Annotated in this window: 57 protein-coding genes and 1 tRNA gene (2 of these 58 running past the window's edge); 20 read left to right on the forward strand and 38 right to left on the reverse strand. The window is 50.6% G+C overall.

Annotation, left to right across the window (positions count from 1 at the left end):
• Positions 1–401 carry the beginning of a fatty acid oxidation complex subunit alpha FadJ gene (gene fadJ, locus C2M35_RS01290; RefSeq protein WP_105264439.1) on the reverse strand. The gene continues 1951 nt to the left of window position 1, outside the view, so only the first 401 of its 2352 coding nucleotides appear in the window; it begins with the start codon at positions 399–401; the stop codon falls past the left edge of the window.
• A complete protein-coding gene (gene fadI, locus C2M35_RS01295; RefSeq protein ID WP_105200709.1) occupies positions 401–1711 on the reverse strand; it encodes an acetyl-CoA C-acyltransferase FadI in 1311 nt (436 codons plus the stop codon). Before fadI ends, fadJ begins: the two co-directional genes overlap by 1 nt.
• Positions 1712–2005: 294 nt before the next feature.
• On the opposite strand from fadI, the gene C2M35_RS01300 reads away from it, so the two are divergent.
• From C2M35_RS01300 to C2M35_RS01335, 9 genes are all read left to right on the forward strand, one after another.
• The gene (locus tag C2M35_RS01300) at positions 2006–2962 is read left to right on the forward strand and encodes an AAA family ATPase (protein WP_105200710.1); all 957 of its coding nucleotides are present in this window, start codon (positions 2006–2008) and stop codon (positions 2960–2962) included.
• Positions 2962–3990 carry a DUF58 domain-containing protein gene (locus tag C2M35_RS01305; RefSeq protein ID WP_105200711.1) on the forward strand — a complete coding sequence of 343 codons (1029 nt, stop codon included), beginning with the start codon at positions 2962–2964 and terminating at the stop codon, positions 3988–3990. The genes C2M35_RS01300 and C2M35_RS01305 overlap by 1 nt, the downstream gene beginning before the upstream one ends.
• Positions 3991–4422, forward strand: coding sequence for a DUF4381 domain-containing protein (locus C2M35_RS01310; RefSeq protein WP_105200712.1), 432 nt, complete (start codon positions 3991–3993; stop codon positions 4420–4422).
• Positions 4415–5413 carry a vWA domain-containing protein gene (locus C2M35_RS01315; protein ID WP_105264440.1) on the forward strand — a complete coding sequence of 333 codons (999 nt, stop codon included), beginning with the start codon at positions 4415–4417 and terminating at the stop codon, positions 5411–5413. The genes C2M35_RS01310 and C2M35_RS01315 overlap by 8 nt, the downstream gene beginning before the upstream one ends.
• Positions 5410–7398: a VWA domain-containing protein gene (locus C2M35_RS01320; protein WP_105264441.1), complete on the forward strand. Its 1989-nt coding sequence runs from the start codon at positions 5410–5412 to the stop codon at positions 7396–7398. The genes C2M35_RS01315 and C2M35_RS01320 overlap by 4 nt, the downstream gene beginning before the upstream one ends.
• Positions 7392–8813 carry a BatD family protein gene (locus C2M35_RS01325; protein WP_105264442.1) on the forward strand — a complete coding sequence of 474 codons (1422 nt, stop codon included), beginning with the start codon at positions 7392–7394 and terminating at the stop codon, positions 8811–8813. The genes C2M35_RS01320 and C2M35_RS01325 overlap by 7 nt, the downstream gene beginning before the upstream one ends.
• A gap of 65 nt (positions 8814–8878) precedes the next feature.
• Complete coding sequence (locus C2M35_RS15630) at positions 8879–9019, forward strand: hypothetical protein (protein WP_158677888.1); 141 nt, start codon at positions 8879–8881, stop codon at positions 9017–9019.
• 38 nt (positions 9020–9057) lie between these two features.
• Positions 9058–9633, forward strand: coding sequence for a sigma-70 family RNA polymerase sigma factor (locus C2M35_RS01330; RefSeq protein ID WP_267894348.1), 576 nt, complete (start codon positions 9058–9060; stop codon positions 9631–9633).
• Positions 9626–10345 carry a DUF3379 family protein gene (locus C2M35_RS01335; RefSeq protein ID WP_158677889.1) on the forward strand — a complete coding sequence of 240 codons (720 nt, stop codon included), beginning with the start codon at positions 9626–9628 and terminating at the stop codon, positions 10343–10345. Before C2M35_RS01330 ends, C2M35_RS01335 begins: the two co-directional genes overlap by 8 nt.
• 87 nt (positions 10346–10432) lie before the next feature.
• Here C2M35_RS01335 and putP read toward each other — a convergent pair whose 3' ends face one another.
• Positions 10433–11971 carry a sodium/proline symporter PutP gene (gene putP, locus C2M35_RS01340; RefSeq protein ID WP_105264444.1) on the reverse strand — a complete coding sequence of 513 codons (1539 nt, stop codon included), beginning with the start codon at positions 11969–11971 and terminating at the stop codon, positions 10433–10435.
• Between the two features lie 326 nt (positions 11972–12297).
• Between putP and C2M35_RS01345 the strand changes: the two genes are divergently transcribed.
• Positions 12298–13518 (forward strand): EAL and HDOD domain-containing protein, encoded by a 1221-nt coding sequence (locus C2M35_RS01345; RefSeq protein ID WP_105264445.1) that lies wholly within the window; start codon positions 12298–12300, stop codon positions 13516–13518.
• A gap of 71 nt (positions 13519–13589) precedes the next feature.
• Here the strand turns inward: C2M35_RS01345 and C2M35_RS01350 are convergent, their stop codons facing one another.
• From C2M35_RS01350 to ccmA, 10 genes are read right to left on the reverse strand one after another with little or no spacing between them, the layout of a single operon-like run.
• Positions 13590–14327, reverse strand: a complete 738-nt coding sequence (locus tag C2M35_RS01350) for an MlaA family lipoprotein (protein WP_105264446.1) — start codon at positions 14325–14327, stop codon at positions 13590–13592.
• Between the two features lie 8 nt (positions 14328–14335).
• Positions 14336–15574 (reverse strand): c-type cytochrome biogenesis protein CcmI, encoded by a 1239-nt coding sequence (gene ccmI, locus C2M35_RS01355; protein ID WP_105264447.1) that lies wholly within the window; start codon positions 15572–15574, stop codon positions 14336–14338.
• Entirely contained in the window at positions 15574–16035 is a 462-nt protein-coding gene (locus C2M35_RS01360; protein ID WP_105200722.1) for a cytochrome c-type biogenesis protein, read from the reverse strand. The genes ccmI and C2M35_RS01360 overlap by 1 nt, the downstream gene beginning before the upstream one ends.
• 1 nt (position 16036) lies before the next feature.
• On the reverse strand, positions 16037–16600 hold the full coding sequence (locus C2M35_RS01365) for a redoxin family protein (protein ID WP_105264448.1): 564 nt from the start codon (positions 16598–16600) through the stop codon (positions 16037–16039).
• Positions 16597–18537: a heme lyase CcmF/NrfE family subunit gene (locus C2M35_RS01370; protein WP_105200724.1), complete on the reverse strand. Its 1941-nt coding sequence runs from the start codon at positions 18535–18537 to the stop codon at positions 16597–16599. Before C2M35_RS01370 ends, C2M35_RS01365 begins: the two co-directional genes overlap by 4 nt.
• A 3-nt stretch (positions 18538–18540) precedes the next feature.
• Complete coding sequence (gene ccmE, locus C2M35_RS01375) at positions 18541–19017, reverse strand: cytochrome c maturation protein CcmE (RefSeq protein WP_105200725.1); 477 nt, start codon at positions 19015–19017, stop codon at positions 18541–18543.
• On the reverse strand, positions 19014–19229 hold the full coding sequence (ccmD, locus tag C2M35_RS01380) for a heme exporter protein CcmD (RefSeq protein WP_105200726.1): 216 nt from the start codon (positions 19227–19229) through the stop codon (positions 19014–19016). The genes ccmE and ccmD overlap by 4 nt, the downstream gene beginning before the upstream one ends.
• Before the next feature lies 1 nt (position 19230).
• The gene (locus C2M35_RS01385; RefSeq protein ID WP_105200727.1) at positions 19231–19968 is read right to left on the reverse strand and encodes a heme ABC transporter permease; all 738 of its coding nucleotides are present in this window, start codon (positions 19966–19968) and stop codon (positions 19231–19233) included.
• On the reverse strand, positions 19968–20654 hold the full coding sequence (ccmB, locus tag C2M35_RS01390) for a heme exporter protein CcmB (protein ID WP_105213771.1): 687 nt from the start codon (positions 20652–20654) through the stop codon (positions 19968–19970). Before ccmB ends, C2M35_RS01385 begins: the two co-directional genes overlap by 1 nt.
• Positions 20654–21274: a cytochrome c biogenesis heme-transporting ATPase CcmA gene (ccmA, locus tag C2M35_RS01395; RefSeq protein WP_105200728.1), complete on the reverse strand. Its 621-nt coding sequence runs from the start codon at positions 21272–21274 to the stop codon at positions 20654–20656. The genes ccmB and ccmA overlap by 1 nt, the downstream gene beginning before the upstream one ends.
• 388 nt (positions 21275–21662) lie before the next feature.
• Here ccmA and C2M35_RS01400 point away from each other — a divergent pair, with 388 nt between their 5' ends.
• Positions 21663–22403 carry a glutathione peroxidase gene (locus C2M35_RS01400; protein WP_105264449.1) on the forward strand — a complete coding sequence of 247 codons (741 nt, stop codon included), beginning with the start codon at positions 21663–21665 and terminating at the stop codon, positions 22401–22403.
• Between the two features lie 588 nt (positions 22404–22991).
• Complete coding sequence (locus C2M35_RS01405; protein WP_105264450.1) at positions 22992–23960, forward strand: hypothetical protein; 969 nt, start codon at positions 22992–22994, stop codon at positions 23958–23960.
• 158 nt (positions 23961–24118) lie between these two features.
• Here the strand turns inward: C2M35_RS01405 and C2M35_RS01410 are convergent.
• The 6 genes from C2M35_RS01410 to rppH form a co-directional block, all read right to left on the reverse strand.
• Positions 24119–24193: transfer RNA gene (locus C2M35_RS01410), tRNA-Arg, on the reverse strand.
• Between the two features lie 262 nt (positions 24194–24455).
• Positions 24456–25307, reverse strand: coding sequence for a thymidylate synthase (locus tag C2M35_RS01415; RefSeq protein ID WP_105264451.1), 852 nt, complete (start codon positions 25305–25307; stop codon positions 24456–24458).
• A 10-nt stretch (positions 25308–25317) separates the two neighbouring features.
• Positions 25318–26127 (reverse strand): prolipoprotein diacylglyceryl transferase, encoded by an 810-nt coding sequence (gene lgt / locus C2M35_RS01420; RefSeq protein WP_105258545.1) that lies wholly within the window; start codon positions 26125–26127, stop codon positions 25318–25320.
• A gap of 14 nt (positions 26128–26141) precedes the next feature.
• Positions 26142–26948, reverse strand: coding sequence for a sulfite exporter TauE/SafE family protein (locus tag C2M35_RS01425; RefSeq protein ID WP_105200732.1), 807 nt, complete (start codon positions 26946–26948; stop codon positions 26142–26144).
• A 57-nt stretch (positions 26949–27005) separates the two neighbouring features.
• Entirely contained in the window at positions 27006–29294 is a 2289-nt protein-coding gene (gene ptsP / locus C2M35_RS01430; RefSeq protein WP_105264452.1) for a phosphoenolpyruvate--protein phosphotransferase, read from the reverse strand.
• A 14-nt stretch (positions 29295–29308) separates the two neighbouring features.
• Positions 29309–29830, reverse strand: a complete 522-nt coding sequence (rppH, locus tag C2M35_RS01435) for an RNA pyrophosphohydrolase (RefSeq protein WP_105213697.1) — start codon at positions 29828–29830, stop codon at positions 29309–29311.
• 436 nt (positions 29831–30266) lie between these two features.
• Between rppH and mutH the strand changes: the two genes are divergently transcribed.
• Positions 30267–30935, forward strand: coding sequence for a DNA mismatch repair endonuclease MutH (gene mutH / locus C2M35_RS01440; RefSeq protein ID WP_105213698.1), 669 nt, complete (start codon positions 30267–30269; stop codon positions 30933–30935).
• A gap of 308 nt (positions 30936–31243) precedes the next feature.
• Here mutH and eno read toward each other — a convergent pair whose 3' ends face one another.
• The 5 genes from eno to rlmD form a co-directional block, all read right to left on the reverse strand.
• A complete protein-coding gene (gene eno / locus C2M35_RS01445; RefSeq protein ID WP_105200735.1) occupies positions 31244–32536 on the reverse strand; it encodes a phosphopyruvate hydratase in 1293 nt (430 codons plus the stop codon).
• Positions 32537–32658: 122 nt separating this feature from the next.
• Positions 32659–34293, reverse strand: coding sequence for a CTP synthase (locus tag C2M35_RS01450; protein WP_105200736.1), 1635 nt, complete (start codon positions 34291–34293; stop codon positions 32659–32661).
• Positions 34294–34427: 134 nt separating this feature from the next.
• Entirely contained in the window at positions 34428–35195 is a 768-nt protein-coding gene (gene mazG, locus C2M35_RS01455) for a nucleoside triphosphate pyrophosphohydrolase (protein WP_105264453.1), read from the reverse strand.
• Positions 35192–37357 carry a GTP diphosphokinase gene (gene relA, locus C2M35_RS01460; protein ID WP_105264454.1) on the reverse strand — a complete coding sequence of 722 codons (2166 nt, stop codon included), beginning with the start codon at positions 37355–37357 and terminating at the stop codon, positions 35192–35194. The genes mazG and relA overlap by 4 nt, the downstream gene beginning before the upstream one ends.
• Before the next feature lie 8 nt (positions 37358–37365).
• The gene (gene rlmD, locus C2M35_RS01465; protein WP_105264455.1) at positions 37366–38676 is read right to left on the reverse strand and encodes a 23S rRNA (uracil(1939)-C(5))-methyltransferase RlmD; all 1311 of its coding nucleotides are present in this window, start codon (positions 38674–38676) and stop codon (positions 37366–37368) included.
• Between the two features lie 80 nt (positions 38677–38756).
• Here rlmD and barA point away from each other — a divergent pair, with 80 nt between their 5' ends.
• The 4 genes from barA (at position 38757) to C2M35_RS01485 (ending at position 43657) form a co-directional block, all read left to right on the forward strand.
• Positions 38757–41516 carry a two-component sensor histidine kinase BarA gene (gene barA, locus C2M35_RS01470; RefSeq protein WP_105264456.1) on the forward strand — a complete coding sequence of 920 codons (2760 nt, stop codon included), beginning with the start codon at positions 38757–38759 and terminating at the stop codon, positions 41514–41516.
• Positions 41517–42184: 668 nt separating this feature from the next.
• Positions 42185–42604, forward strand: a complete 420-nt coding sequence (locus C2M35_RS01475; protein ID WP_105200742.1) for a hypothetical protein — start codon at positions 42185–42187, stop codon at positions 42602–42604.
• Positions 42605–42706: 102 nt separating this feature from the next.
• Positions 42707–43246 (forward strand): hypothetical protein, encoded by a 540-nt coding sequence (locus tag C2M35_RS01480; RefSeq protein ID WP_105200743.1) that lies wholly within the window; start codon positions 42707–42709, stop codon positions 43244–43246.
• Between the two features lie 144 nt (positions 43247–43390).
• The gene (locus C2M35_RS01485; RefSeq protein ID WP_105200744.1) at positions 43391–43657 is read left to right on the forward strand and encodes a hypothetical protein; all 267 of its coding nucleotides are present in this window, start codon (positions 43391–43393) and stop codon (positions 43655–43657) included.
• A gap of 398 nt (positions 43658–44055) precedes the next feature.
• Here C2M35_RS01485 and pdxJ read toward each other — a convergent pair whose 3' ends face one another.
• The 10 genes from pdxJ to rpoE form a co-directional block, all read right to left on the reverse strand.
• A complete protein-coding gene (pdxJ, locus tag C2M35_RS01490) occupies positions 44056–44787 on the reverse strand; it encodes a pyridoxine 5'-phosphate synthase (protein WP_105190570.1) in 732 nt (243 codons plus the stop codon).
• Positions 44788–44793: 6 nt separating this feature from the next.
• Entirely contained in the window at positions 44794–45489 is a 696-nt protein-coding gene (gene recO, locus C2M35_RS01495) for a DNA repair protein RecO (protein ID WP_105213705.1), read from the reverse strand.
• Between the two features lie 4 nt (positions 45490–45493).
• Positions 45494–46405, reverse strand: coding sequence for a GTPase Era (gene era, locus C2M35_RS01500; RefSeq protein ID WP_105200747.1), 912 nt, complete (start codon positions 46403–46405; stop codon positions 45494–45496).
• On the reverse strand, positions 46395–47072 hold the full coding sequence (gene rnc / locus C2M35_RS01505) for a ribonuclease III (RefSeq protein WP_105200748.1): 678 nt from the start codon (positions 47070–47072) through the stop codon (positions 46395–46397). The genes era and rnc overlap by 11 nt, the downstream gene beginning before the upstream one ends.
• Before the next feature lie 2 nt (positions 47073–47074).
• Positions 47075–48010, reverse strand: a complete 936-nt coding sequence (lepB, locus tag C2M35_RS01510) for a signal peptidase I (protein WP_105264457.1) — start codon at positions 48008–48010, stop codon at positions 47075–47077.
• Between the two features lie 21 nt (positions 48011–48031).
• Entirely contained in the window at positions 48032–49819 is a 1788-nt protein-coding gene (gene lepA, locus C2M35_RS01515; RefSeq protein ID WP_105200750.1) for a translation elongation factor 4, read from the reverse strand.
• A gap of 68 nt (positions 49820–49887) precedes the next feature.
• Complete coding sequence (locus tag C2M35_RS01520; RefSeq protein ID WP_105264458.1) at positions 49888–50337, reverse strand: SoxR reducing system RseC family protein; 450 nt, start codon at positions 50335–50337, stop codon at positions 49888–49890.
• Between the two features lie 8 nt (positions 50338–50345).
• Positions 50346–51287, reverse strand: coding sequence for a MucB/RseB C-terminal domain-containing protein (locus C2M35_RS01525; protein ID WP_105258554.1), 942 nt, complete (start codon positions 51285–51287; stop codon positions 50346–50348).
• A gap of 6 nt (positions 51288–51293) precedes the next feature.
• A complete protein-coding gene (locus C2M35_RS01530; protein WP_105213708.1) occupies positions 51294–51899 on the reverse strand; it encodes a sigma-E factor negative regulatory protein in 606 nt (201 codons plus the stop codon).
• Positions 51900–51901: 2 nt separating this feature from the next.
• Positions 51902–52483 carry an RNA polymerase sigma factor RpoE gene (rpoE, locus tag C2M35_RS01535; protein WP_105200754.1) on the reverse strand — a complete coding sequence of 194 codons (582 nt, stop codon included), beginning with the start codon at positions 52481–52483 and terminating at the stop codon, positions 51902–51904.
• A 208-nt stretch (positions 52484–52691) separates the two neighbouring features.
• Between rpoE and nadB the strand changes: the two genes are divergently transcribed.
• Complete coding sequence (gene nadB, locus C2M35_RS01540) at positions 52692–54302, forward strand: L-aspartate oxidase (protein WP_105200755.1); 1611 nt, start codon at positions 52692–52694, stop codon at positions 54300–54302.
• On the opposite strand, the gene C2M35_RS01545 is transcribed toward nadB, so the two are convergent.
• Both C2M35_RS01545 and C2M35_RS01550 read right to left on the reverse strand, forming a co-directional pair.
• On the reverse strand, positions 54283–54762 hold the full coding sequence (locus C2M35_RS01545; RefSeq protein ID WP_158677890.1) for a protein YgfX: 480 nt from the start codon (positions 54760–54762) through the stop codon (positions 54283–54285). The two genes, nadB and C2M35_RS01545, sit on opposite strands and share 20 nt — an antisense overlap.
• Positions 54695–54946, reverse strand: coding sequence for an FAD assembly factor SdhE (locus C2M35_RS01550; protein ID WP_105213710.1), 252 nt, complete (start codon positions 54944–54946; stop codon positions 54695–54697). Before C2M35_RS01550 ends, C2M35_RS01545 begins: the two co-directional genes overlap by 68 nt.
• Positions 54947–55090: 144 nt before the next feature.
• Here C2M35_RS01550 and ygfZ point away from each other — a divergent pair, with 144 nt between their 5' ends.
• Together ygfZ and C2M35_RS01560 are read left to right on the forward strand one after the other, a co-directional pair.
• Positions 55091–55996: a CAF17-like 4Fe-4S cluster assembly/insertion protein YgfZ gene (gene ygfZ / locus C2M35_RS01555; RefSeq protein ID WP_105264460.1), complete on the forward strand. Its 906-nt coding sequence runs from the start codon at positions 55091–55093 to the stop codon at positions 55994–55996.
• Between the two features lie 13 nt (positions 55997–56009).
• A complete protein-coding gene (locus tag C2M35_RS01560; protein ID WP_105200759.1) occupies positions 56010–56495 on the forward strand; it encodes an FKBP-type peptidyl-prolyl cis-trans isomerase in 486 nt (161 codons plus the stop codon).
• A gap of 45 nt (positions 56496–56540) precedes the next feature.
• Here the strand turns inward: C2M35_RS01560 and C2M35_RS01565 are convergent, their stop codons facing one another.
• The gene (locus tag C2M35_RS01565; RefSeq protein ID WP_234000004.1) at positions 56541–57038 is read right to left on the reverse strand and encodes a hypothetical protein; all 498 of its coding nucleotides are present in this window, start codon (positions 57036–57038) and stop codon (positions 56541–56543) included.
• A 15-nt stretch (positions 57039–57053) separates the two neighbouring features.
• Positions 57054–57671, reverse strand: the 3' portion of a protein-coding gene (locus tag C2M35_RS01570) for a DUF481 domain-containing protein (protein WP_105264461.1). It continues 210 nt past the right edge of the window; the window shows 618 of its 828 coding nt (coding positions 211–828); its start codon lies off the right edge, out of view — the gene reads right to left on this strand; its stop codon occupies positions 57054–57056.

Genomic DNA, 57671 nt, shown 5'->3' on the forward strand with positions numbered 1-57671 from the left:
ATTTTGGTGATGTCGCTGTCGCTACATACACGGTAATCACAGGCTAAAGCAAACTCTAAACCGCCACCTAAAGCAGCGCCGTGAATGGCGGCCACCGTGGGATAAGGCAATTTAGCTAAATCAAAAAAGGCATCATGACAAGTAGTCGACAGAGCCAGCGCTTCTTCGCGGGTATTGGCCTCATCCAACATGTTGATGTCGGCACCGGCAATAAAGTTATCTGGCTTGGCGCTGATAAATACCAGGCCTTTAACGTTATTTTCGTTGGCTGTGGTGATCACATCCTGCAACTGCTCGGCAAAACTGGCGCGTAATGTGTTCATCTTCTCGCCGGGCACATCTATGGTGACGATACCCACGCGCTCATCATTGAGCTCGAATGTAAATACTGATTCAGTCATTATGCGCTCTCCAATACAAAGGCAGCACCCAGGCCGCCAGCGGCACAGGCCGTGGTTAATGCTAAACCACCACCGCGACGATTAAGTTCATGAATACTTTGAGTGATCAAACGCGCACCTGTGGCGGCGAAGGGGTGACCATAAGCCAGTGAGCCACCGTTAACATTGAATTTATCCATATTGATTTCACCAATGGCCTTGTCGCGGCCAAGCTGCTCCTTGGCAAACTTATCCGAGGCAAACATCTTCATATTGGCCAGGGTTTGCGCCGCAAAGGCCTCATGCATTTCAATCAGGTCAAGGTCGCCCAGGGTAATACCGGCACGATCAAGGGCCACAGGCGTTGAATGCGCCGGGCCCATTAGCATGTCCTCATGCACGCCGATGGCGGTAAAGGCATAGCTACGGATATAGCCCAGGATTTCATAACCCATGGCCTTGGCTTTGCTTTCATTCATCAATAGTACCGCCGCGGCACCATCGGTTAATGGCGTCGCATTGGCGGCGGTAACGCTGCCGTATTTACGGTCGAACACCGGCTTTAACTTGGCGTAACTGGCCAGCTCTGAGTTAGCGCGGATATTGTTATCCTGCTCAATAAAGGACTTATAAGGCGGCACATGAGCGGTCATTACCTCCTGCGCCAGCTTACCCTCGGCCCAGGCTTGACCTGCCAAGGTGTGTGAGCGATGCGCCAAGGCATCCTGATCGGCGCGGCTGATATTATGGGTTTTAGCCATCTGCTCGGCGGTTTGCCCCATGGACAAGCCGGTGGAGTATTCGGCCACAGCTGGCGGCACCGGCAGTAAATCTTTTAGACCCAGCTTTGAGAAAATCTTTAGGCGCTGCGAGAAGGTGCGCGCTTTATTTAAATCGACCAGACTGCCCGCCAGTTTTTTGCTTACACCAATGGGCAAAACAGAGGATGAGTCGGCACCACCGGCAATACCTACCTGTGTGTGGCCGGCCATAATCGACTCGGCAACATTGGCGATGGCCTGGAAGCTGGTTGCACAGGCACGGGAGACCGAATAGGCATCGATATTCACCGGCATGCCGGTTCCGAGCACAATTTCACGAGCAATATTTGGCGCTTCTGGCATTTGTACCACCTGACCAAACACCAGCTGGTCGATTTCCTTGCGGTCGAAATCAAGACGCTCAAGCATCTCGTTAACCACCAGCTTGCCTAAATCCAATGCGGGTACATGATGAAAAGCGGTCGCTTGCTTTGCAAAAGGTGTACGCAGGCCGCTGACAATGGCGATGCGCTCCCCGTTTCGTGTTGTTAGTTTTGTTTGCCCAGACATATAAATGCTTCTCCTGTTGACAGGTCTGACCTGTTATATTTCCTCGATTCTAAAACAACCCTGGACGCATTGCCAATAGGCTTGTCAAAATTTACCACCCAGCTACAACAATAGTTAACAACTTGAAGCAATTAAAATAAAAAACAAGACTTTAAAACTGAACAATTGTAAGTAAAATCGATCGAACTATTTGGCTGTAGCAATGCCTAACAGGCGTTGTTAGGCGTAACCAAATTATGACACGCGCCCTATTTTTCACTGCATTTAAATATGCCGGCAAGGACAAGTACACTTATGGCAGTTTCTAAGTTTGCACAATTAAAAACCTATTTAGATACCCAAATCATCGGTCAACACCAGCTCACTCAGTCCCTACTTATTGCCGTATTGGCGGACGGTCACCTGCTCGTTGAGGGCCCTCCCGGACTGGCCAAAACCCGCGCGGTAAACGCCCTGGCCAAAGGCCTTGAGGGCAGTTTTCAACGCATTCAGTTTACTCCAGATTTATTGCCGTCGGATGTCACCGGCACGGATATTTATCGCCAACAAACCAGCGAGTTTGTGTTTGAGCCGGGCCCGCTGTTCCACAACCTGGTGCTGGCGGACGAAATAAACCGCGCCCCGGCCAAGGTGCAGTCGGCCCTGCTGGAGGCCATGGCCGAGCGCCAAATCACAGTGGGCAAAAACACCTACCCACTGGAGCAGCTGTTTATGGTGATGGCGACACAGAACCCGCTGGAGCAAGAAGGCACCTACCCGCTGCCAGAAGCCCAACTTGACCGCTTTTTACTGCACCTCAATATCGATTACCCGGATGCCGAAGCTGAGCTGGCGATTTTACGTCTGACTCGTGGTGAAGCCCTGGCCGGTGAGCAGCTTACTATCGAGCCTATATCTCAGGCCGATTTGTTTGATGCCCGCCAACAGGTATTGGCACTGCATTTGGCCGAGCCGCTAGAACAATATCTGGTGCAGCTGGTCATAGCTACCCGCGATGGTTTGCGCTTTGATGATGAGCTGGCCAACTGGATTGAATACGGCGCCAGCCCAAGGGCCACCATAGCGCTGGACCGGACGGCGCGTGCCCATGCCTGGTTGAATGGCCGCGACTTTGTTAGCCCGGAAGATATTCAGGCGGTCTTTCATAATGTGCTGCGCCACCGCATCATCCTCAGCTACGAAGCCCAGGCCGAGGGGATCAGTAAAGATCAGGTGTTAACGCGCATCTTAGAGCGCGTGGCAGTGCCTTAATGGCTAAGTGGAAGTCAGCACTGAGTGTGCAGCAATGGCTACAGCAGTTACATAGCAACGGCCATAGCCTGGCTTTAAAAGAGCTCACTTATTACAAGAGTAAAACCCAATTGCTGGACTTAGCGGTGCGTAAACGCATTCGCAGCCCCCATAGTGGCCAGTATTTGGCGCCGCATAAGGGCCGAGGCATGGAATTTGCCGAAGTACGCCATTATCAAAGCGGCGATGATGTGCGCAGCATCGACTGGCGTGTCACCGCCCGTACCGGCGAGGCTCATACCAAGCTGTTTCAGGAAGAAAAGGAACGCCCGGTGCTAATGTTGGTGGACTTTAGTGCCAGCATGCAGTTTGGCTCTCAGTTGTTATTTAAATCTGTACAGGCGGCGCACCTTGCAGCCCTTATCGCCTGGTCTGCCTGTGCCCGGGGCGACAAACTCGGCGCCCTGGTTTTCAATGACCAACAACATCATGAGTTTCGCCCACAAAGCCGAGATAAAGCGGTATTAAGGGTGTTTCACGGCCTGCTCGACAGCCATAAACAACAACAGAACCTTATTGATAGCGCCGGTAGTAATGGCTCTGCCAATGCCCCCGCCAATGGTGCCCCCGCCAAGGGTGGCCCCGCCAACACAGGTTTACTGGCCCAGTTACAGCGCTTAAACCAGCTGGCCAAGCCCGGCTGCACCGTCTATCTGCTCAGTGACTTTGCGGTATTGCAACAGGGTGACAGCCCGGCCATTGAGCGTGAACTGCAGCGCCTGGCTCGCCATTGTGAAGTGGTCGCCTGCGTGATCAGCGATCCCTTTGAGCAGCACCTGCCACACTATCCAGAAGCGGTGAATGTGCGCAGTCATCAGGGGCAATTTAGCCTGCCCCTGCACGACGCCGGCTTTCGCCGCCGCTTTAACCAGCAGGCACAGCAACTCGGCGCTTTGCGCCAGCAGAAGTTGGCCCGATATTGCCATTCCTTGGTAGAAATCACTGCCGCCAAGGCGCTGGAACAACAGTTTTATGAAGGGAGTTTGTAAATGCAGTCAGCCCCCACATTACCATTGGCCGATGTCATAGTTCCCACTGAGGTTTCCAGTTGGCCACCGGGTCCGGCCTGGTGGCTCTTAGGCGCCCTGCTGATACTCTTGGTTATAGCCGCCGTACTGGTTTATCGTCGCCAACAGCAACACTTGCGCGCCAAACGCCACGCCCTGCAATTGGCAGAGCAGGAAACGGCACTGGGCTTACATCAACTGCTAAAGCGCCTGTGCAAGCATTATTACGGCGCCAAGGTCAGTGCCCTGAGTGGCCAGCAATGGGCCTTAACCCTGTCTCAGTTGAGCGGCCTGAGCTTTAACGCCGATGAACTTAATGCCCTATATCAAGGGAGAAGCGCGCAACATGAGCTGGCGCAGAAACTAAAGCAGGCCCTAGTGCAGTTTAAAACCAAGGAGACTTTGGATGTTTGAGTTTTCCTGGCCCTGGCTGTTTATCCTTGTACCCCTGCCCTGGTTACTGGCCTGGGTGCAAAATAGCAAAAAAACGCACAGCAGCCTGTTGCTGCGTATCGACTCCCTGGCTTATCAGGCTAAGGCAAAAACCCAGACCACCGCCAACAAAAGCTGGCCGCATTGGCTGCTGGCTCTGGCCTGGTTGGCCCTGGTAAGCGCCTTAGCTAACCCCGTGTATCGTGGCGAGCCCATCACTTTAGCCAATGAAGGGCGAGATATTATGCTGGCGGTGGATTTGTCCGGCTCCATGCGCGAGCAGGATATGGCCTATCAAGGGCGCTATGTAGACCGCTTAAGTGTGGTTAAAAGCGTGCTTAGCGACTTTATTAGTGAGCGTCAGGGCGATCAGCTCGGCCTTATTCTTTTTGCCGATACCGCCTTTTTACAAACCCCCCTGACCCGGGATCTGGATACAGTGGCGCAAATGCTTAAAGAAGCGCAAATAGGCCTGGTGGGTCGCGCCACCGCCATCGGCGATGCCCTGGGTTTAGCGGTTAAACGCTTTAATGATAAATCCGCATCCAATAAGGTGGTGATCCTGCTCACAGACGGCCAAAACACCGCCGGCAACCTTACCCCGGAGGAAGCCTTGATACTGGCGAAGGATGCACAAGTGAAGGTGTACACCATAGGCGTCGGATCCGACGGTAACTTTGGTGGTGGTTTGTTTTCCATGGGTGGTGGTGCGTCCTTGGATGAGCGCCTACTCACTCATCTGGCCAAGGAAACCGGCGGCCGTTATTTTCGTGCCACCAACACCCGTAGTCTGGCCAATATTTACCGAGAGCTGGACGCCCTGGAGCCGTTAGCAAAAGAAGAGCAAACGGTGCGCCCGGAAGAAGCACTCTTCTACCTTCCCTTATTATTGAGTTTCTTAATACTCTTGTTAGCCACGGTTTGGCACCGCTTTGCATCTGCCCTACAACGTGTTGCAGGAGAGCAATTATGACCGAATTTATTTTCTTACGACCGCAACTATTATGGTTACTGCTACTGCCGGGCTTCTATCTGATCTGGCGTCTGATTGCCGATAAGGGCGAGCAACAGCAACAGCCCCTGATCGCCCCCCATTTGGCGGCACAAGTGATGCAAGAAGGCGCTGAGCAACGACAAAACAATGGCCTGCTCAACGCTCTGCTGCTGGCACTTATGGTGGTAGCCATAGCCGGCCCCAGCTTTAGCAAGCAAGAGCTGCCTGTGTATGAGGCGAAAATGGCACGTGTTATGGTGATGGACATGTCCCGCTCCATGTTTAGCACGGATATCAGCCCCAACCGACTGCAACAGGCCCGCTTTAAAGCCCTGGATATGGTGGAGCTGTTTAAAGAAGGTGAAACGGCGCTTATCGCCTATGCCGGCGATGCTTTTACCATTTCGCCGCTGACCTCGGACAGTCAAACCCTGACCAATCTTATCCCCAGCCTAAGCCCGGATATTATGCCGGAGCAAGGCAGTAATGTGATGGCGGCCTTGACCCTGGCACAGGAGCTGCTGGGGCAGGCCGACTACCCGCAAGGGGACATAATTCTTATCAGCGACGGCATAGATAGAGAAGAAGAAGACGATATCCGCTCTTGGCTCAGCAACAATGATTACCGTTTGCATATCTATGCCATCGGCAGTAAGCAAGGTGCTCCCATCAGCCTGCCTGATGGCGGCTTCTTAAAAGACAATCAGGGACAAATCGTCATTCCTAAAACTAACTTTGAGCGCCTGCAGCGGCTGGCGAGATTGGGAAGCGGTAAACTGATCCGTTATCAGCCAAGCAGTGAAAACCTTGGCGTATTGGCGGTTTCCAAAGGCGAAAAAATGACGCAACAGGCACAAAACCAGCAAACCCTGTGGCGAATCGACGCCGGCATCTATCTGGCGTTATTGGTTCTGCCCTTGCTGCTATGGCAACTGCAACGCCGCGCCATTATGCTGGGCGCCGCCTTAGTGCTGATACCGCAAATATGGAGCCCGGCCTATGCCGCCAGCGGCCAGTCCTGGTTTAATAATGCCGAGCAAAACGCCCTGAATGCCTATCATGATAAGGCCTATGAACAGGCGGCACAGGCGCAAAATCCTTTGCTCAGTGGCGCCGCCAAATACCAGCAGCAGGATTACCAAGGTGCCTTGGCGGATTTTAACAAGGATAACTCGGCCACCGGCCTGTATAACCAAGGTAATGCCCTGGCGCAGCTGGGTGATATTGATGCGGCCCTGGAGCGCTATCAGCAGGCTTTGGAGAAAGACCCAAACCTGGAGGCCGCCAAGGCCAATAAGGCGACCCTGGAGCAGTTGAAAAAGCAGCAAGAGCAGCAACAAAATCAACAAGGTGATTCGGGGCAGGAGCAAGGCTCCCAAGACCAGGACTCGCAACAACAGCAGCAAGATGGCCAACAACAAGGTGACGGCCAGCAGCAAAGCGGTGAGCAACAAGGTGAGTCGCAACAACAAGACGACTCCGAGCAACAAAATGGTGGCAGCAGCACGCAAAACGAGCGTAACAGCAATGAGCGCAACCGCCCGCAAAACAGCGCCCAAGCCGGAGAGCAATCAGAGCAAAACGAGCAACAAGAAGCGGATGAATCTTCGAGCGAGCAATCTAACGAGCAAGATGCCAAGCAAAAAAATAATGCCGCAGCATCGCCTAAGGAATCGCCCGAAGCCGATAGCTCACAAGAGCAAGAAGGCAAATTACAGCAGCAAGCGTTGAACGAACAAGAGCCTGGCGCCGAAAAGGGAGAGCAGGATGCTGAGCAACAGGCTGCCATGGCCAGTGCCGCACTTAGCCCAGAAGAGCGCGAAAAAGCGCAACAGCTCAATCAACTGCTACGGAAAATCCCCGACAACCCGGAAATCCTACTGCGCAACAAGATGCAATTAGAAGCTCAGCAACGCCAAAGTCATCGCCGCCGCTTACCACAAGGAGTAGAGAAGTCATGGTAAGAAGTTTTTTATATATTTGCTTTATTTGCTTAAGCCTGCCGACCTTGGCCTTGTCGCAGCTTGAAGCCAGCGTCGATAAAAACCCTGTGTCCGCCGGTGAATACTTTATGTTGACCCTGAACGCCGATGACGCCATAACAGACAGCCAACCAGACACCCAGGTCCTGTTGCAAGACTTTGTGGTCGGCCCTACCTATCGCAGTACCAACACCCAGATCATCAATGGTGTGATCAGCCGTAAAACCAGCTGGCGGGTGGAATTGATGGCCCGTGATCCGGGCCAATATGAGATCCCGGCTTTCGAAATCCAGGGCATCAGCTCCACGCCCTTTACCCTTAACGTGGTCGCCAATAAGGATGCACAGAGCGATGACAATAACGCCTTTATTAAAACCGAGCTGACGCCGGCCTCCTTGTATGTGCAACAGGCGGCTATTTATACCGTCAAACTTTATGTTGGCGTCGACCTTATTGATGCGGCCATGTCAGCCCCAGCAATGGGTGACGCGAATGTGGCTCAGTTGGGCCGCGACAGCGAAAGCCAGGAAGTGATTGATGGCCGCCGCTATCGGGTGATCCAGCGCGAGTATCTGATCCAACCGCAAAAAAGCGGCACCTTTGAGCTGCAAGCACCGGTATTCGAAGGTAAAGTCCGTGTAAACTACCGACCAGTGGCCATCAGCGCCCGCGGTAAGGATCAGTTAGTGGATATTAAGCCCACCCCGGCACAGTACAGCGGCGCCTGGCTGCCCAGCGAGTTGGTAGATTTAAGCGAGCAATGGCAAGGTCTGGAGCAAGAGGTAAAGGTTGGCACGCCCATCACTCGGACGCTCACGCTCACCGCGCTCAATGTTACCAAGGAGCAATTACCGGATCTAACCAGCACCGACATAGAGGCGGTGCGCAGCTATGCAGATCAATCCGAGCGCACTCATGTGGTTCGCAATGGCCGCATTATCGCCCAGACCAAAACCTCCATCGCCTATGTGCCTCAAAAACCGGGCACCTATACACTGCCGGCAATTTCAATTAACTGGTTTAATACCGTGACTGGGCGTGAGCAGGTGGCCAGTGTCCCCGAGCAACAAATTACCGTAGTCGCTGCCGATGGCACTAAAGTCGCCGCAAATGAGCCGCCACAAACTGAGCAAACCACCACACCGGATATCGATGTGAGTGCGAACGAAAATACCAGTGCAGCTCAAGAGCAACCCGGTTCACTGCCCTGGTGGCTGGCCTTACCCGGCTATTTTCTTTGGCTGGTGACTCTGCTGCTCTGGTGGTTTAGTCACAAGCGCAGCAAGGCACAAACTATAGCTCCAAGCCAGGAAACAGCTCCTATTGCACAGGCAAGTGTGCAATCAATCCAGGACGCCGCGGTAAGAATGATGGTAAGGCCCTTTATCAGGCCATAGACGCCTACGCCAAGTCCCATTATGGCAACATAGATGCTTGGCTTGCTCTGTGGTCACAGGATGCGGTGCAGGAATTTGCCAAGTTGCGCCAGTCCCTGTACAGCCCAAGTACAACCGAGGTTGACTACAGTGCTATCGCCAAGGCTGCAGCCTATACCCCGCGCCCAAGCCATAAACCACAGGCTGAGCTAGACTCCTTGTATTAAAACCTTTTTCGCCTGGTTTGCGCTGCGTCGCAAGCCAGGTGCAAAAATTTCCCCTTTTACGAAATAATTTTTCGTCATTACAGGTCTTTATGGGCATGGCAGATAAACAAAAGCGCTATGAAGCGCTGGTGCAGGTCTACCACAAAGAGCTCTATCGTTTTGCCTTTTGGTTAAGCAAGGATGCCACTGTGGCGGAAGACCTGGTCCAAGAAACATTTTTAAGAGCGTGGCGATCGTTGGATTCCTTGCAGGATCAGGGCGCGGCTAAGTCGTGGCTGCTAACCATATTGCGCCGTGAAAACGCCCGCCGCTTTGAACGTAAACAGTTTGATTACAGCGATGTCGAGCAAGACACATTAGTCGATGAGCGCAATACCGCCCTCGATGATGATATGGAGCTCACCGTGCTGCAGCGACATATCATGGCCTTACCAGACGAATACAGGGAGCCCTTGATATTGCAGGTGATGGCCGGATGCAGTGGCGAGGAAATTGCCGACATCCTTAATCTCAACAAGAACACGGTAATGACGCGCTTATATCGGGCTCGCAACCAGCTAAAAGACGCATTAACTCGTAACCCTGACAAATTTAATGAGGCCCCCAATGGATGAACTCGAATTTCGCCGGCGCCTTTTAGCTCAGCCGCAGAATAAAGACAAAGAGCTGCTTGAGTACGCACAGCAAAACCCTGAGCGCATGAGTTTGGTCAATGAACTCAAAAGCTTTGATAAGGAGCTGCACCAAGCCATGAATGTGTCGGTGCCGGAAAACCTGGTCGATAAGATTATTTTTAGGCAAAGCATGAGCGATGATACGAGCGCGAATACCCAACCCCTAAAACGCTCCCCTAATCGTCCCTGGTATCTGGCGCTGGTTGCAAGTGTCGCCCTGGTGTTTACCTTTGCCCTGTATCAGCTTAATAGCCCGACCCTGAGCATAGGCGAGCATGCTCTGGCCCATGTGTACCACGAAATCGACTCACTGGAGGCCCAAGACCGCCTGGATATGGCCACGGTCAATGCCCGCCTTGCCGAGCTAGGTGGCCAATTAAGCGCCCTGCCCGGTGAAGTGACCTTTGCTCGTTTTTGCCGCTTTAAGGGGCAAAAAAGTCTGCATCTGGTATTTAATTCTCAGTTTGGCCCCATGACGGTATTTATCGTCCCGACCAATAACCAATACCTGGGCGATGACTATTTTTCCGATCAGCGTTTTGCCGGACGGATTTCCCACTTTCCCAAGGGGGATGCCATCTTGGTAGCCGCCGCACAGGCGCCTATAGATGAATATCAAAGTCGCATAAACCAATCGCTGCAATGGCTATAAAGCGGCACTTCCCCGGATAGCAAAAAGCCACCCTTAGCGAACTAAGGGTGGCTTTTTTGTGTCTCTAAGCAAGCGATAAGCCTAGGCTTATTTTAGCTCCGCTTTCAGCGAAGCCTCTACTTCCTCAAAGGTAGCCACCAACTCTTCGCTTGGCTCTTTGGTTGTCAGCGACACCACAAAAATGGCTATACAAGAGAAGATAAAGCCAGGGACAATCTCGTAAATAAGGCTGCTCAGGCTCTGACCGTTAATGCTGATTGGCGCATAAATCCAGAACAATACCGTGGCGGCACCCACCACCATACCGGCAATCGCACCTTGCAGGTTCATGCGTTTCCAGTACAGGCTAAACAAGACCAAAGGACCGAAGGCAGCACCAAAGCCAGCCCAGGCATTACTTACCAGATCCAAAATAGAGCTGTCGCGGTCATAGGCAAGATAAATGGCACACAGGGCAACCAGCACTACGCTGATACGACCTATCAACACCAACTCTTTCTGTGACGCCTCACGACGCACATAGATGCGGTAGAAGTCCTCGGTCAGCGAGCTTGAGCACACCAACAACTGAGATGAAATGGTACTCATAATGGCCGCCAAAATCGCCGCCAGTAAGAAGCCAGCAATCAAGGGATGGAACAGCAGCTCGGCAAGCACCAGGAATATGGTTTCCTTATCATCGATAGGCATTTGGTTTTCCAGCATATAGGCGGCACCGAATAAACCGGTTAACACCGCACCTATGGCGGAGAGCGTCATCCAGGACATACCGATACGACGCATAGTAGGCATTACCTTCACCGAGCGTACCGACATAAAACGCACAATAATATGCGGCTGACCAAAATAACCCAGGCCCCAGGCCATGGCTGAAATAATGGCAATGGTTGAACCACCGGCAAACCAGTCCATCATATTCAGTGCATGCACTTCGCTGTCTTTGGGCGAGGACAACAGCAAGTCATAACTGGCGTTGCCTAGCGTTTCGAACACCGGCTGATCCAGCATGGTATAAGTGACTAGCGGTACCGCCAGTAAGGACACAAACATGATACAGCCTTGCACGAAGTCCGTCAGGCTCACTGCCAGGAAACCACCGAACAAGGTGTACAGCACCACCACACCGGTAGTCACATACAAGCCGGTTTCATAACTCATACCAAAGGAGTTCTCAAACAGCTTACCACCGGCAACCACGCCGGATGAGGTATAAAGGGTAAAGAAAACTATGATGACGATGGCGGAAATAACGCGAAGAATATTTTTGTTATCGGCGAAGCGATTGGCAAAGTAATCCGGGATGGTAATGGCGTCATTTGCTCTTTCTGTGTACACACGCAAACGCGGTGCAACCAGGAAGTAGTTAGCCCAGGCACCCAGTACCAGGCCTATGGCTATCCATACCTTGCTCAAGCCAAATAAATACATGGCTCCAGGCAAGCCCATAAGTAACCAACCACTCATATCTGAAGCCCCGGCGGACAGGGCGGCAACACTTGGCGACAGATTTCGACCACCGAGCATATAGCCCGACACATCATCCGTCGATTGTTTATAGGCGTACAAGCCTATGCCAAGCATGGCAATAAAATAAAGGGCGAGTGATATTATCGTACCTAATTCCAAACTAGCCTCCAACTTTAGCGCTAAATAGTGCGTGCCTTGGCCACTGGCTCAAAGCTATTTGTTATTGTCTTATTCGGCCATAAACCAAGACCGAGTCGCATACTATAGCATGGCGAGCGGGGGCAACTCCAATTAGTGCGTTTGTCGCCATAATTGCGATAACAAAAGTAAGTATGTTGTTTAAACGTAAAAAGTACTTTTCTGGGGTAACAAAAGTATATAGTACTGGGTGAAAGCCATTTCAATTTCTCATATATTGTTAGAAATACAATAGCTCTGTAATGGACTGGGCCCTGACTGATCAGCAACCGGTATGGATGTAATAAATGAATTTCTACGCTGCGCGACAACCTATTCTCGATAGAGACAAATCCCTGGTAGGCTATGAGCTCCTGTTTCGCGATGGTCTTGATAACGTTTTCCCCCAGATCAATGACGACCAAGCCACCTCACGGCTTATCGAAGGCAGTCAGTTTACTTTTGGTCTTGAAGAGTTAACCGGCAACAAGCCCGCCTATATTAATTTCTCCCTGGAAACCTTGGCCAAGGGCTATGCCACCACCATGGGCAGCGACGAAATCGTCGTGGAAATCCTCGAAACGGTGCAACCGAGCCAGCGCCTGCTGGCTCTGATCAAGGATTTGAAAGAGCGCGGTTATACCCTGGCACTCGATGACTACAAGCATCAAAATGAATGGCGTCACTTTTACCCCTATATCGACATTATAAAAATCGACTATTTGCAAACCCCTGTGGAGCAAATTGAGGAAGTGATTGAAACCGTTAAGCCCTTCCCTCATATTAAACTGCTGGCGGAGAAGGTTGAAACCCATGAGCAATATCAACATGCCATGGATCTTGGTTTTAGCTTATTCCAAGGCTTTTTCTTCTCTAAACCGGAAATAGTGCAAAGCAAGGCGCTGCCGCCTTCTGAATTAACTTTGGCTGAGCTGCTTTATCAAACCTTGAACACAGAGTTGGATTTGGCCAAGATCACTGCGGTGTTCGAGCGCGACGTCAACCTTAGCTACAAATTGCTGCGCTATTCCAACTCGGCCATGTTTAAACGTCGTACGGAAATCACCAGTATTAATCAAGCCTTAGTGGTACTGGGTGACAAGGAAATCAAAAAGTTTCTCTCCCTCTTGTATACCGCCCAACTCTCATCGGATAAACCCGCCGAGCTTATACGCCTGTCTTTAACACGCGCTCGTTTTGCCGAGATATTGGCAAAGCAGCATGCGGAGCAAATCGACTCGGAGCGCGCCTTTTTAACGGCCATAATGTCGCTGCTTGATGCCATCTTAGATCTAAGCATGAATGAGGTAGTAGAGCGCTTACCTCTGGCTGACGATATCAAGGAGGCGCTGCTCCACGGCAAGGGGGAATTGGGCGATTACCTGGCCCTGGTTGAACAATACGAGCATGCCCAGTGGCAAGAAGCCAATGCCACCATAGATAAGATGAAGCTTGATGCCAAACGCGTGCCCGATGCTTACCATGAGGCCATTCTATGGGCTCAGGAGCAAATGAAGGCAATTATGTAAGCCTTTATTTTTCAATAAAAAGTTAAGCAATAAAAAAGCCTGCTAAATGCAGGCTTTTTTATTGCTGATTTTTAGAGATTCTCTAGGAAGTCATCGTCGTATTCTTCCGCTTCCGGCTCTTCGACCAGCGGCGGATTACCATCGTGCAGCTCATACAGCTGACGCTGATAATAAACGTCTTTCACAAAAGTATAAGGGTCCAGTGACTCATTCAACAGACTCTCTTGAGGGATCAAGGAGGCACGGGTTTCTACCACTTTCAACACAAATACCAGGATGGTTTCCGGCGTACTCAGGGCGATTTCCGGCAACACAAAGTTATCCACCACATCGCCTGTGAGGTTGCGGGCCGTGCTCGGGCCCATACCCGGCAACATCAAATAGGCACCATCACCTATGCCCCAAACACCCAGGGTCTGACCGAAGTCTTCATCCACATACTCTAGGCCAAGACTGCTGGCAATATCGAACAAACCACCAATGCCGACCGTGGTATTAACCAAAAAACGCGCCATGGCGATACCGGTGCGATCCGCCTTGCCTTGCAACGCAGCGTTAATGGCATCCGTGGGCGCACCTATATTGTCGGTAAAATTGGCGATCGAGCGACGCACTGGCGCCGGTGTCACTTCCACATAACCGACCGCCACAGGACGTAAAATATAGGCGTCGAGGACATCCATATTAAAGTCATAAATAGGGCGGTTAACACTTTGCAGCGGGTCGCGCGGGTCTTCCTTCTCCGCCGGCACCTGAGCACAGGCGCTTAGCAGCAGTGCCGATAAGGTTATTAGAGTCTTTTTAAGCATCGTCTATCCTACTGAATCAAGGTATCTATGGTCACATCGACACTGGGTTGCTGATGGCGGTTAAAGGGCTGAGATTTACCTTCCAACTCACCCAGTTCAACGGCCACGTCACCATCCTTTGAGATACGGGCAATCACTTGAATTTGCTCAAATTGTTGCAAACTCAATTGCGCCATCATGGCATCTGCCTCACTCAGAGTGACTGTCATGGGCAAAGAGAATTGCTCAAAGCGCTTAACCGCCAATGGCATAGCAGGCCCTTCTGCGGCCTTGGCAAACACAAATAGCACCGCATTAAGAGGAATACGATCGGCTATGTCATCGGCCAGAGTCACCTGTACCTGCACCTTATGCGTCGGTTCGCTGTTTTGCGCTTGCGCCAGACGCGCATCAATTTCTTTAATGCGTTCACTGACCATGGCATAACGGGAGTCTTGCTCATTCATGGTCAACAAGATCAACTCAAAGGCGCTTTTGGCTTCGGCCCAATCCTTACGCTCGTAGGCTATCAAGGCCAGCATGGAAATGGCATCGATATTCTGTGGCTGCACCTGCAGCACCTGCGACAACAGCTTGGCCGCCTGATTCATCGCCATATCATCACCTTTGATCAGCAGCGACTGAGCATAGCTGACCTTGGCACTGATATTTTCAGGGTCCATGGCCAAAACCTTGTCGAACGCCTGCATCGCCATTTCATAATCGTTTAAGGTCATGGCCACACGACCCAGCATCAGCCAGGCCACTGCATCATCACCGTCCTTAGCCAGGCGGGTACGCAAACCAAGCAACAAGGCCTGACGCTCATTGGCATCAAGAGGCTCGCCCTTGCCCATCACCGCGCGCTCACCCAGTTCTGGCAGCTCCACCATGGCCTGTTCCCACGCCTGTAGCTGTGCCTGACTACCGGTGAAATAATAGAACACTGCGCTAAGCAGCACCAAAAATGAAGCACCGGTCAATGCCAAAATTCGGTTATTACCGCGGCTTTGCAGCTGTTGCTCCGGCGCCAGATCATTCAACAGGCGTCTTTTAAGTTCCAGTAGCGACTCATTAAAACTTGTTTGCGAAATACGCCCAAGCGCTAAATCATCTGCCAACTCCTGCTGGCGCTGCTCAAAGATATCGATGCGCTCAGCATTAACGCTTGGGTTTGCATCGCTTTCAAAGCGACGGAAAAAAGGCCAGCACACAAATATCAAGGCGGCGAAGGCTAAGGCCGCAAAGGCCCCCCATAATGACAACATTACGCAGACTCCTTGCGCTTATAGCGCGTGATCAACTTTTGCAGTTGTTGCTCATCGGTCTCAGACCAACTTGCTTTTTGCGCCGCCTTTTTCTGGCGCAGAATAATAAAGGCAAAACCACCCACCACGATCAGACCAGGCAGAATCCACAGCAAAATAGTAGCAGGGGTAACAGGCGGCTGATAATGCACAAAGTAACCGTAACGATCGATCATGTAATCAATAACCTGATCCTTGCTCTGCCCTTCTTTAACCAGTTGCTCCACCTTATCGCGAAGATCCTTGGCCACCACGGCATCTGAGTCGGCAATATTCTGGTTTTGACACTTGGGGCAACGCAGCTCCTTGGTCAGCTCGGCAAACAAGGCCGCCTGCTCGTCGTTAGCAAAGTCGTACTTTTCTTCCACCGCGGCAGCGGAAACGGCAAATACCAAGGCCAATAATACAAACACAAAACGCATGTTATTCTCCCAGTAGCGGCGCAAACTTGGCACGCCACACTCGCTCGTTAACATCACCTGTGTGATGCACCAGCACCTTGCCTTCACCATTGACCAGGAAGGTCTCCGGCGCACCTGAGACCCCTAAGTCCAAAATAAACTGGCGGTCTAAATCAAGCATATTGAATTGATAAGGGTCGCCGGCGCGGGCCAGCATATCCCGCACTTCCTGTTGCAAGGCATTCAAATCAAAGCGGTCGCCGAAATCCGGGTCGTAACCCTGCTCGTAGTACAAACCCACTATGGTCACGCCGCGCTCGCGCAGCTCGGTTAAGTAACCCAGCTCCGCCAAGCAGGTTGGACACCAGGTGCCCCAGACGTTGATCAAATAGGTTTGACCGTCCATATCGGCATTGGTCCAACGCTTTTGCGGCTCCATCAGATCCGGCAAATCAAAGGCTGGCAGTGCCTGATTTACTCGGCCACTTTGCAGCTCACGTGGGTCGGAAAACAAACCCTTTAACAGGAACGCGCACAGCAGTATAAATACCGCCAGTGGCGTTAATACGAACCACTTTTTATTCATGCCTGTGCCTCCTTGGGGTTACGACGACGATAACGGCGATCAAAGAGGACGATAAAGCCTGCCAAAGCAATCAAGATACCGCCCAACCACATCACCCGTACAAAGGGTTTATGGTAAATGCGCAATGACCAGGCGCCACCGGTGAGCTGCTCGCCCAGTGCTAGATAAAGATCTCGGCTCAGGCCAGCATCTACCGCGGCTTCGGTCATGAACTGCATGCCGATATCGTAGCGACGCTTTTCCGCGTGCAATACGGTTTCCAGCTCACCTTCTTTAAATACGGTCACCACTCCGGCATGGCCGGTGTAGTTTGGTCCGCGAATGGCTTTAACGCCATCGAAACGGAAATCATAACCACCTAAGGCCACCTGCTCGCCGGGCACAACACGTACATCACGCTCGGTTGAATAAGCCGAAGTCAGGGCCACAGACATAATCACCAGCGCCAGGCCGATATGACCCAATTGCATGGCCCAATAGCTTAAACCTAAGCGCTTGATTGATTGCGCCTGCGCGGTTTTCTGGAGCAGATCCTGAGCGCTCATCACCATGATCCACAGCGCCAATGCGGTGGCCATAAAGGTTAAAGCACTGACCTTGGCAAAGCTACTGAACAACCAGGCGGCGGTCAGCACCAGGGCAATCACTACGCCTAACCCATATTTACCCGCCACTTGCTTCAGTTTGTTTTGCTTCCAACGTAGCAGCGGCGCTGCACCCAGCAATAAGGCAAAGGGCACGATCAAATAGGTAAACATCTGATTGAAGAAGGGTTCACCGATGGAAATCGAGCCCAGACCCAGCTCCTTATGGATCATAGGCAAGAGCGTACCCAGTAGAACGATAAGCGTCGCCACCACCAGCAGAATATTATTCAGCCACAGCGCCACCTCGCGAGAGAACAGGCTATAGCGACCCTCACTCGATACATGACCGGCGCGCAGGGCATAAAGCGTTAACCCGCCACCCACGACTATGGCCAGGAAGGCAAGGATAAACATGCCGCGATCCGGATCCGAGGCAAAGGCGTGAACCGAGACAATAATGCCCGAACGCACGATAAAGGTGCCCAATAGACTCAGTGAGAAGGCGGCAATGGCCAAAAGCACTGTCCATGATTTAAAGATACCGCGCTTTTCCGTCACCGCTAATGAATGCAGCAGTGCCGTGGCTACCAGCCAAGGCATCAGGGAGGCATTTTCTACCGGATCCCAGAACCACCAGCCACCCCAGCCAAGTTCCGCATAGGCCCACCAACTGCCGATGGTAATACCCAGGGTTAAAAAGCCCCAGGCCGCCATGGTCCAAGGGCGCGACCACTTGGCCCAAAGGTTATCCAGCTGACCGGTGAGAAGTGCCGCAATAGCAAAGGCAAAGGAAACTGACAGCCCCACATAGCCCATATACAAAAGTGGCGGGTGAATGATCATGCCCGGGTCTTGCAACAGCGGGTTAAGGTCTCGTCCTTCCACCGGATAATAAGGCAACAGGCGGTCAAATGGACTCGACATCAACAGGGTGTAAAGCATAAAACCCACGGCCAAAAAGCCCAGCACGCCAAGCACGCGGGCACGCAATGGCCAAGGCAGGGACTTGGACATCAGCGCCACCGCCGCCGTCCAACCTGCCTGCATTACCAACCACAGCAGAATGGCCCCTTCATGACCGCCCCAGGTCGAGGTGATCTTGTAATACCAAGGCAAGGTACTACTTGAGTGATGGGCCACATAGGCCACTGTGAAGTCATCGGTAAGACTGGCGTAAATCAGTGCAGCAAAAGAAAGCAGCACAAAGATAAACTGACCCACCGCCAAGGACGGTGCCGCACGCATCAGGCGTAAATTGCCTGTGTGCGCGCCCCACATGGGAAAAATAAACAACAGCACACAAAGCACCATTGCCAAGGTTAATGAAAAATAACCGAGCTCTGGGATCATAACTTAGTTGCCGTTGTTATTATAAGTAGGTTTGTGGTGCTTAATGCCCTTCACCGCTTCGGCGACTTCCTCAGGCATATATTCTTCATCGTGCTTAGCCAGCACTTCGAATGCCTCGATCACATCGCTTTCAATCAGGGTACCCTGAGCCACTATGCCCTGCCCCTCACGGAACAGATCCGGCAAAATGCCTTTATAGCGAATGGTTACCATGGGGCCGGAATCGATCAACTTAAACTCAACGAATAAAGAGTTATCATCGCGTTTAACCGTACCTGGTACTACCATGCCGCCGATACGCAGCTTTTGTCCCACGCTTGGTTTTTCAAGCTCTGGGCCCTTGCCGTTGATAAGCTCGCTCGGAGTATAGAATAAATTAATATTCTCTTGCAGCGCGTACAAAGTCAGGCCCACGGCGCTAGATAGGCCGAATAACAAAGCGATAATAGTTAATAGGCGTTTTTTACGTCTTGGGTTCATGATTGCGACTCCTGCTGCTTAGCCAGCTTAGCTTTTTCAATACGTTGCTCACGAGCACTCTGTGCCGATACCTGTTGTAATAACTTACGCTTTTCCTGGATAGAGCTAACCACCAGGGCGATAAGAATTAACGCACAGCTGCCGAAGGATAACCACACGTAAAAGGCGTAGCCACCCATGGCAAAAAATTCTGAAAGACTCTCAAACTGCATCTTATTTGCCTCCCGCCAGAGCTTTAACCCAGGGGCGATGTTGCTCGCTTTTTAGGATTTCTGTTTTCAGGCGAATTAGCGTCACCGCCCCCAAGAAACCGGCAAAGCCAAGGATATTGATCATCAAGGGCCAGAACATGCTTGAGTCTATGGCCGAGGTATCAAACTTGGTGATGGTTGCACCTTGGTGCAGGGTGTTCCACCACTCCACCGAGAAATGGATAATCGGCAGATTTACTACGCCAACCAGGGCAAGAATAGACGCCGCCTTACCCCCGGCGCGCTTGTCCTCAAAGGCATGATAAAGAGAAATCACACCCAGGTATAAAAACAACAAAATCAACTCTGAGGTTAAACGGGCATCCCATACCCACCAGGCACCCCACATGGGTTTACCCCAGGCAGCACCGGTCAATAAAGCAATCACAGTCATGGCCGCACCCACAGGAGCAATGGCAATCACCGCCAGCTGGGCATTGCGAATTTGCCACACCAGGGCCACTAAGCCAGCAATAGCCATGGACGAATAGGCGCCCATAGACCAGATGGCCGACGGCACATGAATAAAGATGATGCGATAGCTGTCTTTTTGTTGGTAGTCCGCAGGCGCAAAGGCCAGCCCCCATACCCAACCCACCAGGATGCCAAGCACGGCGATCACGGCAAAATAGGGCAGCAGGGTGTTACACAACTGATAGGCCCTTTCGGCCTTAGCGTAGGGATGTAACCACTTCCACATTAGTTAATACTCACTTTCAATGCTGATGAAACGGCAATAGGCGCAAGCACGATAGCCACGGCTAAAAATGCACCTAGAATCGCAAGCTGGCCGCCATAAGCCAGGGACATGCTGGCGGTATCTATGGCGGAGGTCGCGAAAATTAATACGGGTATATAGAGCGGCAGGACCAATAAACTAAGCAGTACCCCACCCTTTTGCAGGCCCACGGTGAGCCCGGCGCCGATGGCACCAATCAAGCTCAGCAGCGGCGTGCCAATTAGCAGGGTCAGCATCATGGCGCTTAGAGCCTGCGATTGTAAATTCATCAAAAGCGCAAACAACGGCGCTAGAATAACCATGGGCAAGCCGGTTACCGTCCAGTGCGCGGCCACCTTAGCCGAGACGCTCAATGACAGCGGAAAAGGCGACAGCATCAGCTGCTCCAAGGTACCGTCCAGGTAGTCATCACGAAACATCTTGTCCAAGCCCAACATGGTCGCCAACAGGGCCGCTACCCAGATAATTCCAGGCGCCATGCGCGCCAATAAATTAGGCTCAGGGCCAATGCCCAGCGGGAACAGGGTGATAACGATTAAAAAGAACAATAACGGATTGATAATGTCGCTGCGCTGGCGAAACGCCAAACGAACATCTTTTTTATATACGCTGGCCCACACGCGCCAGTATGAATGGTTCTGTGCTATCAAATGCGATACTCCAGCTGCAACTTGATGAGCTTATCAAAGTGCGCGGTAAGGTCTTGGTGGCTGGTCAGCAAAATAGCACCGCCCGAGGCGAGATGCTCGGCAAAACGCTGTTGCAGCAATTGCACACCCTTTTTATCCACCGCGGTGAAGGGCTCATCCAATAACCACAAGGGCGCACGATTTAACCATAAACGCGCCAGGGCTACGCGGCGCTGCTGCCCGGCAGAAAGCTGGCGCACCGGCACATCTTCAAGACCAACCAGACCCAGGTCAGCAAGTACCTCGTAGAGATCTAAGCCGCTTTCAAGACCATGGGTATTGAGCCAAAAATGACAATTTTCTAAGGCATTAAGCGCAGTGTTGACGCCGGTTTTATGGCCGATAAACAGCACATTCTCGGCGTACTCGTCATAATTACGACCAATACACTGCTGATTAAACTTTACTTGCCCCTGCATAGGCTCGGCGAAGCCCGCTAAAATACGTAATAGCGAGGTTTTTCCGGCACCGTTAGGACCTTCTAACTGCATGATCTCGCCCGACTTTAGGGTAAAACTCAGGTCTTCGAACAAACATCGCTCTTGCTTTATACAAGTGACTGCGTCAACGTGTAGCACAAACAGGGATTCTCAATGCTTAAAATTGGGCGTTAGTCTACCATAATGCTAAGCTAATGCGAAAAATTGCAGGTAAAACTTTGATCTCTAGCAAGGGGGAATATGTCGGGTCCATTTACCCCTTTATTTAACCTGGTCTCAGCGCTGGAAATCACTGCCTCAAGCGCACCAATACTGCAGCCAAAATCACCTTAGAAATAACCCTGGATGGCACACAGGATTCACCTTAAATAGCAGCAAATAAACATGAAAATGCACGTGTCGGGGCGAGTGCAGGCGCTACCAATTCAATTCAAAAAAACGATTACCTCAATCAGTTTAAAGCATTTTAATGATTAAACTTACTTTGGCAAACTAGGCTCATTGATTTAGAGAAGGACTAAAACTAATGAGCCAATTTAAAAACAGCACAGGCCTACGTGTACCCGATGTCACCTTTGCCATTCGTGAGAATGACCAGTGGCAAAAACGCACCAGCGCAGATATTTTTGCCGGTAAAACCGTGATCGTTTTCGCCCTGCCCGGTGCCTTTACGCCAACCTGTTCGTCCACCCATCTGCCCCGCTATAACGAATTAGCCGCGGTGTTTAAACAAAATGGTGTCGATGACATAGTCTGTGTTTCGGTAAATGACACCTTTGTTATGAATGCCTGGGCGCAGCACCAGGAGGCCGGCAATATTACCCTGCTGCCCGATGGCAACGGCAAATTTACCGATGGCATGGGCTTGTTGGTAGATAAGAATGACCTTGGTTTTGGCAAGCGCAGCTGGCGTTATTCCATGCTGGTTAAAGATGGCGTGATTGAGAAAATGTTTATCGAAGCGGATGTGCCCGGCGACCCCTTTGAGGTGTCCGACGCCGATACCATGCTGGAGTACATTAACCCGCAACAGGTAAAACCTCAACCGGTCAGCCTGTTCAGTAAACCCGGCTGCCCCTTTTGTACCAAGGCAAAGAATCTGCTGACAGAGAAGGGTCTGGCGTTTGAAGAGATCACCCTGGGTAACATTGTGTCGCTTACCAGCTTAAAGGCTATCACAGGTCGTGAAACCGTACCGCAAGTCTTTATTGGTGGTGAGCATATAGGTGGCAGTGACGATTTGGCCGCTTACTTCGCGGCCCAATAAGATGGCGGCCCCTGCAGCACCTAAAAACAGCCTAAAATGGCTCTTAGGGACCAATTAACAACTTATTTTTAAGGAAAAAAACACCTTTTTTTACACCCAAAATCAACGTAAAAAAAGGTGTCTAGTTGTTTAAGGGAAGATCAGGCATCTGTGGACTTAAGCAATGTACGCGAGCTGTTAGAACATAGTGACTTAGATATGACGCTGAGGTTTGCACATTTAGCGCCTGAGCATAAAGCGGCTGCGGTTAATGTGATTGGCTAATTTATTTGGATTGATCGATCATAACCCAATAATCATAGAAGTCATTTAACCACTTGGGAAGCTGATTACGCATAACTTATAGATAGCTAAGAACATGATGCTGTTGCTCTTTTTTATTGCCAATTTATAATAAATCATATGAACAAAGGCAGTTCATTAGCCGCTCAAGGAATTAGTTCACATGTCAATCAGCAAAGTTAAAAGTTTATTTCTCGTTCACAATACCCGCTTCACTACGGCTGGTTAGAATTAGCGGAAAAGAGCACAGACACCTCTAGTGATCAAGAACATCTACTAAATGAGATCAGCGACATCTCGAAAATAATGGGTGATGAATATACAGAAGCTTTGATGTTGATCCTCGACTCCGAACCTAAATCGCCTGACTCATTGCTTTGGAAGTTAATGCCCATAAAGCTCGCAGCAAAAAAAAGAATAGCGACAAACAGTGGTGAGTTAGCTGGAAACTGTGAAGAAATTAAATCCCTGCTCTCAAAGTACGTCTCAGTAGGAAGTAAAACTCCTAAAGAGCTGAGGGATGAGAAAATGGAAGCTAGGCGTAAATCTTCAGAAAAGATGTTTAAGGAACTAAAAGCCAAGCGTGAAAAAGAATCTAAAGAACGAAAAGCCAAGTACGACAAAGACTATATTGATTTCCCGTTAATAGACGTAGTTAAAATACGAAGGCGCTCCAAAGCTGCCACAGTCTTCAAGGCATTGACCAACGGGAAAACAATTTCTGATAGCGACTATCTCTGGTTGATTAGCAATGGTTTTGATAATCAAAAAGTAAGTGAGTTGTACTACCTAAATCGAGCTGAACTAGCAAAGCGTAAATGGGAAGATACGAAGAAGCCTTGGAATCTCGTGAATGCTATTGCTGATTACAGAAAAGCTGGAGAACCAAAAATAGCGGCTGGTTTGGTTAACATAAATTACCCCTTTAACTTTGCCAATGGTAACAAGAATCTCAAGTCTGCATTACTCACTACGAGTGGTGGAGCAAAGCGAGATCTAGGAATGTTTGATGAAGCAGTCAAATTGGGCACTCAAGCCCATGAACTGACTCAACAAGACTATCGCCCATGCACCTTAATTGGCGCATGTAAAATGCTCTCAGGAAATATTACTCAAGGACATGAGTGGTATCAAAAAGCAATTAAACGTGGATTTAACGAAGATAGTTTTGAACAAGAGCTTCGCTCAATCTACAGTCGTGCCAATCGAAAAGACAAAGCCAAAATCAAACAAACATTAATTAATGATGGAAGGGTATATCAGTGGCTCAAATAGGACACTTGCTTAATATGAATTAGTATTTTGATTGTCCAAGTCATATTTCCATACGTAATAGCAATCCCCTATTTATGTGAACATTGGATACACTGCTACACAATTGCTACACAGACTTAGAGTTTTAACCTATTTTATTTTTAACTTATTGATTTTAATGGCGGCCCCTGCAGGAATCGAACCTGCAACTACCCCTTAGGAGGGGGTTGTTATATCCATTTAACTAAGGGGCCTATCCAAGGTCTATGACCTAGGGCTTGATTATAAAGCTAGGTGTTTGATAATCAAGCCTATTAATTGGACTTAACTGGCTATCCCTAGCCCCAGTTTCTCATGCACCACACGCGCTCTTTAATAGTACGCCGGTCGCTTCAGATTAACGCGATTACAGATAAAACCAGACATCCAGCTTTCATCCTTAGCATTTTCGCTAAGGGATTTTATGCAAAATCCCGATCTAAAAATTCCTAATTGCAGTGCAATGCAGGAGACTAGTTATACGGCAAACGGATAGCGAATAGCCTCATGATGCTGATAACCGGAGATCTCAAAGTCATCCGTGCTCACCCAGGTTTCCAAATCTTCCAGGGATTTGATCTTTGGGTTGATGTGCAGTTGCGGCGAAGGGAAAGGCTCACGCTTTAGCTGTACGTCACGCATCAGCTCAAGCTGATTTTCATAAATATGGGCATTAACGATTTTGTGATACGCCATACCCGGCTTATGACCTGTGATCTGCGCCACCAAGGCCAGCAGGGTAAAAACCTGGATCTGGTTGAAGTTTAGACCCAAGGGCACATCGCATGAGCGCTGGTAGCTGGTCAGGTGCAAGGTGTCACCCAACAGCGAGAAGGTGTGAGTGTGCATGCAAGGACGCAAACAACCCAGTTCAAACTCGCCGGGATTATAAAAAGTGATGATCTCACCGCGGTCATCAACACCACGACTGAGGTTATCAACCACCTTCTTTAACTGGTCCAGATGCGTGCCGTCCGGCTTTTGCCAGCTGCGCCCCTGCACGCCATAAACACGGCCCATATCGTCTTCACCGCGACGATGGGGGTTGTTCAACCAGGCCTGGTTTTCGTTGGCATTCGCATTCCAGGTATTACAGCCGATATCGCGAAACTGGGCGGCACTGTCATAGCCGCGCAAATAGCCAAGCAACTCGGCGATGGCCGCCTTAAAAAAGCTCTTACGAGTGGTGATCAGTGGAAATTCGTTGGCAGCAACATTGTATTCCAAGTCCGCATTAATCACGGTCAAACAACGGATCCCGGTACGCTCATTTTCCACCCAGGTGCCGGTGTCGACGATGCGACGGCATAAGTCTAGATACTGTTTCATCTTTGCTTCCTTATTTCTTCGCTGCCGATGCCGCGGCGTTATCCGCTTTGCTGTACGCCCAATAGATAAACGCACCACCGATAATAATCATTGGCAGGGATAAAATCTGCCCCATAGACATAATGCCGCCTAATAAGCCTAAGTGGGCGTCCGGCTCGCGGAAGTATTCAATGGCAAAACGGAAGGTACCGTAACCGAGTAAGAATAGCCCTGAGACACTGCCCGCCGGGCGCGGCTTTTTAATAAACCACTGCAAAATAAGGAAGAGCACCAGGCCTTCGAAAAATGCTTCATATAATTGCGACGGGTGACGCGCGTCCGGCCCGCCGGTTGGGAACACCATGGCCCATGGTACATCTGATGTACGTCCCCACAACTCGCCATTAATAAAGTTACCTATGCGTCCAGCCAGCAGGCCAAGCGGCACCAGAGGCGCCACAAAGTCGCCAACGGTAAAAAACGATTTACCGCGCGATTTAGCAAACCAGAATATGGCCGCAATTACCCCAAGCGTGCCGCCATGGAAGGACATGCCGCCTTGGTCAATACGGAATAGATAAAGCGGGTTTTCCAGGAAATAAGAGAATTGATAAAAGAATACGTAACCCAAACGACCACCGAGGATCACCCCTAGCATGCCGTAAAATAACAGGTCGCTGACTTCTTCTTTGGTCCATCCCGAGCCGGGTTTGGCGGCCTGACGATTTGCCAGCCACATGGCCAGAACAAAGCCAACTAAGTACATCAAGCCATACCAGCGTACGGCCAGCGGCCCTACTTCGAAAATCACCGGGTCAATTTGTGGAAATTCTAAAGCCATAATTTTATTTTTGCCTAGCTAAACACCATACGTAAGGCGATGATCACCAGCAGTAAGGCGAAGATTTTTTTAATATGTGAAACGGGTAAATAATGCGTAGCGCGCGCACCAAAGGGGGCCGTAAACCAGGACGTAGCAACTATGCCGGCCAGCGCGGGAACATAAACAAAGCCAACAAAACCATCGCCGATGTCCTGCACCTGCCACCCGGAGGCAATGTAACCCAAGCAGCCAAACAGCGCAATGGCAATACCACTGACCGCGGCGCAGCCAATGGCCTTTTTCATGTCTACGGAAAAGTAGTTAAGCAAGGGTACGAGAAGCGCGCCACCGCCAATGCCAATCAACCCGGACAGTGCGCCGAGAACCGAGGTTGAACCCAAGATCACCACATCGGATGGCATGGGTCGGGTGCTGGTCGCCCTATGGCTGGAATAGATCATCCGCATAGCGATAAATATGACCGCCACGGCGAAAATTGCTTTCAGTCCCTGCTGGGGTATATAGCTGGCCATAAAGCCGCTGATCAGGGCGCCGGTAGACACACCAAACAGTACCGCTGGCGCCACTTCCCACGGCACATTTTGGTTGCGATGATGGGCCAGAGCTGAAGACGTTGAGGTAAATAAAATAGAGGCCAGTGAGGTGGCAATGGCTATTACCAATACATGTTCAACATCGGTGACATTAAAATGCACCAGCAGCGCACTGAGCGCGGGTACAATAAGCAGGCCGCCACCTATGCCTAACAGACCGGCGAGAAAACCCACCACACTTCCTAACGCCATGCACAAGATAAAAAGCCAAATAAGATCTGCCATGTATTTTACTTATTCTGTTTTCTTATATGATGAATATATCAGGTTATAAAGAGGATTTCATTGCTTGCCATCATCGTCTTTTTGTCGATATAACAATTGCCCTAGGCCCTGTTCAAGCATGAAATCCCGCACTAAACGGTGCACCTGTTTGGCATGGGCGGCGCTTAAACATTGTGCCAGTAATTGCTTACACTTCTTAAGGCCAACGCGGCGGATAACCCACTTCACCTTATGCAGGGCGCTAAAGTTCATACTTAAGCTGTCAAAGCCCATGGCTATCAACAAAATGGCTCCTTCCGGCTCACCGGCCAGCTCGCCACACAAACTAAAGGGAAAGTTGGCAGCCTGACATTGCTCGGCAATACCGTTTAAGGCGCGCAGAACCGCCGGGTGGTAACAATCGAAGAGATTGGCGACGCGGGAATTTGCTCTGTCCACCGCCAGCAGATATTGAGTCAGGTCGTTGGAGCCGACGGAACAAAAGTCCATTTTGGCGGCAAACTCATGCAGCAAGTACATGCTCGATGGCACTTCGATCATCACCCCAATCAGGGGCTTGTCGATATAGCTGAATTCGTGTGGGAAGTCCTGTTGCAGCTCATAATAAGCGCGCTCAAGCAGGGCTAAAGACTCATCGACCTCCCCTACTTCGCTAACCATGGGCAAGAGAATACGCAGGTTACCCAGGCCGGAATTGGCCTTGATCATGGCCTTAAGCTGATCGAGAAACAACTCGGGATGATCTAGGCTCACGCGAATACCGCGCCATCCCAGAAAAGGGTTTTCTTCCTGAATATCAAAGTAGTCAAGCGCCTTATCACCGCCTATATCCAAGGTGCGCATGGTGACCGGGGCCGGATGATAACTGTTGAGCACCTGGCGATACCATTGCTCTTGTTCATGCTGGGAGGGAAAGGTGCCTTTTTGCATAAACCAGGATTCGGTGCGATACAGACCCACGCCGTCGCAATAACGGGCGCTGTCGAGCTCGGTTTGTAGATCCAGACCGGCATTGAGCATCAGGTCGATGGCCTTGCCATCCAGAGTGGTCGAAGGCAGATGGTATTCCGACTCAAACTGGTCGTGTAACTTGGCGTCGCGGTGCTGAATTTGCGCATATTCTTTTTTCAGCGCCTCGCTGGGGCTAAGATACACCCGCCCGGCATAGGCATCGATGATCAGCTCTTTATTGTCGAACTGTAACAGCGGAATATCGTTAATGCCCCACACCGTGGGGATATTAAGGGCGCGCGTCAAAATCGAGGCATGGGAGTTGGCGGCGCCATGAACACTGACCACCCCTTTTAAGCGCTCCTTGGGCACCTGCGCTAACATGGCCGGAGTCAGGGTATGGGCCACTAAAATGGTATTTTCCGGATAAGGCTTGGTGGCCTTTTCGGTATTGAGCAGATGAAACAGCACCCGCAGGCCAATGTCTTTTACATCGACGGCCCGCTCTTTAATATAAGGGTCCTGCATGGCGTTAAATTGCTGCACCAATCGCTCTATAACCAGCTTTAAGGCGCTTTTGGCACACCAGCCATCGGCAATTTCCAGCTCCACATCGCGACCCAGGCTGCGAGCATCGAGCAATTGCAAATAAACTTCAAAAACAGCTACCGCCTCGCTCGGCAGATGTCCTTGCATGGACACAGCCAGAGTGCTGAACTCCTTACGGGTGGCTGCCACTGCCTGTAAGAAGAGTTGCTTTTGTTTGAGCTTATCCTCTTCCTTGCGCAGCTCCACGGACGAAAAGTCGACTTTAGGCAGCACCACATAGGCATGGCCCTGAGCGATACCGCCGGAGCTGGAGATCCCCTTGAGCATGGTCGAGCGATGACTGAGGTCGTCCTGCTGCAACAAGGTTTGTATCTGTGCAACCGCCAGTTGCGGCGCCAATTGCGCCGACAAGGTGATCAAAAAGGATTCTTCGTCTTCACTAAATACTCTGGCCGCCGTCTGCTGCACCACAATAACCCCTAGCACCCGTTTTTGATGCACCACGGGCACGGATAAAAAGGCGTTATATTGCTCTTCTTGAACAAGATCTGAGGTTATAAAGTGCGGGTGTGACTTGGCATAGGCAAGGTTGATCGGTTCTTCACGCTGAGCCACCAGACCCACCAGGCCTTCGGTAAAGCCAAGGCGAAACTTACCCACGGCGGCGGGGTTAAGGCCATCGGTGGCCATCAAGACAAAGTTATCCTGGCTGTAATCGGCAAAATAGATCGAACAGCACTCGGTCTTCATCGCCTTTTTGACCTGGCTGACAAACACCATGAGCGCGCTTTCCAAGCTCGGCTGCTGAGCAACTTGCTCGACGATGGCGCGCATGGTGGCAAGCATATTGAAAACTCTCCTTAACGGCGGTTACGCCACTGCCCCTGGGGCGCTGATTCCTTGCGATTAAATGGCATCGCAATAGGAGCAAATTCTTTCATTACCCGGCGGTAGACGTCGCGTTTAAAGGCCACGACCTGGCGCACAGGATACCAGTAACTCACCCAACGCCAATCATCAAACTCCGGATGATGGGTTTTCAGCAAGTTTACGTCTTCGTCTTTGCATTTTAGTTTCAGCAAGAACCATTTCTGCTTTTGGCCAATACACACAGGGCTCGAATCGCGGCGTATTAACCGTTTCGGTAGTTTATAACGCAACCAATGACGCGAGCTGGCAATCACCTCAACATCTTCTGGTAGCAGTCCCACTTCTTCATGCAATTCGCGGTACATGGTTTGCTCTGGCGTTTCGCCATCATCTACCCCGCCTTGTGGAAATTGCCATGAATGCTGGCCGTAACGGCGGGCCCAAAATACCTGCCCCTGATTATTGCAGATTACGATTCCGACATTGGCACGAAAACCTTCGGCATCAATCACCTTAGTGCCTCTTTTGTAAGTCGATTTTTATCGATTGTTCCACAATCACCAATTGACAGCAAATAATATTCGCAATTAACACCAAGTTACTCACATGTTGTGCATAACTTTTAATAACTACGGATAAAAATAAAACAAATCCACAATCAGCAGGCCAAAAACAGTATTTCTCCACAGATTCTGTGGATAAATGTGTTTATACATCTGTATTTTGTGGATTAAAACACCACACCAATTGTATTAAATCTTAATAGGCAATGAAATAACCAATTAAAATCAATGGGTTACAAATAAAACCAAAGCAAATAGGTGAGCAAAAAAGCACCCAATTTTTTCTGCTCAAAATAGCAACACCCTTGCTCACTGTACCGAACAAGACTAGGAATTCACCGCGCCTTTGTTACAATCAGGCCTCCACAGCCCTTATCGAGCAGCCATGATTTCTCCACCTACTAACCTTGCCCAATTACGTCAGCGCGTCGATGCCATTGCCGGTATGACCCTAGGGGCGCTTGCCGAGCAATACGGTTTTAAAACCCCGGAACATTTGCAGCGAGAAAAGGGCTGGGTTGGGCAATTGTTGGAATATGTGCTTGGGGCTACCGCTGGCTCTTTGCCGGAACCGGACTTTCCCGCCCTTGGTGTGGAATTAAAAACCTTGCCCATTTCCTATCAGGGCACGCCGCTGGAAACCACCTTTGTCAGCGTCGCCCCCCTTACACAGGTGACCGGGCTGAGTTTCGAGCAAAGTACCGTCTATAAAAAGTTGTGTCATGTATTATGGCTGCCGATCTTGGCCGAGCGCGATATTCCTGTGGTGGAACGAGTGATAGGCAGTGGCTTTTTATGGCAACCCAATGCGCAGCAGTTCGCCCAGCTGAAGCGGGATTGGGAGGAACTCACGGAGATGGTAGCTCTGGGGCAGATTGAGCAGGTCAATGGCCATTTTGGCGAGGTGTTACAACTGCGCCCCAAGGCCGCCAACAGCAAAGCCCTGACCGCCGCCATAGGCAAAAATGGCGAGCGCATTCAGACCCTGCCACGGGGCTTTTATTTAAAAACCCAGTTTACCCGGCAGATCCTCGCCCAACAGTTTCAACCTTAAATTCATTTGTAGGTCGGTGCTTTGCGCCGACAATGCCAATGAATGTGCAATTTGTCGGGGTGAACCCCGACCTACAACGACATATCGCTTGTGACACCTTTGTCGGGGTGAACCCCGACCTACAACGACGTTTCGCTTGTGGCACCTTTTGTCGGGCTGAACCCCGACCTACAACGACATATCGCTTGTGGCACCTTTGTCGGGCTGAAAGCCCGACCTACAACGACATGGTGATAAGGGTGCTCCAAACAGGCATAAAAAAACCGCGGTAAGACCGCGGTTTTTTTTATTGGCTAAATAAGCTGGGCTTATTGGCCTTTGATTTCAGAACGGCCTTTATAAACCGCTTTGTCACCAAGTTGTTGTTCGATACGTAGTAGCTGGTTGTACTTAGCTACACGGTCTGAACGACATAGTGAACCAGTTTTGATCTGGCCAGCAGCAGTACCTACCGCAAGGTCGGCGATTGTCGCGTCTTCGGTTTCGCCACTACGGTGTGAAATAACCGCAGTAAAGCCGGCGTCTTTAGCCATCTTGATTGCATCAAGCGTCTCAGACAGTGAACCGATCTGGTTGAACTTGATAAGGATAGAGTTACCAATGTTCTCGTCGATACCACGCTTTAGGATCTTAGTGTTGGTTACGAATAGATCGTCGCCCACTAGCTGTACCTTGTCGCCAATCTTATCGGTTAGAATTTTCCAACCCGCCCAGTCGCTTTCGTCCAGGCCGTCTTCGATTGAAACGATAGGGTAACGTGCCGCTAGGTCTGCAAGGAAGTCGGCGAAACCAGCCGAGTCGAATACCTTGCCTTCGCCTTTAAGGTCGTATTTACCATCGTGGTAGAACTCTGAAGAGGCACAGTCTAGCGCTAGGGTTACGTCTTTGTTTAGCTCGTAACCGGCAGCAGCAACGGCTTCGGCGATCACTTCCAAGGCTTCTTCGTTTGACTTAAGGTCAGGTGCAAAACCACCTTCGTCACCTACCGCAGTGTTTAGGCCGCGTGCGCTTAGTACTTTTTTCAGGCTGTGGAAGATTTCCGCACCCATGCGTAGCGCTTCGCTGAAGCTAGGAGCGCCTACCGGCTGAACCATAAACTCTTGGATATCAACGTTGTTATCCGCATGCTCACCACCATTGATGATGTTCATCATAGGCACAGGCATTGAATACTGGCCAGATGTACCATTGATGTCGGCGATGTGTTCGAATAGCTCAACACCCTTGTCCTGAGCTGCCGCTTTAGCGTTTGCTAGCGATACCGCCAGGATGGCGTTTGCGCCTAGCTTTTCTTTGTTTTCGGTGCCATCAAGCTCAAGCATGATGTTATCGATTGCACGCTGCTCAAGCGCATTTTGGCCTTTAAGGGCGGCGGCGATTTCGTTATTTACATAACCTACGGCCTTCAATACACCCTTACCCAGGTAACGGCTCTTGTCGCCATCGCGTAGCTCAAGCGCTTCACGTGTACCGGTTGAAGCACCAGAAGGTGCACAAGCACGACCCCAAGCACCGCTGGCTAGGTATACTTCGGCTTCAACAGTTGGGTTACCGCGTGAGTCCATAACTTCACGGCCAATCACTTTAACAATTTCTGACATCTCGAATGATTCCTCTTGTCCCAGGTTTAGTACTCCCTCCCCCCGGGGCCGATTCTTGGCGCCTCTGGGCAAGGGGTATAAAAACGAAAAAGCCGTGCATGGGCACGGCTTAGTACGATCGATTACGAAGACTGCTTCTGGAAGCTGTGTGCAGCCGCCACGAAACCTTCAAATAGTGGGTGACCATCACGTGGCGTTGAGGTGAATTCCGGGTGGAATTGCGCCGCAATAAACCAAGGGTGATCTTTGTTTTCAATGATTTCCACCAGCTTCTTATCTTCGGAAAGACCGGTGAACTCAAGACCCGCTTGCTCAAGCTGCTCAACATAGTTGTTGTTCACTTCATAGCGGTGACGGTGACGCTCAACGATTTGATCATTGCCGTACACTTCACGTACCTTTGAACCTTCTTTCAGATGACAAAGCTGAGCGCCAAGACGCATGGTGCCGCCTAAATCAGACGCTTCGTCACGTACTTCTACGTTACCGTCTTTATCAAGCCATTCGGTGATAAGGCCCACTACAGGATGCGGCGAGTTGGTATCGAACTCGGTTGAGTTAGCGCCTTCAAGACCGGCTACGTTACGCGCGTATTCGATTAGCGCCACCTGCATACCTAAACAAATACCCAGGTAAGGTACCTTGTTTTCACGGGCATACTTGGCCGCCATAATCTTGCCTTCTACACCACGACCGCCGAAGCCGCCCGGTACCAAGATGGCATCAAGACCTTTCAGCAGGTCTACGCCCTTGCTTTCGATGTCTTGTGAGTCAACGTACTGGATATTAACCGTTAAACGGTTTTTCAAACCGGCATGCTTAAGGGCTTCGTTAACCGACTTATAGGCATCCGGTAGTTCGATGTATTTACCCACCATACCGATAGTCACTTCACCAGTAGGGTTCGACTCTTGGTAAAGTACTTGTTCCCACTCGGATAGATCCGCTTCCGGGCAATCCAGGTAGAAACGACGACAAATGATGTTGTCCAGATCCTGCGACTTAAGCAGCGCCGGGATCTTATAAATGCTGTCTACGTCTTGTAGCGAGATAACCGCTTTTTCTTCAACGTTAGTGAACAGGGCAATCTTGGCACGCTCATTACCCGGTAGTTTACAGGCCGAACGACATACTAGGATGTCTGGCTGAATACCGATAGAACGCAGCTCTTTTACAGAGTGCTGAGTCGGCTTGGTTTTCACTTCGCCCGCAGGGCCTAAGAATGGCACCAGCGTTAGGTGCATAAACAAGGCGCGCTCGCGACCGATTTCGGTACCAAGCTGACGAATGGCTTCTAAGAAAGGTTGTGACTCGATGTCACCTACGGTACCGCCGATCTCAACGATGGCAATATCATGACCTTCTGCACCTTCAACTACACGACGTTTAATGTCGTTAGTGATGTGCGGGATAACCTGAATGGTTGCACCCAGGTACTCACCACGACGCTCGCGACGAAGAACATCTTCGTATACACGACCTTGGGTGAAGTTGTTGCGGCTGGTCATCTTGGTGCGAATGAAACGCTCATAGTGACCAAGGTCAAGGTCCGTCTCTGCACCGTCTTCGGTAACGAACACTTCACCGTGTTGAATTGGGCTCATGGTGCCCGGATCAACGTTGATATAAGGATCCAGCTTTAAGATTGTGACTTTTAAGCCACGTGCTTCTAAGATCGCTGCCAATGATGCAGCAGCAATACCTTTACCCAACGAGGAAACCACCCCGCCTGTAACGAAGATAAATTTTGTACTCATGCGAACCCTAAGATATCAGGAAATGGATTAAATTATAGAATCAAGACGGGGCGATAGTATAGCAAAGCCCCCTCGGCCAATCCAGCTAAAATTAATCTCGAAGAGCGCCCTTTTGGGCACCCGAGGGAGCACCCTCACTCGTGCTCTTTTACCGCCTGCCAGGCCGCTTCCATCTGCTCTAGATCGGCGTTTTCCAGGTTTAGGCCTTGAGCCGCCAGTTGTTCCTCGACGCCATTAAAACGTCGGCTAAACTTGCGGTTGGCCTGACGCAGCAGCTGCTCCGGGTCACGACCCAGGTGGCGGGCAACATTTACCGTGGCAAACAGCAGGTCGCCAATTTCCTCAGCGCAGTGCTCGCTATTTGGGTCATGCTCTATGGCCTCGCGCACCTCAAGCACTTCTTCGGCGACCTTGTCCAGAGCACCATCGACACTGGGCCAGTCAAAGCCTACGGCGGCAACACGCTTTTGAATTTTATTAGCAGCGCTGAGCGCTGGCAGGTTGGCGGGAATGTCATCGAGCAGATGCGCCTGCCCCTTGGCCTGGCGCTCCTGATGCTTGCGGGTTTCCCAATTATCACGGAGGTTGCCATCGGCAAAAATATGAGGGTGGCGCTGTTTTAACTTGCTATTGAGCTCGGCAACCACGGCATTAAAGTCAAATAGTTGTTGCTCACTGGCCAGCTGGCTGTAAAAGATGACCTGAAACAGCAAGTCACCCAGTTCCACCTTGAGTTCATCAAAGGCACCGCGCTCTATGGTGTCGGCCACCTCATAGGCCTCTTCCAGGGTGTGCGGCACTATGGTTTTAAAGGTTTGCGCCAAGTCCCAGTCACAACCGGACTCAGGGCAGCGCAACTTGGCCATTATGGCCTGTAGCTCGGCAATGGTGTTGTGACTCATCCACCGGCTCCCACACGAGAGGCATCATACACGCCTTCAATTTGCATCAGCTTAGTCAGTAAGCGGTTGGTACTGCTTAAATCCGACACCGCAATCTTCATATTGAAAATCGCCAGCTGTTTCTCGTCCACCGTATTCACATTCATGCTCAGCACATTGACCTTTTCATTGGCCAGCACCGAGCTGATATCACGAATAAGGCCCTGGCGGTCATTGGCTTCTACCTTAATAGAGAGTGCAAAATCGCTGCTGGTTTTTGCCGACCAGCTGACCTCGACGATGCGCTCCGGGTGGCGCTCCTGTAAGGTGGCGAATTGCTCACAGTCGCTGCGGTGCACCGCAATGCCCCGGCCCTGAGTAATATAACCACAAATGGCATCGCCGGGCACCGGCTCACAGCAGCCGGCCATATGACTCATCAGGGAGCCGACACCTTCCACCACTATGCCGTTTTTATCCGCCTTGGTGCTGCGACTGGGCTGTTTAAACTTAATTTGCGGCTCAGGCTCACCCTTGTTTTGCACAAAGTTCAACAGTTGGTTTAGACGCACATCGGCGGCGCCTATGGCAACCAGCAGGTCATCCAGATTGGTGAAGTTAAAGCGCTTAATAGCCGGGTCGAGATCCTTGTAGGTAAGATCCAGCTTCTGCAGCTCGTTATCGAGTATGTCTTTACCAGCCTGCAGGTTTTTATCCCTGTCGAGCTGTTTAAACCAGTGATGGATTTTCGCCCGTGCCCGTGATGAGCGAATATAGCCAAGGGATGGATTGACCCAGTCGCGGCTCGGATTCGGCTCTTTCTGGGTAAGAATTTCCACCTGATCGCCGGTTTGCAACTGATAGGTAAAAGGCACAATTTTGCCAAATACCTTGGCACCAATGCAGCGATGGCCAACATTGGAGTGAATATAGTAGGCAAAGTCCAACGGCGTGGCGCCATAGGGCAAGTCAAAAATATCGCCGCGCGGGGTAAAGACATAGACCCTGTCTTCCACCACCTGGTTTTTCAGTTCATCTGCCAGGTCTGTGCCGTCGACCACTTCCTCTTGCCATTGCAGAATCTTTTGCAGCCAACTGATTTTTTGCTCATAACCGCTGTCGCGACCGCCCAGCGCTCCTTCTTTATACATCCAGTGCGCGGCCACACCGAGCTCGGCATCCTCGTGCATCTGCGCGGTGCGAATTTGAATCTCCACGGTTTTGCCCTCGGGGCCAAAAACCACGGTATGAATGGACTGATAACCGTTCGGCTTAGGGGTGGCGACATAATCGTCAAATTCTTTAGGCAGATGGCGCCAGCTGGTATGCACCACACCAAGGGCGCCGTAACAGTCCTGAATTTTATCCACCACGATACGCATGGCGCGAATATCGAAGAGCTGGTCGAACTCATAGTTCTTTTTGCTCATCTTCTTATAGATGCTGTAGATATGCTTAGGGCGGCCATAGACCTCGCCCTTAATGCCGACTTCGTCCAGCTTGGTTTGCACCTGCTTGACCATGTCGCGCATATATTCTTCGCGGTCGAGACGCTTTTCTTCTAATAACTTGGCGATGCGTTTATAGGTTTGCGGGTGCAAATAGCGAAACGCGAGATCTTCGAGCTCCCATTTCAGCTGGCCAATACCCAAACGGTTTGCCAAAGGGGCAAAAATATTACTGGTTTCCTTGGCCGCTATGACCCGCTCTTCTTCGCTGGCATCTTTCACCTCGCGCAGATAACACACCTGCTGCGCCAGCTTGATCACTACGGCACGCACATCTTCGACCATGGCCAGCAGCATGCGGCGGATCTTATCCACCTGCACCTGGCCGCTTGAGGCATGAGCCAGGGTGCTGATGGTGGCCATTTGCTCCACCCCGGTCAGCAACAGGCCGACATCCTTATTAAAGGCCTCGCTAACATCACTGATAGCGATTTTATTGGCGATAAAATAGGGCGTCAGGTAGGCGGTGGCCAGGGAGGTTGCATCAAGGTTGAGTTGCGCCAGAATTTCCACCATTTCCAACGCCAATCGGTCGCTGTCGGCATTGCGGTGCTCACCGCAGTATTCGGTGGCCGCTTTGACCAACTGATACTTGTCGTCACTTAACGCCAGCTGCTTTAAGGCGCTGTCGAAGTTTTCGATATCGGTGCGATGCGACTGTCTTGTTGCCACCATGGCGGACTCTACCCCCGTGTAAATAATGCCATTGTTTCGATATGACCTGTGTGCGGGAACATGTTCATAATTCCCAGTTTATTGAGCGAAAAACCCGCTGCCAGTATCGTTTTGCTGTCTCTTGCCAGAGTAACGGGATCACAAGACACGTACAAGACGCGTTTGAACTGTTTGAGCGGTAATTGCGCAAGTATGGCCTCGGCGCCCATACGCGATGGATCAAGCAGCAACACATCGAGGTTTTTATCAAACCAACTCGCCTGCGCCAAGGGCTCGGTTAAATCAAAACAATGAAACTGACAATTATCCAATTCATTGGCCTTGGCATTTAACTGAGCATAGTCCACAGCCGAGGCCACGCCCTCAACACCGACCACTCTTTTTGCCTGCTTAGCTGCCAGCAAGGAGAAGTTGCCGACACCGCAAAACAAATCCAACACCTGCTCGTCGGCGCCTAACGCCAACCACTGCATGGCCTGGCTAAGCATCTGCTCGTTCACCTCGGCATTGACCTGAATAAAGTTATCCAGGCCGAACTGCAAGGACAGTTCACCTTGTTTAATATGATAGCTGGCCGCCGGTAGCGCCTGCTCGGCGCTGTGCTGCCAAACCAAGGTCCAGTCATGCTCGCTGGCGGCATCCTGTACTAGTTGCTGCACCTTGTCGACGATGGCCTTAGTATGTCGTACTACTATGTAATGGGTGTCTTCTGTGGCCACCAGCTGTAAATGCGATACTGAGCGCAGCGCCGGATGCTGCTCTATCTGAGCGCGGAAAAATGCAAAGACCGCATCAAAGCCCTGCTCCAACACCGGGCAGTGTTCGATATTAACTATCTGCTTGGAACCTTGCTGGCGAAAGCCCACCTGCAGGCCGCGATTCTTATCATGGAAAATACTGATACGGGCGCTGCGGCGATAATGCCAGGGCTGACTTTCGATGGGCGCCTGCCAAGGTAATTCGCTTTGGCCGGTAAACTTGGCAAAAAGAGCGCCCACCGCCTGCTGCTTGGCATCCAGCTGGGCCTGCAACTCAAGATGCTGCAAGTTACAGCCGCCGCATTGATGATAATGCTGGCACATGGGCTTAACCCGCGCTGCGCTGGGCTCAAGCACCTTAATGCATTGGCCCTCTGCGTAGCTTTTCTTATCGGCATTAATACGTGCCAGAACGCGCTCACCTGCCAGGGCTCCATTAACAAAAACAACCTTGCCGTTATTTTTTGCCACGCCGCGCCCATGGTGATCCATACTCTGGATGCTCAATTCTTGCGTTTGATTTTTAACTTGTTTTTTACTTGGCTTAAAAAAGTTCGCCATGCCCCGCCCTAATTTACATTGATAAAGATCGGTGTAAGCTATAACCTAAACTTAACACAGTCTCATTTATTTGTTTGCTTATGAACCGACTAGGCCTTCGGGATTCAGTCCTGATCCTGACCTTGGTGCCTACCGTGGTGATTGGTCTATTGCTCGGCGGCTATTTTACTATAAATCGCTACCTGGAGTTGGATGAATTTCTCATCGAGCAAGGCAGCACCATAATCGAGCCATTAAGTATTGCCATAGAGCAACCCTTAGTTAAAAACGACAAGGCTACGTTAGAGCGCATAGCTCGCCATATTCACAATATGCACTCGCCGCTTGTAAAGTCCGTGGCCATTTTTGACGCCAGCGATTCCTTGGTGGTGACCAGCAATTTACATCGCAATTTTGACCGTCTGACTACTATTCCCCCCGAGGTGCATCAGAGCCTGAATAAGGCCATTCACGACGATGAATTTTTAATTTTTTATCAGGGCGTACTCAACCCCAATACCCCCAGCCATTTGCCGTTTCAAACCGCCGGCACTGTGATGGTGCAATTTAACCGCCAGGCCGCGGTAATAGAGCAACAAAGAGCCATTTTAATCAGTGCCGCTGTGATCTTATTAGCCATCGGCTTTGCCGTGGTGCTCTCCATTCGTCTGAGCCGTATGATCACCCAGCCCTTGTCACGTTTGGTACGCGCTACCGGCGAAGTAGCCCGGGGCGAAGTGCCGCAAAACATTACCCAGACCATGCAGGGCGAGCTGGAGCAGCTGCGCTTAGGCCTAGTGAGCATCACCGAATATATGGCCGATGAAAAAGACGAAATGCAGCGTCATATCGACCAGGCCACCGCCGACTACCAGGAAACCCTAGAGCAGTATGAGACCCAGAATATTCAGCTCAATATCGCCAAACGCGAGGCCCTGGCTGCAAACAAGGTTAAGTCCGACTTCCTGGCGAAGATGAGTCACGAGCTACGCACCCCGCTTAATGGGGTTATTGGCTTTGCTCGCCAGCTTTATAAAACGCCGCTTAATAAGAGCCAAAAAGATTACCTGGATACCATAGAGGCCTCGGCCAACAGCCTGCTTAGCATCATCAGCGATATTCTCGACTTCTCCAAACTTGAAGCCGGCGCCATGGAGCTCGAAAGCATTCAATTCCAATTGCGCGATGCGGTGAACGAGGTGCTGACCCTGCTCGCCCCCGGCGCCCATGAGAAAAACCTGGAGCTGTCGATTCATGTAAACCCCAATGTGCCCGAGCAACTGTTTGGCGACCCAACCCGCTTTCGACAAATTCTTACCAACCTGGTGAGTAACGCCATTAAGTTTACCGAGCAGGGTGAGATCAATATAGATATTAGTAGTCGCCTGCTGGCCGATGAGCGCACCTCCTTGTTGATCTCGGTAAAAGACACCGGCGTCGGCATTGCCATGGATAAACAAGACACCTTGTTTACCCCCTTTGGCCAGGCCGACTCCAGCATCACCCGTAAGTTTGGCGGCACCGGCCTGGGGCTTATGATCACCAAGCATTTGGTTGAAGCCATGGGCGGACGCATCACCTTGAACAGCGCCCCGGGTAAGGGCACCTGCTTTACTTTTAATGCTGTGTTTAAGCTGCCGGACCATCATTTCCAAACCGAACTGCCCTGCGGCTCCTTAGCCACTAAGCGGGTGCTGTATTTCGAGCAAAATGAGCACAGCTACATGGCCACCAGCAGCATATTGCATGCTTGGGGTGTGCATGTAAGCGGCTGTCGCAACCTGGAAGAGCTAGAGCAAGTACTCACCGGCTCCTTTAAATTTGATATCTGTGTACTTGGCGATGCCGGCGGTGTCGAGTCCATGGCGCTGATGAAACAGCTCATTTCCATGGTGCGCCCACACAGTGACTATATCTATTTGCTGCTCAATACGGTGTCGCATAATATGCGCGAGGCCTTAGTGGGCAGTGGTGCCGATGGCTGCCTCAGCAAACCCATTAATCATCGCAAGTTTTGCGAAATGATGGCGGCGCCCTATCGTCTTGATCACCCCACCATTCACACCCAGGACCGCAAGGCCAGCCGCCTGCCGTTAAAAGCCTTGGTAGTGGACGATAACGATGCCAACCTGAAACTGATCTGCGCCTTGCTTGAAGAGCAGGTGGAAGAGCTGGATACAGCCCATAACGGTGCCCAGGCGGTGGAGGTCTGTAAAAGCCATAAATACGATATGATCTTTATGGACATACAAATGCCGATTATGGACGGCATTACCGCCTGTAAGCTCATTTGCGAGTCCTCTCTCAATGAAGACACACCAATCATAGCCGTGACCGCCCACGCCCTAAGCGGAGAGAAAGAGCAGCTTAAGGAAGTTGGCTTTGCCAGCTACCTGACCAAGCCTTTGGACGAGGACATGCTCCACGAAGTACTTATGGAGCACGGCGCCGATCATAAGCGCCTGCGCGAGCGCCACGTCAACAAGAGCCCCCCAAGCACACCTCCCTTTGCCAGCAATGGCCTGAACTGGGATCTGGCTCTGCAACGCGCCGGTGGCAAGGAAGACCTGGCCCAAGAAATGCTCAACATGCTGCTGCTCAGCATTCCGGAAACCGTCAGCCTGATAGAAGAAGCCATGACCGCCAAGGATCACCAACGCTTACTTTCTATCATCCACAAGTTCCACGGCGCCTGCTGCTATACCGGCGTGCCGAAGCTGAAAAAGCTCGCCGAGCTGATTGAAACGGCCATGAAGGAGCAGGCCAGCATCAATGATATCGAGCCCGAGCTGCTGGAATTGCTGGATGAGCTCAGGAATTTGCTGACGGATGCGGGGTTGGAGAAGAACAACTCGTTGTGACCGCTGGTGTGATTACCATCAACCCAAGGGGGCCAGCCCCCTTGGCACCCAGGTTTTGGATGAGTTTCCTGCTCGCAAATAACAAGGCCGGTGCTTTGCTTCTAGATTAGGAGGCAATTAAGTAACACCGCGCTACGTATTGAGATCTTGTCGGGTCGCCGACTTCGACTTAGAGGAAATGCTTGTCCATTTCCTCTAAGAACTCCTAGGACACCCCAGCATTTGCTTGATTCTTCGCCTGTCGGTGTTGCTAACGCACCCGGCGAAACTCGGCTATCCCTGCCTCGATTCGCCTAACTTGACCATCCCAGGTCAAGTTGTACTACCAACCCCACCATGCTCAGCGCAAATGCACGGGGTCTAACTGATGCATCTGCGTATCTAATTTAGATTATCGTAACCTGTTAGATGGCTAAGAGCGAATAGCTGACGCCCATCCTTCCACCGAAATCACTGTGTATACATCCATCATCGATGAGTTTCTCCCATAGTCAGGAAAACGACCCAATCGGTCGTTTTTGTCGTGTCCAGGTTTATAGCAATGTAGCGTAACTTCAATGCTGGTAAGTACTTCCTAAATTTGTTATCTATGGTTATAGGACAAAAACGAGACAGATTGCAGTAGAAAAACGACCCAATCGCTCGATATTAAATTGTTAGGCATCAACATGAAGTTCGAGTTTTTACGAAGCGATTGGGTAGGAATTGGGATTGGTTCAGTCATGGGCCTCTATCAAGGTATTGTGGTATTTGATAGTGAGATTGGTCGCGGCTTAGAAAACGCAGCTATTTTGCCGGTGGTTCTTTTCGGTTTGTTCGGCCCCCCGATTTTGGCTTTGCTAAATAGGTTTTTACCCATGCCAATGCCAGGCACGTACAGAGCAATTGGTAAGTACGTCAATACAATTTTCTTAATGGTTGCATTCGGCATATTTACCGGGTTATCTGGTTTTACCTATTATTGGTTGGTAGGCGGCCCAGACAGTGTTCTGTTTTTGCTGTCTTTCTTTAGTTCAGCCGGGGTAGGCTTCTTCTTTGCTTATCTAATTTATCCTGAGCTAGCATTTAGGCCAGAGTCAAATGCCTAACAAATCAATCAAAGGCGCCCCTTCGGGGCTGGACCTCCACTTTGCGGCTTCGCCGCTGCGTGGAGACCCTTTATTGAGGCGTTATGTGAAAGGGGTAAATTCGTGAAGTCAGTATTTAAATACTTAGGTATTGGTGTTCTTTTAGGTCTGGGAATATCTATTGTTGATGAAGCACACTATCACCTAAGTAAAAAAGATCGATTGAATGACTTCGAAGATGCTATGGAAAAAGCGCAGCAGTTAAGAGAGTCGATGACAATCAGCTCTGATGAACTGTTTTTAAGTGATATTCCTGATATGTATTATGACCCGAGCCATGATTTATATTTCAGCATTCAAAGTTATAAAGATATGGGCGATGTGATAGAGATTTCAGGTGTTATAAGTAACAAAGGTAGTAGTACTTGGAAGACTGTGGAGGTTGATTTTGAGGCATATACAGATGAAAAAAAACTAATTGCTAATTGCTCAGCTTGGACTGGTCAACTTGTGCCTCTAAGCACCGATGGTGTTGTAGTACGTTGTGATAAGGTTCAGGAATTTATTTCACAGCCTATATCTGAAGTAACTATGCAAATCAGGTGGAATTTTCATGGAGAACGTGTAATTTCACATAACAAACCACTGAAACGGGACTTGTAACAGTTGGCTTGGCTCCGCTTCGTTTCACATTTTATCCAACAATTACTCACCTCTTGGTGAGGCGTTAGCAGACAAGAGGAAAGAGCTATTAATAAGGAATGGTTTGCATTAGTTCTGCCCACATTTTTTTTAGGTTTCTTCTGGGTGTACTTTTCGTTATTTCCAGCGCTTTATGCTAATTCGGTACTGCCCAAAAAGTTAAAGCAGCTCATCGAGAGTCTTAGGGAGTATGAAGGAACGCCGAGTGCTACGATTATTCCAATGGCATTGTTCTTACCAGTACTGTTCTTAGGTTTTGTTGTTGGCTATTTCCAGAGTAAATCCTCTGACTCAGCAACAAAGTGGATGGGGCATTTTGCAGCCTTTTTAGGCTTGGGGTTTTATTATGGACTGTATCGTCTTTTTGCGTAAGTCTGCTAACAAGACACTTATCGGCCCATCAGCAAATTCTGAAGTAACAGGTATCGACCTTCCCGTTTGGATTCGCGCAGGAGAAATCAGCTTTTGTTGTGGAGTGTGCTTGCAACAACGGAGCATGGAGGCGGAGTTAGGTTTATCGAGGTAGGACACCTCGTTAAACCGCGTTGAAAGCTAAGCGGAACGTTTAACAAAACGCTGAGTTCGGAAGCATAAGCGAATCACGGGTGTCCTAGGAGTTCTTAGAGGAAATGGACAAGCATTTCCTCTAAGTCGAGGTCGGCGACCCGACAAGATCTCAACAAAAACAAAAAAGCCGGCGATAAACACCGGCTTTCCAAAGAAAGTATCTCAATATCAAAACGCCATCAGCGTCCTGACCCCCTTCCCTCTTAGGCCCGCGCCTCTAGCATCAGACGTTTCATATCACGTACGGCCTTTTCCATGCCATCGATGGCCGCACGGGCGATGATCGCATGGCCAATGTTAAGCTCGTAAATCTCAGGCATTGCTGCGATAGGCTTTACATTGTGATAGTGCAAGCCATGACCGGCGTTAACCACCAGGCCTTGAGCATGGGCATATTGTACGCCAGCGCGAATGCTCTCAAGCTCTGCCGCTTGCTCGGCGTCGTTTTCGGCATCGGCATAGGCGCCGGTGTGAATTTCGATATAAGGGGCACCGGCTTTGACGCTGGCGTCAATTTGCGCTTCATCGGCGTCGATAAAGAGGCTCACCTTAATACCGGCATCGCTTAAACGTTTTACCGCATCGGCCACCTTGTCGTACTGCCCTACTACATCCAGGCCGCCTTCTGTGGTCAACTCTTCACGCTTTTCCGGCACCAGGCAGACAAAGGCCGGTTTTACTTCCAGGGCAATGGCGAGCATTTCTTCGGTGACCGCCATTTCTAGGTTCATGCGTGTTTGTATGGTGTCTTTCATCACATAGACGTCACGGTCTTGAATATGACGTCTGTCTTCACGCAGGTGAATGGTGATCCCGTCGGCACCGGCATGCTCGGCGACTGCGGCGGCATGGGCCGGATCCGGATAAGTGGTGCCACGGGCCTGACGTAAAGTGGCGATATGGTCAACGTTAACGCCTAGTAGAATCTCTTTCATGCTGCCTTACCTTGATTTAAATAGTTCTCTGCTTTTTAGTGGTTTGTTGCCAAGCAAGGGTTTGAGTATATAACGACAAAAATGCTTGGCCGCCCTTTGTATTTGCGGCTCGGAAAAATCATAACGGGCAAACGCGAGAATATGCGCACCGCTAAAACCGTAACCCTGCACCGGTTGTGCCTGGCGTACCCAACCCTGCTCGGGATAGTAATCGTATTGTCCTTTGGCATCAATGGCATCGCCCTGATAGTCGCTGTCAAAGTTGACGCCATAGCCCAGGCTCTCCAGCAGCTGCAACTCATAACAGCGTAAACTGGCACCCAGATCTTTAGCTCCTGCGAGTTCCTGCAAGTGCTGGGAATAGAGGGAGAATATCTGCTCCAGAGGCTCATTGATGGGGATGATGCGCGCCGCCAATTCATTCATATAGAAGCCGCAATAGAGCTTGTCGCCGCGCAGTGGCTCCAAGGCGGTGTCGAGTTCAAAGTGTTGCAGGTATTTGAGCTCGCCATTGCCTTGATAGCGAATAAGGAGTGCTTGGAATGGTTGTAACTGGGCTTTGTGTTTGATCGCCTGCTTACCGCTTAGGCGCGCTATCATGCGCATCAGGCCGCGATTTTCGACCACAAAATCGACCAGCCATTGCGAGTCGCTAATGGCCCGTCGATGCAGTAAAAAGGCGCGCTCAAAGCCCGCATTCATGGGCTTAGTCTTCGCCGTAACCTAGGCTACGCAGGGCGCGTTCATCGTCCGCCCAACCCGATTTCACCTTGACCCACAGCTCAAGAAACACCTTGTTGTCGAGCATATCTTCGAGATCGCGACGGGCTTCACGGCCGATGGTTTTCAGCTTTTCACCCTTGTTACCTATGACCATGCGCTTTTGCGTTTCGCGCTCAACCAGGATCAGGGCGTTAATTTGCCATACGCCGTTGTCTTGCCATTTAAACTGCTCGATTTCCACGGTCACAGAATAGGGTAACTCGTCTCCCATAAAGCGCATTAGCTTTTCACGCACGATCTCCGCCGCCATAAAGCGCATGGAACGGTCTGTAACATAGTCTTCCGGGAAGTAAAATTCGCTTTGTGGTAAGCGCTTACGCACTTCTTTTTTGATCAGGTCAAGATTGCGATTATTCTTGGCGGAAACCGGAATAATACCGGCAAAGTCGCCTTTTTCACTGAGCCAGAGCAGATGCTTGGGGATCAGTTCCTGGTCTTTCACCTGATCGGTTTTATTCATCACCAAGAGCACGGGTGTTTTACCGGCACAGACCTTGTTCAACACCATTTCGTCGTCATTGGTCCAGTGCGTCCCTTCAACCACAAAGATGATCAGCTCAACGTCACCGATAGAGCTTGAGGCGGCGCGGTTCATTAAACGATTAATGGCGCGCTTCTCTTCCACATGCAGGCCCGGGGTGTCCACATACACGGTTTGATAATTATCTTCGGTATGAATGCCCATAATGCGGTGGCGCGTGGTTTGCGGTTTACGCGAGGTAATACTCACCTTCTGCTCAACAATTTTGTTCAACAAGGTTGATTTACCTACGTTCGGGCGACCTACTATGGCCACCATACCGCAATGCGTTTGTGTGTGCGTATCAGCTGTCATTCTTTAATATCTTTAAGGCTTTTTCTGCGGCTTTTTGCTCCGCCTTACGGCGCGAACTGCCCACAGAGATAATACTTTCCATCCCTTCAACGATACATTCAACCGTGAACGTCTGGTTATGCGCCTGACCCTTGGTATCGATCACCGTATAACCCGGCAGGGGTAACTTACGGGCCTGTAAAAACTCTTGTAACAGAGTCTTAGGGTCTTTTTGATTCATTCCCGGGGAAATAGAGTCCAAGCGCGAGGCGTACCATTGCAGTACCAAGTCGCTGCAGGTATCGATATCTGAGTCCAGGAATACGGCGCCAATAATGGCTTCTACCGCATCGGCCAGGGTCGACTCGCGGCGATAACCGCCGCTTTTAAGCTCACCCGGGCCCAGGCGCAGGTACTCGCCCAGGTTAAACTCAAGGCCAAATTCGGCCAGGGTTTGGCCGCGCACTAAAGTTGAACGCATGCGGCTCAAATCGCCCTCGCGCGCCTTAGGAAACTTGTGATACAAGGCGTTGGCGATGACAAAGCTTAAAATCGAGTCACCAAGAAACTCCAGGCGCTCGTTATGCTGGCCCTTATGGCTGCGATGAGTCAGGGCTTGCTCAAGCAAGCCCTGGTCAATAAAGCTATATCCTATTTTACTGTACAGTTCTGTTACGTTTTTCTTCATTGTTACTGAATATTACCTAAGCGTTCAAAGCGAACACTGGTTGGCACCCAACTTGGCAAGAAGTCATCGGCTGTGTTTTCAAATTCAAAACTCATCCAAATAAAGACCGCTTTACCTACCAGGTTAGGCTCTGGAACGAATCCCCAAGCGCGACCGTCTTCACTATTGTCGCGGTTGTCGCCCATCATAAAATAATGACCTTCGGGAACAACCCACTCGTCAATCTTGGTGCCTTGTTGTTGGTAGTACTTGCTCTTAAACTCAGGCAGTCTTGGGTTTATTAAAATATCATGCTTAAGGCCGTCGAGGTCTTCTTCAAGACGCACAAGTTGCTGGCTCCCTTGCATAAACTCATCTTTATTAATTATATCTAGTGCAATTTTATTGTATTCGCCACAAAGCAAACTGCCCTGATCGGCCTGGCCTTGCTCACAATGCGGTTTGATATACAGCTGCTTGTTGCGATACACAATGGTGTCGCCCGGCAGACCGATAACACGCTTGATAAAGTCCAGCTCAGGCTTAGGCGGAAACTTAAACACCGCAATATCACCACGCTCCGGTTTGCCGGTAGCTACCAGCTCAGAGCGCCATACCGGGTCCTTAATACCGTAAGAGTATTTTTGTACCAGGATAAAGTCGCCCACCAACAGAGTTGGCATCATGGAGCCCGATGGGATCTGAAACGGTTCGAACAAAAACGAACGAAATACGGTAATGATGGCTATCATGGGGAAAATCGACTTGGCATGCTCGGTAAGCACAGGCACAGGAGCGATTTCCTCTTTTAATTCCTCGTCCAGCGGCTTACCACTGGCGCCCTCTGCAAGCGCAATAAGCTGCTTGCGCTTGGGGGCATAAACCAGATGATCTATCAACCAGATCAGGCCCGAGGCCAGGGTAAGTAGCACTAAAAATATGGAAAAATATCCAGCCATCAGTGGTGTCCTTTATTGTTATTATTTGCCGACTTTCAAAATCGCCAAGAAGGCATCTTGAGGAACTTCAACGTTACCCAGCTGCTTCATGCGCTTCTTACCTTCTTTCTGCTTTTGCAGTAGCTTTTTCTTACGGCTTACGTCACCACCATAACATTTGGCGATTACGTTTTTACGAAGCTGTTTAACCGTTGAACGGGCAATAACATGGTTGCCGATAGCCGCCTGAATGGCGATATCGAACATCTGACGTGGAATAAGCTCACGCAGTGCTTCTGCCAGTTCACGGCCACGGCCTTGGGCGTTGTCACGGTGACAAATAATGGCCAGGGCATCAACGCGGTCGCCATTGATAAGAATATCCACACGTACCATGTCGGCGGTGCGGAATTCTTTAAAGTTGTAATCCAGTGATGCGAAACCACGGCTGGTTGACTTCAGCTTATCGAAGAAGTCCATTACCACTTCACCCATGGGCAGCTCGTAAGTCACCGCTACCTGGTTGCCGTGATAGTTCATCTTGGTTTGCATACCGCGCTTTTCAATACACAGGGTAATGACGTTACCCAGGTACTCTTGCGGTACGAGAATATTGGCTTCTACGATAGGCTCACGAATTTCAAGAATGTCGTTTACCGGTGGCAGCTCAGACGGGTTATCGATTTGAATCGTGCCATCTTTGGTTACCACCTCATACACTACGGTCGGTGCCGTGGTGATAAGGTCGATATCGTATTCGCGCTCCAGACGCTCCTGGATGATTTCCATGTGTAGCATGCCTAAGAAGCCACAGCGGAAACCAAAGCCCAGGGCCGTTGAGTTTTCAGGCTCGAAGAACAGCGAGGCATCGTTCAGACTCAGCTTATCAAGGGCATCGCGGAATGATTCATACTCGTCTGAAGAAATAGGGAACATACCGGCGTAAACCTGCGGCTTAACGCGCTGGAAGCCTGGCAGGCGTTCTTGTGCTGAATTACGCGCCAGGGTGATAGTATCGCCCACAGGAGCACCGTGGATTTCTTTAATACCGGCGATAATAAAGCCTACTTCGCCCGTTTTCAGCGCACCCGTGGTGGTCTGCTTCGGAGTGAAGATACCTACTTTATCGGCAATATGAACTTGCTCGTTCGACATGATCTTGATCTTGTCGCCGGCTTTAAGCTCACCTTGCATAATACGTACAAGTGACACAACGCCCTGGTACGGGTCGAACCAAGAATCAATAATAAGTGCTTTTAGCGGGCCATCCACGTCACCTTGCGGCGGTGGAATATCACGCACGATTCGCTCTAGTACGTCATCGATACCGATACCGGTTTTGGCGCTACACTGCACCGCATCTGTGGCGTCGATGCCGACAATGTCTTCAATTTCTTCGGCAACACGATCAGGATCGGCCTGCGGCAGGTCAATCTTGTTCAAGATTGGCACCACTTCCAGGTCCATTTCGATGGCGGTGTAACAGTTGGCCAGGGTTTGTGCTTCAACACCCTGACCGGCATCAACAACCAGCAGCGCGCCTTCACAGGCCGCCAGAGAGCGTGATACTTCGTATGAGAAATCCACGTGTCCCGGGGTGTCGATAAAGTTTAACTGGTAGGTTTCACCATCTTTGGCGGTGTAGTTAAGAGTTACGCTCTGCGCCTTGATGGTAATACCGCGTTCACGCTCAAGCTCCATTGAGTCCAATACTTGCTGCTGCATTTCGCGGTCGGTTAAGCCGCCACACACTTGGATCAAACGATCGGACAGGGTCGATTTACCATGGTCGATATGGGCGATAATCGAAAAGTTACGGATATGCTTCATAAATTGGATTCTGACTTCTTAAAACTGAGCTCGGGTAAACAAAGGGCCAATTTTACCTGTAATTGACGCTAATCACCATCTCTTTGCGATACTGGCAGGCTAAGAGGGTAAATCTTTATCACTTTCACATCATGAACAACACGCTTAAGCCTATGTTTAGCAAGGATAAAACCAGCAACCCCAGCAACAAATGCGGCGCCTATTTGCAGCCCTTCACTAACACCGAAAACAGCCTGCGCCAGCACCGCCGTCACCAAAGCGAATAACAGCGGCCAGATATAAACGACAAATGAACTCATCACTATGTGCGAGTCATCAAGGGCCAGTTTAACCTTTTGGCCCACGCTCACAGGCTCGGAAAATTGATAGGGAAAACGCTTTTTGTCTGTGCCGAACAGCTTGGCGAACACTTGCGAGCCGCACTTGCCATTACAACCGGCACAAGCCGGCTTAGGCTCGGCTTGTAAAAACGCGGTGTCGCCCTTGACGGCGACCACGGTAAGAACTTGTTCAATCATGGGCTTAACTACAGAGGTCGCTGTACTGACTCGGCTATATTTTTTGCCGTAGCGACGGGGATATTACCTATCACCGAGACATCGAAGGCGCCGGCGTTATGGATATAAATGGTGGTGGCACCCGAGGTTAACGAGCCGCTCGGACGTTGCCCGGCCAAAGGCCGCTGCACAAATACCGAGACTTCAACCAAGCCATCGGAATACAAATAATAATCTGCCAACTCATTGTTTAAATTGAGTTTATGGCGATCTGATTTAAGTAGTTCAAAGCCCTGAGGCAACCAGCCTATTTGCCAACTGCCCTGGTCTCGTGCCTCTTCATTACGAGGCAAGGGGGCCGGGAATTCACGACGGCTGATCTCAAGTAACTCCGGAGCCGGGGTTTCCGAGACATTGATATGACTCAGTTGCAGTTGCTCTAAAAATTCACCCTGATTGTTCACATAGGCGGACTTAAGCAGTAATGAGGTTTCGGTATCAAGCCAGACCCAGTAGCTGTATTTGTCCTGGTCTTTGGCTTCAATGCGCAATAGCTGTGCTGGACGACCGGCAATACGGCCCTTGTTACCAAGCACGAAATTATAGTTTTGTGCCAGTTGTTCCACGTCGCCAAACAGCACTTCCGGGATGGGACCGCTGATCGCCGAGGTTTTTACCGAATAAGGTTGAGCTTGGGGTTCGTAATAGGTAACACGATCGTCAACGCGCACCATTTCCAGGCCGGCACCATTAAGCAAGGTCAGTAATTCCAGTTCCTGCCCTTCATGAATACCGTGACTCCAGCGGTAAGGCTCCATGGCGCGGTCTTTCACCACCACAAATGAGGCGACGAAGTTGCGCTGTTTAACCGCGGTGGCCATATTGTCCAGCCACTGCTTGGCGGTCATCTCCGACATAGCCTGGGCCGGGAACAGCCACAGGCTCACTAGCACAACATAAAGGTACTTCATTAACTATTATTGTTCCTGTTGTTCTTGCTCATCTTTGTTTGCCGTGTTCGCTAAATGCGCGGCTTCACGGGTCTGACGCTGATGCTCTAATACCAGGGCGCCAATGCGCTGATGTTGTAATTCACGTAAACCACGTTCGGCATTTTCAAGCGCCGGCTCCGAAGAATAACTCACCGGTGAGGCCGCACCAATAAATGGGTTAGACTGCAAGGGCGGTAGTTCATCGGCACCATTGCCCGTCGCACCATATTGCTGGACGCCCAGTACCGCAACCACGGCCACGCTTGCGGCAATGGCAGTTTGCGTAATACCACGCCACCAGGTACCGCGGATGACGTTATCCTGTTGGGGTTGTGCTTCCCTGCTTGACTCAAACTCTTGGCCGAATTGCGCATGAACCGGTTCTTGTTCAAGTTGTTGGGCTACCTGCGCGGCTATATCTAACTGGATGCTAGGTGCTGTTTCGGAGCGCATCACATTGCCAATCAGGCTGTAACGAGCCAATGTATCTGTATCTACATCAGCAACGTTAAGCGTATCGACACTGGCTTCATTGTCCACCAAGGCAGAAATAAAGGCTTTGTCCTGCTCACTACACTTTGCTTTAGTCATAATTACGACTCACCTATTAACGGAGTTAACTTGTTATCTATCGCTTCACGAGCACGGAATATACGTGAACGCACCGTGCCCACTGGGCAATCCATTACCGCGGCGATTTCCTCATAGCTCATCCCTTCAAGTTCTCGTAAAGTGATGGCTGTTTTCAAATCTTCAGGTAGCTTATCAATGGTGGCAAAAATGACGTCTCTGACCTCGTCACTTAACAGCAAATTTTCTGGGCTGGCATTACTACGCAGTGAATCTGCACCTTCATAAAACTCAGCATCATCAGCATCGACATCATTTGCCGGCGGCCTGCGCCCCTGTGCAACCAAATAGTTCTTTGCACAGTTCACGGCAATACGATATAGCCAAGTATAAAACGCGCTGTCGCCCCTAAAATTAGGCAGCGCCCTATACGCCTTAATAAAGGCTTCTTGAGCTACATCTGCAATGTCACCTTGGTTGGCAACATAACGCGATATCAATCCTGCTACTTTGTTCTGATATTTGGCGACCAACAGGTTATAAGCATTTTTATCTCCCTGTTGAACCTTTCTTACCAGCGCTAAATCCAAATCCTGCTCGCTCATTCGAGCCGGTACTCCTCTGCGTTATTTTGCTTTTATCTTGTATCCAAGCTACCAAATACACTCAGTCTGACTGGGTCGAAATGAAAAAGTTCGCAATAACTGCATTTTTTTTCTGTTCTTAGTTAACTTCAGTCGTGCCCAGGCGGCAAATATGATACATATAGAGGCAACATAATAGGTAATATAAACCTCGGCTCAACACTATAACATGAACCCGAATAAACAACATCACAGCGACGTTGCTATCATCGGCAGCGGTGCCGCTGGCCTGTCTTTGGCGCTTTCTCTCGCCAACCATTGTCAAGTAACCGTACTCAGTAAAGGCGCTCTTAACGAGGGCTCCACCCTGTACGCCCAAGGCGGTATTGCGGCGGTATTCGATAAGAAAAACGACAGTATTGAATCCCATGTTGAAGACACCCTCACCGCCGGCGATGGTCTGTGCTCCCGCGAGGCGGTGCACTACACGGCCTCCAATGCCAAAACCTGTATGCGCTGGTTGATTGAGCAGGGTGTGCCCTTCGATATGGAAACCGATGACAAGGGTCATGAGCGCTATCACCTAACCCGTGAAGGCGGCCACAGCCATCGCCGTATTTTGCATGCTGCCGATGCCACCGGCCGCGCGGTGCAAACCACCCTCATTGAGCGCGTATTGGCTCACCCCAATATTACGCTGTTGGAAAACTACAACGCCATCGACCTGATCACAGATGCCAAGCTCGGCAAAGAAGGCAAGCATTGTCATGGCCTTTACGTATTTAACCGCGCCAAGGAACGGGTCGAGATCATCAGCGCCCGCTTTGTGGCTTTGGCTACCGGCGGCGCCAGTAAAGTTTACCTCTATACCTCCAACCCGGATGTGGCCAGCGGCGATGGTATTGCCATGGCTTGGCGGGCCGGTTGTCGCGTTGCCAATATGGAGTTCAACCAGTTCCACCCCACCAGCCTGTATCATCCTAAGTTGCAAAACTTTTTGATCACCGAGGCGATGCGTGGCGAAGGCGCTTATCTACTGCGCCCGGATGGTACCCGCTTTATGCCGGAATTTGATGAGCGCGCCGAACTGGCGCCGCGTGACGTAGTGGCTCGGGCCATCGACTTTGAGATGAAGCGCCTGGGCGCTAATTGCGTCTACCTGGATATTTCCCATCGCGACAAAGAATTTATTATCGAACACTTCCCCACCATTTATGCCAAGTGCTTAAGTGTAGGGATAGATATTACCAAGGAAGCTATTCCCGTAGTGCCAGCGGCCCATTACACCTGTGGTGGAGTGATGACCGACTTTAACGGCAAAACGGATTTAGACAACCTTTACGCCATCGGCGAAGTCGCCTACACCGGGCTGCATGGCGCCAACCGTATGGCCAGCAACTCATTATTAGAATGTATCGTCTTTGCCCATGCGGCAGCCAAGGACATAGTCGCCAAGCTGAATTTGCCGTATGAGCCCACGGCCTTGCCACAATGGGATGACAGCCGGGTAAGTGACTCGGATGAAGAAGTAGTGATCACCCACAACTGGCATGAACTGCGCCTCTTTATGTGGGATTACGTCGGCATAGTGCGCTCCACCAAACGCCTGGAGCGAGCTCTGCGCCGGGTAGAATTACTGCAGCAGGAAATTTACGAATATTATGCCAACTTCCGCATCAGCAATGATTTGCTGGAGCTGCGCAACCTGGTGCAGGTAGCTGAGCTAATCATCCGCAGTGCCCTGGCGCGCAAAGAAAGCCGTGGCCTGCACTACACCCTGGATTATCCAGAGCACCTACCCGAAGCTCATATTACCGAGCTCAAACCTGGGGCTGACTAAGCGCCAATTGCACCGCCCGGGCACACTCACGAAAGTGTTCGGGCGTCATCGCCCTGGCGGCAATAAAGACATGATGACGTTTCCCGCCCATATCGTCTTGCAGCTGCAAATGAATTAAGCCCGGATAAACCCGGGATTGAGCCAACAGCCTGCCGCTAACAGAAGCATTAGCTTGATGCACTTCGGCACGTTGTCCTTGGATCAGCACATTGCCCTGATGTGGCCAACAGCGACGAAAACGAAACCAAAAATGGCAATAACCTAAGGCCAGAATTAAGGCACTGCACAGCGCCCAAAGCCATTGCGGGTGCGCCAATAACAAGAGCGCATAGACAAAAACAAACACCGCCATAACCGGGCGGTGTTGTGGGATATTGTTTGAGAAGGCGCCGCTATACACGGACGCGGTCGAGGATGATCTTAACCAGACGCGCCAGCTCAGGGTCCTTACATTGCTCATGGCCCATAAACCAAGCGAACAGATCCGGATCATCCGCCTCCAGCAAACGTTGAAACACCGCCTTGTCTTCGTCATTTAAGGCATCATAGCCCTGCTCGACAAATGGCATAAACAATACATCCAGCTCCAACATGCCGCGACGACATGCCCAACGTAAACGCGCCTTACTATCTAAATTCGCCATGGTTTTCCTCTCAATAGTCTGCTGCCCAGCAGTGTAACAAAATCTCCCCCGGCTCACAGCTATTTTACGCTAAGGCGCTGTCATCAAAGAGGTGCTTAAGTTACACTAAGCACAGTAATTGCTCGTGCACTAAAGGAGTCATGCATGTCCACTTTGTCGGTTTATGTTACCGAAAACACCGCCATTTATGTTCATGGTGATGATGCCAAGTCTTACCTGCAAGGTCAGTTGACGCAAGACGTCATCGATATAGACGCCAACACCTGGCGCTGGGCCGGTCAGTGTAATGCCAAAGGCAAGCTGTGGGCCTGTTTTCGCATTAGCCAGTATCAGCAAGGCTATGTGCTTATTTGCTCAAACACCGAAGCACAATTTGCTCTTGCCGAGTTAAAAAAATACGCGGTATTTAGCAAGGTCGAGATCGAACTGCTCGACGCGCAGATATTGGGAGTGATAGCGCCCAAGGCGGAGTTGGCCAGCCAGTTAAATATCGACATCAGCGGCAATGCCCATCAATGGCAAGAAAACCTAGTGCTACTATTGGACGACCAACGCGCCCTCTTTATTGGCGATAACAGCGTTCTGCCCGAGCCGCAACAAGGCGGCGAGTTTGCCTGCGCACAAATTAAAGCTGGCGAGCCAAGCCTGAATGCCGAAGCTATCGATGCCTATGTGCCGCAAATGGTTAACCTGCAGGCCCTAGGTGGTATCAGCTTTAACAAGGGCTGTTACACAGGTCAGGAAACCGTGGCGCGTATGAAGTACCTGGGTAAAAACAAGCGTGCCATGTTTGTACTACGAGCTGAGCATGAGGGCATCTTAGCCCCCGAGCTAGATGCAGAGCAAAACCCACTCGACTTAGAGCGCCAGGTTGGCGATAACTGGCGTCGTGCCGGTAGCTTAATCGCCCAAGCCAGCGCCAATGGCGAACTTTTTGGCCTTGCCGTGTTGCCAAATGATACTGAGCAAGATGTTCAGCTTCGCGCAAAACACGCTCCACAGGTGCTGTTCACCATTGCACCTTTGCCTTACTCACTGACAGAAGATTGATCTGGAATACATTATGAATATAGCTGACAACAAAGTCGTTACTATGCACTACAGTGTGGTCGACAAAGCGGACAACACCATAGACAACACCTTTGATGGCGAGCCACTGGTATTTATCGTAGGTACCGGCTTTTTGATCCCTGGCCTGGAGCAAGCGCTTCAAGGTAAACAGGCTGGCGACACCTTTAGCGTCGAAGTTGAGCCAAAAGACGGCTACGGTGAACGTCATGAGCAACTAATGCAGGCGGTACCTAAGGCCATGTTCGAAGGCATGGATATTGAGGTTGGCATGCAGTTTCGTGCCACCACGGATGACGGCGAGCAAACCGTGATCATCGTTGATATTCAGGGTGAAGATGTGATTGTCGACGGTAACCACCCGCTAGCCGGTATTGCGTTGAAGTTCGACGTCGAAGTAGTTGATGTACGCGATGCGACCGCCGAAGAATTGGCCCATGGTCATGCCCATGGTGCTGGCGGCTGCGGCCACGATCACTAAGAAAGCTTTTTTGTAAGCGAAAAAGGACGCTGATGCGTCCTTTTTTTATGCTTCTTGGCTAGGCGACTGCTTCGGCGAAGGCTCTGGCGAAGGTTCCGGCGAAGGCTCCGGCAAATACCCAGACAAATGCTTGTTGATGGCTTCGGCCAGGTGCTCGGCCTCATTGCTGCCAACCCGATAAAAGGTCCCGTCCTCTAACTCAATAGCCACAGCGGCAAAGCCATTGGCACTGTAGACCCAGCCATCATGGGTAATGCGAATACCGATACCATGACGAAACGAGTTACTGACTACGGCCACGGATTTAATTTCACTAAAGGCCAAACGCTTTTTGCCAACTCCCGGACCAAAAAACCATTCCACCCCTTGTTCATCCACTCGTACCGTCAGGCCATGAAATAAAAAGGCACAGACTGCCAGTATTGCCGCAAACATGAGCATGGGGCCATCGCTGCCCATTAGGTAGAACGCCATACCGACAAAGGTGCCGATCCACAAGATTAGGGCCAAAATAGCCCAGGCATATTGTTTATGCTGATACATAGAAATTAAACTCTTTTAGTCAAAACTGTAGACAAAGGTGGCGCTTAGCTCGGAGTCATAGGTGTGTTTTAACGTCTCTGGCTTGGAGTTATAGCGATACAAGTAGGCAAACTTTAGCGAAAGCTGACCCATAATCTGGCTAATTAAGGAGGTTTCCGACTTTAACCGTGAGTTTAACCCAGACAGGGATTGCTCGGCACTTATAAACTGATTAAAGCGGGTGCGTTTCGACACCTTACGCTCCCACTGCAGGGCAAGGCGCAACAGATAGCCGGTCACATCGCCATCGTTTTGCTCAGCCTCTTCCTCGCCTTCAGCCTCATCAAGGTCAACCTTAGACACATAAAGTCCGGGACCTATATCAAAATCCACGGTATTTTTTACGCCGCGATACAGACGATTGCCGTACCCGGTTGCCACCGTAGCCTTAAAATCCAGGCCAGAGAATTCATCATCTTCATAATCGCCGTACAAAAATAAAGAGGCGTCTTCACTGCCCACCTTATAGTTGGATTGCCCGGAGACAAAAAAGCGCTGTGCTGAGATGGTTTCTTCACCGGTTTCGCTGTCGACATCGCGACGATAAAGGGAGTCGAATTTAAACTGGTTTCGCCAATGGGTGAAGTCCTGATA

This window comes from Pseudoalteromonas sp. T1lg76 (assembly GCF_002964725.1).
GTDB lineage: Bacteria > Pseudomonadota > Gammaproteobacteria > Enterobacterales > Alteromonadaceae > Pseudoalteromonas.

Coding starts and splice junctions, on each gene's coding strand:
- lgt (WP_105258545.1), bottom strand. CDS start 26,127: ATGGCTTTAGAATTTCCACAAATTGACCCGGTGATTTTCGAAGTAGGG.
- mutH (WP_105213698.1), top strand. CDS start 30,267: ATGATTTCTCCACCTACTAACCTTGCCCAATTACGTCAGCGCGTCGAT.
- C2M35_RS01365 (WP_105264448.1), bottom strand. CDS start 16,600: ATGAATAAAAAGTGGTTCGTATTAACGCCACTGGCGGTATTTATACTG.
- ptsP (WP_105264452.1), bottom strand. CDS start 29,294: ATGCTTGCCACCATGCGCGCCATCGTCGAGCAAGTTGCTCAGCAGCCG.
- C2M35_RS01305 (WP_105200711.1), top strand. CDS start 2,962: ATGGCTAAGTGGAAGTCAGCACTGAGTGTGCAGCAATGGCTACAGCAG.
- C2M35_RS01425 (WP_105200732.1), bottom strand. CDS start 26,948: ATGGCAGATCTTATTTGGCTTTTTATCTTGTGCATGGCGTTAGGAAGT.
- C2M35_RS01320 (WP_105264441.1), top strand. CDS start 5,410: ATGACCGAATTTATTTTCTTACGACCGCAACTATTATGGTTACTGCTA.
- lepA (WP_105200750.1), bottom strand. CDS start 49,819: ATGAAGCATATCCGTAACTTTTCGATTATCGCCCATATCGACCATGGT.
- ccmE (WP_105200725.1), bottom strand. CDS start 19,017: ATGAACCCAAGACGTAAAAAACGCCTATTAACTATTATCGCTTTGTTA.
- barA (WP_105264456.1), top strand. CDS start 38,757: ATGAACCGACTAGGCCTTCGGGATTCAGTCCTGATCCTGACCTTGGTG.
- pdxJ (WP_105190570.1), bottom strand. CDS start 44,787: ATGAAAGAGATTCTACTAGGCGTTAACGTTGACCATATCGCCACTTTA.
- C2M35_RS01350 (WP_105264446.1), bottom strand. CDS start 14,327: ATGCTTAAAAAGACTCTAATAACCTTATCGGCACTGCTGCTAAGCGCC.
- rpoE (WP_105200754.1), bottom strand. CDS start 52,483: ATGAGCGAGCAGGATTTGGATTTAGCGCTGGTAAGAAAGGTTCAACAG.
- eno (WP_105200735.1), bottom strand. CDS start 32,536: ATGTCAGAAATTGTTAAAGTGATTGGCCGTGAAGTTATGGACTCACGC.
- mazG (WP_105264453.1), bottom strand. CDS start 35,195: ATGAGTCACAACACCATTGCCGAGCTACAGGCCATAATGGCCAAGTTG.
- C2M35_RS01405 (WP_105264450.1), top strand. CDS start 22,992: ATGGGTGATGAATATACAGAAGCTTTGATGTTGATCCTCGACTCCGAA.
- C2M35_RS01475 (WP_105200742.1), top strand. CDS start 42,185: ATGAAGTTCGAGTTTTTACGAAGCGATTGGGTAGGAATTGGGATTGGT.
- C2M35_RS01385 (WP_105200727.1), bottom strand. CDS start 19,968: ATGTGGAAGTGGTTACATCCCTACGCTAAGGCCGAAAGGGCCTATCAG.
- C2M35_RS01415 (WP_105264451.1), bottom strand. CDS start 25,307: ATGAAACAGTATCTAGACTTATGCCGTCGCATCGTCGACACCGGCACC.
- C2M35_RS01530 (WP_105213708.1), bottom strand. CDS start 51,899: ATGACTAAAGCAAAGTGTAGTGAGCAGGACAAAGCCTTTATTTCTGCC.
- relA (WP_105264454.1), bottom strand. CDS start 37,357: ATGGTGGCAACAAGACAGTCGCATCGCACCGATATCGAAAACTTCGAC.
- C2M35_RS01560 (WP_105200759.1), top strand. CDS start 56,010: ATGAATATAGCTGACAACAAAGTCGTTACTATGCACTACAGTGTGGTC.
- C2M35_RS01525 (WP_105258554.1), bottom strand. CDS start 51,287: ATGAAGTACCTTTATGTTGTGCTAGTGAGCCTGTGGCTGTTCCCGGCC.
- C2M35_RS01520 (WP_105264458.1), bottom strand. CDS start 50,337: ATGATTGAACAAGTTCTTACCGTGGTCGCCGTCAAGGGCGACACCGCG.
- C2M35_RS01360 (WP_105200722.1), bottom strand. CDS start 16,035: ATGCGTTTTGTGTTTGTATTATTGGCCTTGGTATTTGCCGTTTCCGCT.
- ccmI (WP_105264447.1), bottom strand. CDS start 15,574: ATGTTGTCATTATGGGGGGCCTTTGCGGCCTTAGCCTTCGCCGCCTTG.
- C2M35_RS01335 (WP_158677889.1), top strand. CDS start 9,626: ATGGATGAACTCGAATTTCGCCGGCGCCTTTTAGCTCAGCCGCAGAAT.
- C2M35_RS01300 (WP_105200710.1), top strand. CDS start 2,006: ATGGCAGTTTCTAAGTTTGCACAATTAAAAACCTATTTAGATACCCAA.
- C2M35_RS01450 (WP_105200736.1), bottom strand. CDS start 34,293: ATGAGTACAAAATTTATCTTCGTTACAGGCGGGGTGGTTTCCTCGTTG.
- C2M35_RS01370 (WP_105200724.1), bottom strand. CDS start 18,537: ATGATCCCAGAGCTCGGTTATTTTTCATTAACCTTGGCAATGGTGCTT.
- era (WP_105200747.1), bottom strand. CDS start 46,405: ATGACAGCTGATACGCACACACAAACGCATTGCGGTATGGTGGCCATA.
- ygfZ (WP_105264460.1), top strand. CDS start 55,091: ATGTCCACTTTGTCGGTTTATGTTACCGAAAACACCGCCATTTATGTT.
- C2M35_RS01550 (WP_105213710.1), bottom strand. CDS start 54,946: ATGGCGAATTTAGATAGTAAGGCGCGTTTACGTTGGGCATGTCGTCGC.
- rlmD (WP_105264455.1), bottom strand. CDS start 38,676: ATGGCGAACTTTTTTAAGCCAAGTAAAAAACAAGTTAAAAATCAAACG.
- C2M35_RS01545 (WP_158677890.1), bottom strand. CDS start 54,762: ATGAGCAATGTAAGGACCCTGAGCTGGCGCGTCTGGTTAAGATCATCC.
- C2M35_RS01325 (WP_105264442.1), top strand. CDS start 7,392: ATGGTAAGAAGTTTTTTATATATTTGCTTTATTTGCTTAAGCCTGCCG.
- nadB (WP_105200755.1), top strand. CDS start 52,692: ATGAACCCGAATAAACAACATCACAGCGACGTTGCTATCATCGGCAGC.
- recO (WP_105213705.1), bottom strand. CDS start 45,489: ATGAATGCGGGCTTTGAGCGCGCCTTTTTACTGCATCGACGGGCCATT.
- rnc (WP_105200748.1), bottom strand. CDS start 47,072: ATGAAGAAAAACGTAACAGAACTGTACAGTAAAATAGGATATAGCTTT.
- C2M35_RS01345 (WP_105264445.1), top strand. CDS start 12,298: ATGAATTTCTACGCTGCGCGACAACCTATTCTCGATAGAGACAAATCC.
- C2M35_RS01565 (WP_234000004.1), bottom strand. CDS start 57,038: ATGTATCAGCATAAACAATATGCCTGGGCTATTTTGGCCCTAATCTTG.
- fadI (WP_105200709.1), bottom strand. CDS start 1,711: ATGTCTGGGCAAACAAAACTAACAACACGAAACGGGGAGCGCATCGCC.
- C2M35_RS01310 (WP_105200712.1), top strand. CDS start 3,991: ATGCAGTCAGCCCCCACATTACCATTGGCCGATGTCATAGTTCCCACT.
- C2M35_RS01400 (WP_105264449.1), top strand. CDS start 21,663: ATGAGCCAATTTAAAAACAGCACAGGCCTACGTGTACCCGATGTCACC.
- lepB (WP_105264457.1), bottom strand. CDS start 48,010: ATGGCTGGATATTTTTCCATATTTTTAGTGCTACTTACCCTGGCCTCG.
- C2M35_RS01315 (WP_105264440.1), top strand. CDS start 4,415: ATGTTTGAGTTTTCCTGGCCCTGGCTGTTTATCCTTGTACCCCTGCCC.
- ccmD (WP_105200726.1), bottom strand. CDS start 19,229: ATGCAGTTTGAGAGTCTTTCAGAATTTTTTGCCATGGGTGGCTACGCC.